Origin of the sequence: Paenibacillus sp. FSL W8-0187 (genome assembly GCF_037969755.1) — a bacterium.
Lineage (GTDB): Bacteria > Bacillota > Bacilli > Paenibacillales > Paenibacillaceae > Paenibacillus_AQ.
Genome location: NZ_CP150206.1, coordinates 3969761 through 4027431 on the forward strand (window position 1 = coordinate 3969761; position 57671 = coordinate 4027431).

At 46.4% G+C, this 57671-nt stretch carries 49 protein-coding genes and 3 pseudogenes (3 of these 52 only partly in view); 12 read left to right on the forward strand and 40 right to left on the reverse strand.

Annotated elements, in window-relative coordinates:
* A protein-coding gene (locus tag MKY48_RS17635; protein WP_339265042.1) for a hypothetical protein crosses the window boundary here: on the reverse strand, window positions 1-25 show its beginning. The gene continues 245 nt to the left of window position 1, outside the view; the window shows 25 of its 270 coding nt (coding positions 1-25); the start codon lies at window positions 23-25; the stop codon falls past the left edge of the window.
* Window positions 1-3056, reverse strand: the 5' portion of a protein-coding gene (locus tag MKY48_RS17640; protein WP_339290097.1) for a glycoside hydrolase family 38 C-terminal domain-containing protein. 4 nt of this gene lie to the left of the window's left edge; 3056 of the gene's 3060 nt are visible here — the first part of the coding sequence; it begins with the start codon at window positions 3054-3056; the stop codon falls past the left edge of the window. The genes MKY48_RS17635 and MKY48_RS17640 overlap by 29 nt, the downstream gene beginning before the upstream one ends.
* Before the next feature lie 92 nt (window positions 3057-3148).
* A complete protein-coding gene (locus MKY48_RS17645) occupies window positions 3149-4774 on the reverse strand; it encodes an extracellular solute-binding protein (RefSeq protein WP_339290099.1) in 1626 nt (541 codons plus the stop codon).
* Between the two features lie 111 nt (window positions 4775-4885).
* Window positions 4886-5782 carry a carbohydrate ABC transporter permease gene (locus MKY48_RS17650; RefSeq protein WP_339290101.1) on the reverse strand — a complete coding sequence of 299 codons (897 nt, stop codon included), beginning with the start codon at window positions 5780-5782 and terminating at the stop codon, window positions 4886-4888.
* 11 nt (window positions 5783-5793) lie between these two features.
* Window positions 5794-6708, reverse strand: coding sequence for an ABC transporter permease subunit (locus tag MKY48_RS17655; RefSeq protein WP_339290103.1), 915 nt, complete (start codon window positions 6706-6708; stop codon window positions 5794-5796).
* A gap of 285 nt (window positions 6709-6993) precedes the next feature.
* The gene (locus MKY48_RS17660; protein WP_339290105.1) at window positions 6994-7842 is read right to left on the reverse strand and encodes an AraC family transcriptional regulator; all 849 of its coding nucleotides are present in this window, start codon (window positions 7840-7842) and stop codon (window positions 6994-6996) included.
* 145 nt (window positions 7843-7987) lie between these two features.
* Here MKY48_RS17660 and MKY48_RS17665 point away from each other — a divergent pair, with 145 nt between their 5' ends.
* Together MKY48_RS17665 and MKY48_RS17670 are read left to right on the forward strand one after the other, a co-directional pair.
* Entirely contained in the window at window positions 7988-8929 is a 942-nt protein-coding gene (locus tag MKY48_RS17665) for a DUF1861 family protein (protein WP_339290107.1), read from the forward strand.
* Window positions 8930-9257: 328 nt separating this feature from the next.
* Complete coding sequence (locus MKY48_RS17670) at window positions 9258-10337, forward strand: GntR family transcriptional regulator (protein WP_339290109.1); 1080 nt, start codon at window positions 9258-9260, stop codon at window positions 10335-10337.
* Window positions 10338-10564: 227 nt separating this feature from the next.
* Here MKY48_RS17670 and MKY48_RS17675 read toward each other — a convergent pair whose 3' ends face one another.
* Together MKY48_RS17675 and MKY48_RS17680 are read right to left on the reverse strand one after the other, a co-directional pair.
* Entirely contained in the window at window positions 10565-10855 is a 291-nt protein-coding gene (locus MKY48_RS17675; RefSeq protein WP_339293576.1) for a hypothetical protein, read from the reverse strand.
* Window positions 10824-10964: pseudogene (locus MKY48_RS17680) on the reverse strand (polyketide cyclase); the annotation flags it as partial. The pseudogene MKY48_RS17680 and the gene MKY48_RS17675, both read right to left, overlap by 32 nt.
* On the opposite strand from MKY48_RS17680, the gene MKY48_RS17685 reads away from it, so the two are divergent.
* Entirely contained in the window at window positions 10938-11276 is a 339-nt protein-coding gene (locus tag MKY48_RS17685) for an ester cyclase (protein ID WP_339290111.1), read from the forward strand. The pseudogene MKY48_RS17680 and the gene MKY48_RS17685 sit on opposite strands and share 27 nt — an antisense overlap.
* Window positions 11277-11347: 71 nt before the next feature.
* Window positions 11348-11824: pseudogene (locus tag MKY48_RS17690) on the forward strand (ester cyclase).
* Between the two features lie 86 nt (window positions 11825-11910).
* Here MKY48_RS17690 and MKY48_RS17695 read toward each other — a convergent pair.
* The 3 genes and pseudogenes from MKY48_RS17695 to MKY48_RS17705 form a co-directional block, all read right to left on the reverse strand.
* Entirely contained in the window at window positions 11911-12219 is a 309-nt protein-coding gene (locus tag MKY48_RS17695; protein WP_339290113.1) for a hypothetical protein, read from the reverse strand.
* Window positions 12220-12552: 333 nt separating this feature from the next.
* Window positions 12553-13035, reverse strand: a complete 483-nt coding sequence (locus MKY48_RS17700) for a GNAT family N-acetyltransferase (RefSeq protein WP_339290115.1) — start codon at window positions 13033-13035, stop codon at window positions 12553-12555.
* A 180-nt stretch (window positions 13036-13215) separates the two neighbouring features.
* Window positions 13216-13393 (reverse strand): annotated as a pseudogene (locus MKY48_RS17705) (GNAT family N-acetyltransferase); the annotation flags it as partial.
* Between the two features lie 255 nt (window positions 13394-13648).
* Between MKY48_RS17705 and MKY48_RS17710 the strand changes: the two are divergent.
* Entirely contained in the window at window positions 13649-14419 is a 771-nt protein-coding gene (locus tag MKY48_RS17710; protein WP_339265062.1) for an ANT(4')-I family aminoglycoside nucleotidyltransferase, read from the forward strand.
* Between the two features lie 140 nt (window positions 14420-14559).
* On the opposite strand, the gene MKY48_RS17715 is transcribed toward MKY48_RS17710, so the two are convergent.
* The 4 genes from MKY48_RS17715 to MKY48_RS17730 all read right to left on the reverse strand — a co-directional run bounded on the left by MKY48_RS17715 (window position 14560) and on the right by MKY48_RS17730 (window position 16889).
* Window positions 14560-14856 carry a putative quinol monooxygenase gene (locus MKY48_RS17715; protein ID WP_339273549.1) on the reverse strand — a complete coding sequence of 99 codons (297 nt, stop codon included), beginning with the start codon at window positions 14854-14856 and terminating at the stop codon, window positions 14560-14562.
* A 10-nt stretch (window positions 14857-14866) separates the two neighbouring features.
* A complete protein-coding gene (locus MKY48_RS17720) occupies window positions 14867-15505 on the reverse strand; it encodes a nitroreductase family protein (RefSeq protein ID WP_339265063.1) in 639 nt (212 codons plus the stop codon).
* A 27-nt stretch (window positions 15506-15532) separates the two neighbouring features.
* Window positions 15533-15991, reverse strand: coding sequence for a MarR family transcriptional regulator (locus tag MKY48_RS17725; protein ID WP_076321469.1), 459 nt, complete (start codon window positions 15989-15991; stop codon window positions 15533-15535).
* Window positions 15992-16202: 211 nt separating this feature from the next.
* Complete coding sequence (locus tag MKY48_RS17730) at window positions 16203-16889, reverse strand: endonuclease/exonuclease/phosphatase family protein (RefSeq protein ID WP_339290116.1); 687 nt, start codon at window positions 16887-16889, stop codon at window positions 16203-16205.
* A 450-nt stretch (window positions 16890-17339) separates the two neighbouring features.
* Between MKY48_RS17730 and MKY48_RS17735 the strand changes: the two genes are divergently transcribed.
* Entirely contained in the window at window positions 17340-18491 is a 1152-nt protein-coding gene (locus tag MKY48_RS17735) for a lyase family protein (RefSeq protein WP_339265067.1), read from the forward strand.
* 312 nt (window positions 18492-18803) lie between these two features.
* On the opposite strand, the gene rpoN is transcribed toward MKY48_RS17735, so the two are convergent.
* Window positions 18804-20114 carry an RNA polymerase factor sigma-54 gene (rpoN, locus tag MKY48_RS17740; RefSeq protein WP_339290117.1) on the reverse strand — a complete coding sequence of 437 codons (1311 nt, stop codon included), beginning with the start codon at window positions 20112-20114 and terminating at the stop codon, window positions 18804-18806.
* A 142-nt stretch (window positions 20115-20256) separates the two neighbouring features.
* Entirely contained in the window at window positions 20257-21804 is a 1548-nt protein-coding gene (pruA, locus tag MKY48_RS17745; protein WP_339290118.1) for an L-glutamate gamma-semialdehyde dehydrogenase, read from the reverse strand.
* 191 nt (window positions 21805-21995) lie between these two features.
* Here pruA and MKY48_RS17750 point away from each other — a divergent pair, with 191 nt between their 5' ends.
* Complete coding sequence (locus MKY48_RS17750) at window positions 21996-22916, forward strand: proline dehydrogenase family protein (protein WP_339290119.1); 921 nt, start codon at window positions 21996-21998, stop codon at window positions 22914-22916.
* 85 nt (window positions 22917-23001) lie between these two features.
* Entirely contained in the window at window positions 23002-24741 is a 1740-nt protein-coding gene (locus tag MKY48_RS17755) for a sigma 54-interacting transcriptional regulator (RefSeq protein WP_339290121.1), read from the forward strand.
* Window positions 24742-25195: 454 nt separating this feature from the next.
* On the opposite strand, the gene MKY48_RS17760 is transcribed toward MKY48_RS17755, so the two are convergent.
* From MKY48_RS17760 to MKY48_RS17770, 3 genes are all read right to left on the reverse strand, one after another.
* On the reverse strand, window positions 25196-26422 hold the full coding sequence (locus MKY48_RS17760; protein WP_339290122.1) for a copper amine oxidase N-terminal domain-containing protein: 1227 nt from the start codon (window positions 26420-26422) through the stop codon (window positions 25196-25198).
* Window positions 26423-26657: 235 nt separating this feature from the next.
* On the reverse strand, window positions 26658-27029 hold the full coding sequence (locus tag MKY48_RS17765) for a hypothetical protein (RefSeq protein WP_339290124.1): 372 nt from the start codon (window positions 27027-27029) through the stop codon (window positions 26658-26660).
* Window positions 27030-27809: 780 nt separating this feature from the next.
* The gene (locus MKY48_RS17770; RefSeq protein WP_339290126.1) at window positions 27810-28304 is read right to left on the reverse strand and encodes a DUF6022 family protein; all 495 of its coding nucleotides are present in this window, start codon (window positions 28302-28304) and stop codon (window positions 27810-27812) included.
* Between the two features lie 151 nt (window positions 28305-28455).
* On the opposite strand from MKY48_RS17770, the gene MKY48_RS17775 reads away from it, so the two are divergent.
* Window positions 28456-29154: a MerR family transcriptional regulator gene (locus tag MKY48_RS17775; RefSeq protein ID WP_339290128.1), complete on the forward strand. Its 699-nt coding sequence runs from the start codon at window positions 28456-28458 to the stop codon at window positions 29152-29154.
* 157 nt (window positions 29155-29311) lie between these two features.
* On the opposite strand, the gene MKY48_RS17780 is transcribed toward MKY48_RS17775, so the two are convergent.
* The 9 genes from MKY48_RS17780 to MKY48_RS17820 all read right to left on the reverse strand — a co-directional run bounded on the left by MKY48_RS17780 (window position 29312) and on the right by MKY48_RS17820 (window position 44713).
* The gene (locus MKY48_RS17780; protein ID WP_339290130.1) at window positions 29312-29482 is read right to left on the reverse strand and encodes a DUF4855 domain-containing protein; all 171 of its coding nucleotides are present in this window, start codon (window positions 29480-29482) and stop codon (window positions 29312-29314) included.
* Window positions 29483-29491: 9 nt separating this feature from the next.
* Window positions 29492-32473 carry an NPCBM/NEW2 domain-containing protein gene (locus MKY48_RS17785; protein ID WP_339290131.1) on the reverse strand — a complete coding sequence of 994 codons (2982 nt, stop codon included), beginning with the start codon at window positions 32471-32473 and terminating at the stop codon, window positions 29492-29494.
* A gap of 464 nt (window positions 32474-32937) precedes the next feature.
* Window positions 32938-35976, reverse strand: a complete 3039-nt coding sequence (locus tag MKY48_RS17790) for a DUF4855 domain-containing protein (protein WP_339290133.1) — start codon at window positions 35974-35976, stop codon at window positions 32938-32940.
* Between the two features lie 298 nt (window positions 35977-36274).
* Window positions 36275-37549: a Gfo/Idh/MocA family oxidoreductase gene (locus tag MKY48_RS17795; protein WP_339290135.1), complete on the reverse strand. Its 1275-nt coding sequence runs from the start codon at window positions 37547-37549 to the stop codon at window positions 36275-36277.
* A gap of 96 nt (window positions 37550-37645) precedes the next feature.
* Window positions 37646-39328, reverse strand: a complete 1683-nt coding sequence (locus MKY48_RS17800; RefSeq protein ID WP_339290137.1) for a response regulator — start codon at window positions 39326-39328, stop codon at window positions 37646-37648.
* 12 nt (window positions 39329-39340) lie between these two features.
* Window positions 39341-41071: a histidine kinase gene (locus MKY48_RS17805; protein ID WP_339290139.1), complete on the reverse strand. Its 1731-nt coding sequence runs from the start codon at window positions 41069-41071 to the stop codon at window positions 39341-39343.
* A gap of 39 nt (window positions 41072-41110) precedes the next feature.
* The gene (locus tag MKY48_RS17810; protein WP_339265093.1) at window positions 41111-41995 is read right to left on the reverse strand and encodes a carbohydrate ABC transporter permease; all 885 of its coding nucleotides are present in this window, start codon (window positions 41993-41995) and stop codon (window positions 41111-41113) included.
* 37 nt (window positions 41996-42032) lie between these two features.
* The gene (locus MKY48_RS17815) at window positions 42033-42938 is read right to left on the reverse strand and encodes an ABC transporter permease subunit (protein ID WP_339290141.1); all 906 of its coding nucleotides are present in this window, start codon (window positions 42936-42938) and stop codon (window positions 42033-42035) included.
* Window positions 42939-43054: 116 nt separating this feature from the next.
* Window positions 43055-44713, reverse strand: coding sequence for an extracellular solute-binding protein (locus tag MKY48_RS17820; RefSeq protein WP_339290143.1), 1659 nt, complete (start codon window positions 44711-44713; stop codon window positions 43055-43057).
* Between the two features lie 309 nt (window positions 44714-45022).
* Between MKY48_RS17820 and MKY48_RS17825 the strand changes: the two genes are divergently transcribed.
* Both MKY48_RS17825 and MKY48_RS17830 read left to right on the forward strand, forming a co-directional pair.
* Window positions 45023-45871: an AraC family transcriptional regulator gene (locus MKY48_RS17825; protein ID WP_339290145.1), complete on the forward strand. Its 849-nt coding sequence runs from the start codon at window positions 45023-45025 to the stop codon at window positions 45869-45871.
* Window positions 45872-45977: 106 nt separating this feature from the next.
* A complete protein-coding gene (locus MKY48_RS17830; RefSeq protein WP_339290147.1) occupies window positions 45978-47360 on the forward strand; it encodes an ADP-ribosylglycohydrolase family protein in 1383 nt (460 codons plus the stop codon).
* Between the two features lie 181 nt (window positions 47361-47541).
* Here the strand turns inward: MKY48_RS17830 and MKY48_RS17835 are convergent, their stop codons facing one another.
* The 8 genes from MKY48_RS17835 to MKY48_RS17870 form a co-directional block, all read right to left on the reverse strand.
* Window positions 47542-48210: a DUF998 domain-containing protein gene (locus MKY48_RS17835; protein WP_339290149.1), complete on the reverse strand. Its 669-nt coding sequence runs from the start codon at window positions 48208-48210 to the stop codon at window positions 47542-47544.
* On the reverse strand, window positions 48195-48635 hold the full coding sequence (locus tag MKY48_RS17840) for a hypothetical protein (protein WP_339265105.1): 441 nt from the start codon (window positions 48633-48635) through the stop codon (window positions 48195-48197). Before MKY48_RS17840 ends, MKY48_RS17835 begins: the two co-directional genes overlap by 16 nt.
* Before the next feature lie 183 nt (window positions 48636-48818).
* On the reverse strand, window positions 48819-49142 hold the full coding sequence (locus tag MKY48_RS17845; protein WP_339290151.1) for a metalloregulator ArsR/SmtB family transcription factor: 324 nt from the start codon (window positions 49140-49142) through the stop codon (window positions 48819-48821).
* A 64-nt stretch (window positions 49143-49206) separates the two neighbouring features.
* Window positions 49207-50475 carry a cytosine deaminase gene (locus MKY48_RS17850; RefSeq protein WP_339290153.1) on the reverse strand — a complete coding sequence of 423 codons (1269 nt, stop codon included), beginning with the start codon at window positions 50473-50475 and terminating at the stop codon, window positions 49207-49209.
* A complete protein-coding gene (gene codB, locus MKY48_RS17855; RefSeq protein WP_339265111.1) occupies window positions 50444-51721 on the reverse strand; it encodes a cytosine permease in 1278 nt (425 codons plus the stop codon). Before codB ends, MKY48_RS17850 begins: the two co-directional genes overlap by 32 nt.
* Window positions 51722-52034: 313 nt before the next feature.
* Window positions 52035-53402, reverse strand: a complete 1368-nt coding sequence (locus tag MKY48_RS17860; RefSeq protein ID WP_339290155.1) for an MFS transporter — start codon at window positions 53400-53402, stop codon at window positions 52035-52037.
* A 193-nt stretch (window positions 53403-53595) separates the two neighbouring features.
* Window positions 53596-53883 (reverse strand): hypothetical protein, encoded by a 288-nt coding sequence (locus tag MKY48_RS17865; RefSeq protein ID WP_339290157.1) that lies wholly within the window; start codon window positions 53881-53883, stop codon window positions 53596-53598.
* Between the two features lie 21 nt (window positions 53884-53904).
* Window positions 53905-54261 (reverse strand): iron-sulfur cluster assembly accessory protein, encoded by a 357-nt coding sequence (locus MKY48_RS17870; protein WP_339290159.1) that lies wholly within the window; start codon window positions 54259-54261, stop codon window positions 53905-53907.
* A 161-nt stretch (window positions 54262-54422) separates the two neighbouring features.
* On the opposite strand from MKY48_RS17870, the gene MKY48_RS17875 reads away from it, so the two are divergent.
* Window positions 54423-55073, forward strand: a complete 651-nt coding sequence (locus tag MKY48_RS17875) for a metalloregulator ArsR/SmtB family transcription factor (RefSeq protein WP_339290160.1) — start codon at window positions 54423-54425, stop codon at window positions 55071-55073.
* Window positions 55074-55195: 122 nt separating this feature from the next.
* On the opposite strand, the gene rplD is transcribed toward MKY48_RS17875, so the two are convergent.
* The 3 genes from rplD to MKY48_RS17890 all read right to left on the reverse strand — a co-directional run.
* The gene (gene rplD / locus MKY48_RS17880; protein WP_339265120.1) at window positions 55196-55843 is read right to left on the reverse strand and encodes a 50S ribosomal protein L4; all 648 of its coding nucleotides are present in this window, start codon (window positions 55841-55843) and stop codon (window positions 55196-55198) included.
* Between the two features lie 423 nt (window positions 55844-56266).
* On the reverse strand, window positions 56267-56530 hold the full coding sequence (locus MKY48_RS17885; protein ID WP_076321494.1) for a CD3324 family protein: 264 nt from the start codon (window positions 56528-56530) through the stop codon (window positions 56267-56269).
* A 164-nt stretch (window positions 56531-56694) separates the two neighbouring features.
* On the reverse strand, window positions 56695-57671 hold the 3' portion of the coding sequence (locus MKY48_RS17890) for a Cfr family 23S rRNA (adenine(2503)-C(8))-methyltransferase (protein WP_339290162.1). The gene runs 64 nt beyond the window's last position; 977 of the gene's 1041 nt are visible here — the last part of the coding sequence; its start codon lies off the right edge, out of view; the stop codon is at window positions 56695-56697.

Consider the following 57671-nt stretch of genomic DNA (forward strand, 5'->3'; position numbering starts at 1 on the left):
TCGGCTCCAGATAGAACGGCGTCATTCGGCCGGAGCCTGATCGTCTTCACCTCGAACGGACGGAACTTAAGTGATACCTCTTCGCCCTCCTGCGGCAAAGCCGCCAACTTCTCCTCCAGCATGTTTGTCTCATAAACCGCCGCAACGGACAGCCCGAAGTGAAGCCCGCACGCTACGGAAGCTCCCTTGCTCTCGTACAGACGCACGATCCAATCGCCCGATCCGTCTTCGGCAAGCTTGACCGTCTCCGCGATCACATTGGCTTGATCGATGAAGAGCAGCGATTGCGCCTCCCGGCCTCCTCCGGACACGAGGCTGACAGGATAGTTCAGCTCGTAAGCTTCCTGTACGACAGGACTATCCAGAAACGCGCCGTTCCAGAACGTAAATCCATATGCAAAATGGTGCGTCCCTTGATCCGACGTCTCATCCGGCCACGTCGGAGCCCGAAGCAGCGTTAGGCTCATCGTGTTGCCGTTCACGGAAATCCCGTATTTGCAATCGTTCAGCAGCGCGAAGCCGCGATTCGCTTCAGCAAGCGCCGACCATTTATGCTGAACCACTTCGTAACGATCCGCATCATGCGGACGCGAAGCATGATTCGGTCTCTTGACATAACCGAACTGGATCTCCTGCAACGACTCGTTCGCATGAACGCGAACCGGGAAATCGACTTTTAGCAGCTTGTTCTTCTCGCACCAGTGAACCGTCGTATGGAATTCCACTCGACGGCTGCCGGCGCGCAAACGGATATCCTGGACCATGGTCGATTGGTTCAGTTCGCGCTCAACCCGAATATTGGCGAAGAGCGGTCCGTTTGCGGTAACGGATACCTTGGCGTTTGTTTTCAGTTCGACGGGTGCCAAGCGGTAGCGCCGATCGATCTCCCAAGCATCGAAATCCGAATTTTGATCCCGATACATCCGCATGACGTTGCAGCGATCCGCCGCCCATTCCGTGCCGGTCTCCTTGTCAAAAATACGAGTCAACTCTCCCAGTTCGTTCATTTCGAGCGCAATCCATTCGTTCTCTAGACGCGATTCCGTTGCAAGGACCGCAGACGTTGCTGGAGCATCTCCCGCTTCCACTTCTTCAGTCTTGTACGTTGACCAGCCCATGGAAGGCGCCTCTACCTCGGCGTAGCGAAGGCCTTCGTGCATTTGCACCGGCAGAACCACTCCATTCTCATCCGCAATTCCATGGATGCCGGCAGGTAACGCGACCAGTTCCTTTCTCGGCCAGGACAGCGAGTTAAAGACGGTAACCCGGGAGGCATCGTCGTCCGTGAGCGCATCTCTTGCGTCTGAAGCCATGTCATATACGTTCTGATTCAATTCCTTCAGCTCCAGCTGCGCCTCTTCGTGGACGCGATGAATGGAGGAACCCGGCAGAATATCGTGGAATTGGTTCAGCAGCAGAACCTTCCATAACCGTTCCAAGTCCTCGTAAGGGTAAGCTCGGTTATTAAGCAGCTTCGCCGCAGCCCCCCAAAGCTCCACCTCGCGGAAACCGATTTCCGCCTTCCGGTTTAGCTTTTTGATGATCGCTTGCGTCGTGTAGGTCCCGCGATGAGCGGGATAATAGAGCTCTCCTACATATTTGGCGTCAGGAATGCCTTTTTCGATCTGATCCTCAAAAAATTCGATCGGCGAGCCATGCTTTGTCTTGGGGACGCCCTCCAAATTGCCGAGCCTGCGCATAAACTCGAGATCGTCCCGATTGGATCCGCCGCCTCCGTCGCCATGTCCGAACTGGGTGAGACGTGTGGAAATTCCTTCAAGCTGGACGCGATCGCTCCACTGATGGATCAAGAACGACGGGTTGATCCGAATTGGATAGTAATCGCCGTAATTCATCAGATGCGTCAAAATTTGCGAACCGTCGATCCCTTCCCACATGAACGTATTATGCGGGAACGGATCCGCTACATTATCATAAGTACCGAACAATTTTGTAGACGCGAAATAATGGATCCCGCAGCCCTTCATAATTTGCGGCAGGTTCCCGGAATAGCCGAATACATCAGGCAGCCACAGCATCTCGTTGTCCACGCCGAATTCGTCCTTGAAGAACCGCTTGCCGTGCAGTGCCTGACGGATCAGACTCTCGCCACTGGGCAGATTCGTATCGGGCTCCACCCACATGGAGCCTTCGGGAATGATCCTCCCTTCCTTTACCGCCTGTTTGATGCGCGCATAAAGCTCCGGATACAGCGTCTTGGCCACCTGGAACAAAAACGGCTGGCTCTGGGTATACGTGTATTCCGGGTATTCGTCCATGAGCGCCAGCTGATTGGACATGGTCCGCGCAATCTTCCGCTTTGTCTCCGCGATCGGCCACAGCCAGGCGACATCCAGGTGGGACTGTCCCATCAGGTACAGGGTCGGCGCCGTTGAACCGTTCACGCAGGAGAGGAGCGGCTCCATCAACTTCCGGCACTGCTTTGCATTCTCACCGAGCGATTCCTGACGGAGGGTCAGGTCGATGGTCGCGAACACCTGAGTCAGGCATCGATCAATCTCCGCAACGCGGAGGGATTTGGCATCCAGATGATTGCGAAGATCGTACAAGCACTCCAAATCGATGAAAAACTGGTAGACCTCCTCTTCAAAAACGCAAAGCTGTGACTCTCCGAACATCGGCCTGGAATCCGAATGGCCGGCATACGCCTCTGCGACGATTTCAAATGCCTCGCCGGCTTTTGCTGAACGGGTTAACGTTACGTAATGATGGTTAAGGTCCTTTGCGCCGCTCACGATACCGTTTATGTACACGGTCGCTTCGGATCCGAAATCAAGCATGGCCACAAGCCGTTTGCCTTCGGCCTCTTTGGGAACAACGATGGTCGTGCGGAACCAGCCGTATCCCCAATTTTCTCCCCACCGCTGACCCGGAGCGAAACTCTCAAACGGTTGTCCATCCATTTCATGAATAAACAGTTGTTTCATTGTCGTAAAACCGGAAAAATCCATAGAATAAAGCTTCGTTATCATAAATTGATCTCTTTTGTTTAGCAGCTTTTCCACATGGAATAAAATCTCTTTCTTTTCATTCAAGGTTTCTCACATCCTATGTTTCGTTATCTATGATCCTATCGCCTTGCGGCATACCGCCCCTCCCCGGCGGCCTTGCAGCGGAGGGACGATTTCTATTCGTTTCCTAGCGCTCTTTGTGCAGCATCATTATAGATTTTTAGCGCTTCATCAATGTTGCCCATTTTTTGGACCTTATCTATGAATGCCTGCCAATTGTCGAAGCTGTTTTTGCCTGCTACGAATTTGGCCTGTTCTTCCGTAACGAACGTCTTGATCGGGTTCATAATCTCCGAGACCCGCTGGCTTTCACTGCCCGTGAGTTGAATCGACGGCTCGCTCAACCAGGAAGGTACATAGTCGTTCTCGGGCATTGGCAGACTCGTCAGGAATTCCGCCTTCTCAATCGGCACCTCTTCATATTTGCCGTTAAATACCGTATAGTCTGTCGCGGCAAAATCCATGAACGCTCTTGCGTCGCTCACCATCTGCAAGCCGGGGTTATGGTTTCGGCTAGCGCGCATGCCGTATTTATCGCCCTCCAACCAGGGATCCTTGGCCGTTTTCAGCGAGTCGACAAAGGTCGGAACGCCGTCTTCCCCGATCGTATAGGTTGTGCCCTCGATTCCCCAAGTGATGAGCTGGATCATTTCATCCGAATATTGATAATCGATGAATTTGATCAATTCTTCAGGGTTTTTAACTTTCGAGCTTACGCCGTAGACTCCCCAGCCCAAGTCAGGGGTATTGCCGTTCACAACCTCCTGCCAGGCTTTTCCGTACTTCGGATTGTCGGGATACAACGAAACCGCGAAAATCTTCCCGTCGTCGGCCGTTCTCGTGTACTCGGCCGGCGTCGTAAACCACTGCGTCAGCCACATGAGGTTGTCGCCGTTCAGCGCTTTTCTTTTCAGCGTATCGTCTGTATCAATGGTATACTCCGGATCTAACAGTTTCTCCGCATACAGCTTATTCGCAAATTGGAGCGCATCTTTATATCCTTCATCCAGAATTCCGTATACGTATTTCTCGCCGTCCCAAAAAATTTCATCCCGGATATGGTTCGCGGAGAACAGCGATCTCAAGCTGTTCCATTTTGTCGCAACGGGATATTTATCGGGGTAGAGCTCTTTAAGTTTTTTGGCAGCCCCATAAAATTCATCGAGCGTTTCCGGAATTTTGATGTTATTGGCCTCGAACACGTCATAGCGGTAAGCAGACGTATTCTGGATGAGCATGCCGCGATCCTCGGGGAATCTGGGCGTGGAGGTTTCTTTAAAGGTAAACATGTTGCCGTCGGCATCCGTTACCCGCTTCATCCCGTTCTTTACCTTGCTAATGTAGTTCATATAGTTCGGCATTAAATCTTGATACTGGCCTAACTCGAGAAGCTGGCCTTGTTCGGCCATTTCGGTCGTATCATAGAATAAAGGCGTCACGAAGAAATCCGTCAGATCGTCGCTTGCGATCATAAGCTTGACCTTTTCGTCATACTCGGAAGACGGAATATAGTTATATTTGATTTCTACCTTTTTGCCCATATAAGCTTCCATGCGTTTGTGCCATTCCTTGCCCACCAGACTATTCGGATTATCCACACCGTTCGCAGGCAGCGTGACCGAAAAGCGCAAGACTTCTTGATTCTCTTCATGGGTATCGGATTTTTTGGAATCATTCGAACATCCGGAAAAAACCATCAGCGCGATCAACCCAAGGACAAGCATTTTTGCCAATTTGTTCATCCCATTTCCCCCTAATTTGCACAATGAACCGCTTCTTCTTCAAATCTGCTATTTATTACTGGTCATGAATGACTGCACACTCAACTTGCTTGCACCGGCGCATCCGGATCTCTAGCCTTTGATGGAGCCGACGAATATCCCTTTGGTGAAATGCTTCTGAAAGATCGGATAAATACACATGATCGGAAACATGGTAATAATGATGACGCTCATTCGTACCGCCTTCGGATCAAGCGTTTCCCCCGGGGCATTGATGGCGATCGCGCCGCCTCCTACTCGTCCTTGAATTGCGGTCGTATCCAAGGTAAACAGGTAGTTTCGGAGCACCATCTGCAAAGGATACTTATCCTGATCTCGCAGATAAATCAAAGCCTCGAACCAGCTATTCCAGCTTCCGACCAGACCGAATAGAGCAAAGGTTGCAAACAGCGCTTTCGACAACGGCAGTATAATCCTGAAAAGAACGACCAAATCACTCGCTCCATCGATATAGGCAGAGTCCTTCAGTTCAGAAGGAATATTCAGAAAGAAGGTCCGAAACAGAAACACATTATAAGCACTGATCGCACCGGGGAGAATCATGACCCAGACCGTATCTAACAGGTTCAAACCGCGCATAAGCAGATAGGTCGGGATTAAGCCGCCGCCGAAAAACATCGTAATCATGAGAAAAATGGTCAGAAATTTCTTGCCCGCAAATCCCGGGATCGTGAGCGGATACGCCATCAGTGCCGTAAACAGCAGCATGATGCCCGTAGAGCCGGTCGCATAAATAATCGAGTTCAGATATCCTTTAAAAATGTACGGATCATTAAATACCGTCGTGTACGCTTCCAGATTAAATCCCTTGGGCCAAATCGTTACGCTCCCCGAGGAGATGTAACGCGTGCCGCTAAGCGATGTCGCGATAATGTTCAGAATCGGATATAGCACGACAATCAGGATGAATAGCATGATAACCATATTGAATACATCGAATGCTCTGGAACCCAAACTAGCCTTTTTCAACATCCCACCACCTAGAACAAACTCGTCTCTGATACTTTCCGGCTTAACCAATTGGTCATGTAAAGGATCGTAAAGGAAATAACCGACATGAATAATCCGATGGCCGTCGTGTACTCGTATTGTGCGCCCAGTATACCTTGACGATAAACATAGGATCCGATGACATCTGCTACTTCGTAAGTCTCAGGCGAATAGAGCAGAATGATCTTCTGGAAATCGCTCCCGAGGATTCCTCCGACGGCGAAAATCAGCAAAATGATTGTGGTCGGCTTAAGCGACGGCCATGTGATGTGCAACACCTTCTTCCACCGGCCTGCGCCGTCTACCTCGGCTACGTCATACAGCGTAGGATCTATTCCGCTTAATGCAGCAAGGTAGATGATCGTACCGAACCCGACGCCCTGCCATATGCCGGAAGAGATGAAGATAGTCCGAAAAAAGTCAGGTTCGAGAAGAAACATGATCGGATCTCCGCCAAAAAAGCCGACAATATGGTTAAACAAACCGTCTCTCGCTGTAAATTCCTTAAGCATCCCCGCAACAATGACAACCGAAATAAAATGCGGGAAATAAGAAACCGTCTGCACAAGCTTCTTAAAGCCCTTGTTTTTCAATTCATTAAACAACAGAGCCAATATAATCGGCGCCGGAAATGACCAAAATAAAGTATACAAACCGAGAAGCAAAGTATTCTTTAATACCCTGAACGCCATCGGATCGTTAAAAAAAGAAGTGAAGTATTTTATCCCTACCGACTCGCTTCCCCATATCCCCTTGGAAGCGTTGAAATCTTTGAAAGCGATTAATATTCCGTACATCGGAAAATAGTGAAAGATTAACAGCGTCAGAAAGCCGGGAAGCACCATAAGGTAGAGATAGCGGTGCTTGACGATTCTGGCCACCAGCCTGTTATTGGTTGTCTTCAAAGGAACACCTCCTGACTGTTAACATGTTGTGATCAATGCGGCTGGTGCTATTACTCCAAGTCGCATGAGTCTGGCCATTTGGTTCGTTTTTTATGTAAGCGCATTCAATTTCACCCCCAGACTGTATCCTAACGTTCGTCGAAAACGCATTTGCTTCCGGCAACCGTCCCCTATAGATATGATCATCGTGATGCCTACAACTTGTTATGCTAAGTAGAAATTAACACATACTAACTTCATCGTCAACAAATAAAATTACTGATGTATTCATCGGTAATTAGCATACTATCTCCGTATTATCCCGAACTGACGATATCGATGCGGCGTTAGGTTATGCCTCCGCTTGAATAAGTCGTAAAAGTAGCTGACGTTGTCAAGTCCGATCTCAAGGCTGATCTCCACGATGTCCATATCCGTGTTTAGCAGCAAATTCTCGGCATAGGACATTCTCAATTCGTTAATGTACTGGGTTGGGGACATTCCGAGATGCTCCCTGAACATTCTGCATACATAGGCATGCGATTTGCCCGACAGCTGGACAAGCGCAGCCGTTCCCCGCGTGAAGTGCTCTTTCTTTTTCGCTTCTCGGCATAGGGACTTAAGCCATTCCGGTTGTCCGGTAAGATCAATCGAATCCGCGTCAGCCTTGATATACCTGGAGAACAGGTCGGTCAAAATGACTCTTACCTCCGCTTTGACGGCCAGCTTCTTCTCCTGCGGAATCAGACTGAGCTGGTCCAGCCGGTATCGCACATATTCCTTCTCCGTTTTGGACAGCAAGGTCGACGGCGGCATGGCTGGCCCAAGCAGTCTTTCGCTTGGGAACCCTTCTCCCAAGAAAGCTATGAGGTCATCCAGGACCTTGCGATGGAACGACAAATTGATGAACTGGCAATCGCTATCCGTCGTCTGCTCATAGTAATGAACGTCCCGGTCCCGTATGAACACGAGTGTATTTTCCTGCAGCGGCTGCCTTTTGCCGTTAATGACATGCACAACACTTCCTTTCAGAATAAGAAACAATTCAAAGAAGTCGTGCGTATGCATGCCGATCGTATCGCGCACCGAAGCGATCAGCCGATAGTGGGCCTGAATTTCAGAATCAATGCCGTCTGCCGCAAGAAGCTTCAACATATGCGATATCCCTCCTTGTTTGTATATTGACTAGTTCCTCCGATGTCAAAACACCATAATGCATTCAAAAATAGAGCAAGATTGAGAGCAAGACTTTCGATTAGGATAGAGTTGTTACTGCAGCCTGAAAGGAGATTTGCCACGAATGAACTTATTAGAACTGCGTCAGCAATTCGAAGTAAACAAACGCATTTATGAAAGCGCCAAGCTTGTCTTCCGCGGAGTCGAAGGCTTCGATGTCTACAATCCTTCCATTCCGTTCGAATGGAACGGCAAGCGCTACATTTACGGACGCGTGGAAAAACGCCATGAGTGGGCGAGGTCCTGGGTTCGCCTGTTCGAGCAGAGCGGTCCGGACCAGTGGACAGCCGTGCCGAATACGATGATTTATCAGCTAGAAGATCCTTATATTAGCGTGATCAACAAGCAGCTCGTATTGGGCGGCACGCATGTCCGTTACAAGCAGGGACGCCTCGATACATTCTACGGTTATTTCTACAAAGGCAGCGATCTTCATGATCTCTTCTACTTCACGACCGGTCCGAATTATATGAAGGACATTCGGCTCGTAGAGCTACAGGACGGGAGGATCGGCGTCTTCTCCAGGCCGCGCGGCGAAGGGGTTCGCAAGGAATTCGGCAGCGAATCCTTGGTGGGATTCACCGTCATCGACAGCCTGGACGAATTGTCTCCGGAAGTCATCGAGAACGCCCCTTATATCCGCGGATTATTCAACAAGGACGAGTGGGGCGGCTGCAACCAGGCCTACTTGCTCGAGAGCGGAAAGGTCGGCGTCATCGGCCATATCTGCTACGCTCAAGAAGATAGATCGACCTATATGAACATGGCCTTCGTATTGGACCCGCAGACGAATCAATTCTCGGATTTGAAAATCATCGGCACCCGCCCTTGTTATCCGGATGGCCCCGCCAAGAAGCCGCATCTGACCGACTGCGCGTTCACCGCCGGCATCGAAATGCGTCCCGACGGCAAGGTCAATCTGTACAGCGGCATCGGCGATACCGAAGCGGCGCGCATCGCCATTGACTACCCATTCGAGAAGGAAGGCGCCATTGTAACCTTATAGTTGTAATTCCATGATGGAGCTGCTGGATTCCCCGGCAGCTCCTTTTTATGTCCGATTCATGGTATAGTACCATTCATTTTTTTCCAAGGTGTCCGCTTCGAAGTTATTATAATAAGCAAATCAAAACACATACCTTATTTGACCCCATCGTAATACAGACCTCCGTGAAATTCAAACCTTTTAAATCATTTCGCTCCTTTTTTTGTTTAATTTCTGAACATTTCTCACCTATTCGACAAAATCTTTAATGGGATGTGTTTCAAGTACGTATACTTTTTAAAGCGGTGTGCGTTATAATTGAGGAAATGTTGATACGAGGTGAACTTACTTGAACAAGAAGGACTTGGCTCTTCCAAAGTACCAGATGGTAAAAGACTATGTCTTATCCCAGATCGAGAATCAGGAATTTACGAAGGACGATCGGATTCCTAGCGAGTCGGAATTTTCCAAACTGCTGGATGTCAGCTCCATCACTGTGCGTAAAGCGCTGTCAGAGCTGGTGAACGAGGGCGTGATTTACCGCGTCCGAGGTAAGGGAAGCTTTGTCGCCAGCCAAGTAGCCGTCTCGGAGAAGACCTCCAATCTGGTGGCCTTCGTCATCTCCGGCATCGACCTGTACGACAGTTCGTATATGCAGATCATGAGAGGCATTCAGTCACTTCTAGGCCAGCATGGCTGCAAGCTGATCATCGAATTCGTGGAGAACGACTTCGAACAGGAACGTGAGCTCGTTCTGGGGCTCATTCAAACGGAGCTAAGAGGATTACTCATCTATTCCTCTGATCCAGAAGCTGCAAAGGGCTATCTCGGAGAGGTTCGCAAAAAATCGATTCCGTTTGTTATGCTGGATCGCTCCCCTTCCAGCTATCCAGTCAACGTTGTCACCTGTAACAACCATGACGGTGCTTACGAAGCTGTTGAATACTTGATCCAGCAAGGACATCGACGAATTGGATTCGCGGCTTACGATTATCATCTGAGCCCGGAAGTCGACAGATATAACGGTTATTGCAATGCCATGTCGAATGCGTCCCTTCCTATACCCGATTCGCTCTTGTTCCTGGATAAGGAACTGGACTATGCTGTGCTTGCGCGCCTTATCCAAGACGGAGAGCTGACCGCGCTATTCTGCGCGAACGACAAGCGGGCCCTTGAGGTAATCGAACAGCTCACCGCACTTGACATACGTATCCCCGAACAAGTATCCCTAATGGGCTTTGATGATTTCGAGAGCTCCAAATTTGCCAAGGTGGCCTTGAGCACCGTGAAGCAATATTTCGACGTCCTAGGCTATGAGAGTGCCAAGCTGCTGCTCGAAATTACCGAAGGCTCATCTTACGGCAATAAGAAAGTCATGCTGCCTACAAGCTTGGTCATACGTGACACGATCCAGATAGTCCAAGGTTAAAGCAAAGCTAAAAAGGCATTGGATTCCAGGATATGCTGGTATCCATTGCCGGTCATAATGCCGCAAAACATGCTAAAGAAATAGGTCGATTGTAATTTCAAAAAAATCATGGATCAGCCCCTATCCATAATCCTCCACGCCTATCCTCTTGATACAAATTCTGTACTATTTGACGCTAACGGATTCGACACCTCCGATTCCTTGATCGCATCTACCAACAAATTTCTCTAGATCGATAACCGTTCTATCGAAAAAATGATTGATACGTCGAGCTTCCTCCTCGGTTTTGACATACTTGATGATCTTGTTTTCTTTTCTGTTTCAATAGGCCAGCTATCCAGATTTAACATCATGAGAAACTCTGTACTTATGATGGTATATCCCTCCGCATCATAACCATCCGTTTTTGCATCAGAAAACACATTGAGCCAATAGTCTTCTTTGATATCTTGTTTATTAATGGTTTCAATAACATGTGCTGGATTTTTAGTGGTCAGCGAGCGTCTCACCGGTTTCAAGCAACGTCTTCATACCTGAAAGAACAATCGGCAACCCGTTTTCAAGAATTTTTGCAGTGCTCATCGCCTGTTCGAATTCATCATGTATAACGGTTACGAGCGTCACGCCACCGCGTTTATCAAGGACATTACGAATCAGTGCATGTTGGAGAAGACCGATCAATTCTTTGCACCACAAATCGTAGAGGCATTTACGGATCGGCGGTTTACCGTGGAGGAAATTCTGGCCCAAGGCGAGAAGGTCATCGCTAGAGTCTTCATGACGGCTGTGCATGCTGGCCATTTTGCAGGAAATGCACCTACAGGCAGAACCGTGAAGGCAACACAGTTCCGCGAATTTCGCGTCATCGAAGGGGACATCGCTGATCACCGCGGCTGGTTCGATACGGCCACGCTTTTGCCTCAGATCCAAGCTCAATAACCGCCTATGAAGAACGGCATTTCGTCGTTAAGTCAATTCCTAATAACCCATTCATGAGGAGATGTTTAAGTATGAAAACGTTGGAACAAACCAATGTGGAGACGGTAAACCAATTTATCGAGGCATTTTGGAATCAGAGTGAATTGGAGTCTGTGGATCGATTTCTGACTGACGATTATCAAGAGCTCTCTTATCAATCCAAGGAAGGCCTAAAAAAATTCGCTGCAACGATCTTGGAGGCATTTCCCTATAAACGCTACACCGTGGAAGAGATCATCGGTCAGGGGGATAAGGTGCTCGTAAGAATGACTGTGTAAGGCACACATCAAGGCATGTTCTTTGGAACCGCGCCCACGGGCAATACGATTGATGTCACGCTTTACCGTCAATATCGCGTTGTGGACGGCAAGATCGCCGAGCATCGGGGCTGGATCGAATGGTGTCCATGTGGAGCCAAATTCGGGGCAACTAACTTCCGTAAAATACAACGCTTCACATACTACCGACCCAAAACTGGGTCGGTTATGTGTTGTAATGAAAGATCATAGAGACAGAATTAGAGCCTTACTACTTGCCCTTTGTTTTGGGACGCTTCTCATCTAGTTAGATATTCATCTAATCGGCAATAAAGACATTACCCTTCCACGATATCTGCCCGAAGATCAGTTGCAATTTCGATCATGAGGGGTACGATTTCTTGATGGGAGACGGCTACATACAACTCCCCCATATAGTGTCTGAATGGAATAAGGGCTTCTCCCTGTTTCCACATAAAGAAATCCCCTTCTATAGACATAGTGCTTTCCTCCCCTTTCACAGTCAGCACCGTCTGATAAGTAAAATCAGCTTTGGATGAAAAATAAGCTTGGCATTCTTCCAATGAAATCTCTTGACCACTTGAGTTTGGTTGCATGGATCTCGTAATTCGATAACGTTGATTCATAAATATCCTCCAAAAATAAAATGACCTTGTATCCTCCAATACATTAATTGTTAAGCTGGTCTCTGTCAATTGAGTTGGATGACTCCGACTAAGCAACCTATTGGGTCGTGGCGAACTTGCGAGTGATGTTCCTATACTTTGTCTGTGATATGCCTTTTTTAACCGTAAACTGATTGATAAAGTAAGTGTCATACTCAAATCCGGTAGCGCGTGCAATTTCATCAAGCTTCATACCGGTATGAGTTAAAAGATCACAGGCAACTTTCAACGATGTGAAAACAAATAACCCATTGCTGTATGTCCGCATGTTTCCTGGAACTGTTTATTAAGAGTTCATGAGAATGACTTACACCATACAAACATATTTCCAAGTTCTTGAAAGCCAACCCTCGTGCAGACGCGCATCGCGTCATCCGGTTCAGGTTCCAGCGTCCACATCCCCCCATGATTAATGTAGAGCTTGCTGACGCCGACTTCTTTCAAGCGGCGCATGCACTCGAATAAGAGGTTTGTTGCCAATCCCCTTCTTCGATGCGTCGGAGCCGTTCCGAACGGTTCGATAATCGCGATGTTGTTCTCGCGATCGAGCCAGATATTTGCAAAGCCGACGACTGTATTCGCCTCGTCTAGTATAACCAAGTCGAAATCCTGACTGTACGTTGGACAGGACATCAAACGGCGGTAAATATTCATATCCGGCGCAGTCAACCCTGCTGAACCGCTCATGATCATAACCTTTTGCTCAATATTACCCATCTTAATCGGACGAACCTTGAACCCCTCGGGAAAACGAGGCTCGTGATTCGCAGTTTCCAAATCGATTACTCCGGAATACATGTACCATGTATGCTGCTCGTATCCCCTTGCCTTCAGCGTAATATGCGACTTATCATGATACCAATTTTTGACTAACGATATATGTTTTTGTCCTCCGTTTTTGACAAGAACATATATCGTTAAAAAAACAAAAAGCCGCAACTATGCGGCACCGTGTCCTCTATAATGCTTGTCAACTTTGATATCTTCGACATAGGCATATTTGTTCCAATTTCTTTTTATAACAATTTATCCAACGACTTTGATTATTTACGAGCGCTAAGTAAATGATTTTATGCGGATTGTCGATATAGCTCGAATGATCCTGAACCGTATCTTCTTCAATCGGTTCATCATCGGGGCCTAATTTTAGCCTTTTTAAAATTTTCTAGTTAATTGTACAATCATTAGATAGCAGATTCTACCATTTGTTATTCGTTAAGACTCCACTCAACACCTTGTAATAATAATTTTCATTGGGTACAATTTCCATATGAAAACATTGTGGGAGGAAATATAATGCATCCAAAAAAAGTCCCCCGTTAAGCCCGAGGTCCTCCATCCATGTGTTAGTAGCTTACCACCCAAATAATTCAAAGGGAGATGCACGCTAATGCACATGAATGGACCTGTGAATATTTCTCGAACCGAAAGACTTCAAACCTGCCACGACATTGCTTCGAGATTACACGAGGTTTACGGAGAAAAAATCCTAGCCATTGGGGTCTATGGTTCTGTTTCCAGAGGTACGGACGGCCCTTACTCGGACATTGAGATGTTTTGCGTTCTAAATGAATCCAATGAGTCCGTAGACTTTAGCTATGAATGGTCTGCTGGGCCTTGGAAAGCAGAAGTGAACGTCTGTAGTGCAGACGTTCTCATTAAGGTCGCCTCTACGGTTGAAGGAGACTGGCCATTGACGCATGGGCCATTCTTTTCCCAGCTTTGCCTGTATGACCCTGAGGGCTTTTTTCCAAGATTAAAGGAAGCTGCAGAGTCACCTACAAAGGAAGATTTTCGACATGCAATCCATGAAGTCCTTGTAGGGGAAATGTACGAATTTGTTGGAAAACTAAGAAATGTAAGTCTAAATGGACCTCATACCTATTTGCCTTATTTGGCAGTGGAATTTGCCCAATATGGAGCTATGTTAGTCGGGTTACACAACCAAAAGCTTTACTCTACTGGCTCCATGGTTCTACCGGAAGCCTTGAAACTGCCTGGTCGTCCAGAAGGATTCGACAATGTTCTGCGAATGGTTATGTCTGGAGAATTAGCAAATCCCTCCAGTGTTGTTTCAGCCTGTGAAAATTTCTGGAATGGCATTGTGAAATGGGCAACCGAGCATAACTACTCAATCCATTCTAAACGATTTCCATTCTGATTCGCATTTTAAACGTACTTATGATATAGGCTCTCCAAAGCTCGCTTTTATAAGGGTATAGGAATATCTCTTCGATCATAACTGGCACAAAAAAAGGTCAATCCTCTGGGATCGACCTTTTTTTGACTTTAGATCTTTAATTATTTTCTAATAGGCTGACCTGTAAGAGCTTGAACCTGTAACGGAGCTGTCAAGTATTTTGGAGCATTAGCTACGAACGCCTGAAAATGGCTGCTTGCATTGTGAGCCCCTACTGCTTCTTCATCTTTCCATTGTTCAACCATCATATATGTGTCATCCTGATCTGTATCCTTTAGGAGTTTATACGACACATTCCCTGCCTCCGCGCGGGATGACGCAATAAGTTCTTGTATGGACTCCAGAAATTCCGCTTCTACTTCACGGTTTACTTTCATTTCTGCATGAATAATAATCATAGTCATAACCTCACTTCCAATCCGCAATACGGTCAATAGGCAGACGAGTTGTTCTACGTGCCTCTTTAGCAGCTTTACCTACAGATATGAGCATAACCGGTACATAACGTTCCTTTTCCATACCAAATGCTTCCGCAATTCGGGATTTGTCATATCCACCAATCGGGTTTGTATCATATCCACGGGCACGAGCAGAAAGCATGAGCTGCATGGATACCAAGCCGCTATCAATAAGAATCATTTCGCGAAAAGCTTGTGCTGGTATACGTGCAAAAAGATCAGTATAGTTAGCCATCAGTTGATCTTTAATCTCTTGCGGCAAATAGCCTCTTTCCACAGCAGTACCCATAATTTCGTCAGCATTATCAAATGCGTTCATATCTCCGAAAACGGCAATGACTGCAGAGGAAGTTGTAACTTGCGTTTTGTTACCTGGTGCAAGCTCTTCAAGCGTCGCTTTACCTTCTGGGCTATCAACGACAAGAAATCTCCAAGGCTGAAGATTAACGGAAGATGGTGCCAAAGTTGCTTCTTCCAAAATCTCAGTCATTTCCTCACGGCTGATTTTAACCGCTGGATCGTACACACGCACAGAGCGACGGGAGGTAATTATTTCTTTATAATCATTGATTAGGGATGTTACAGTCATGATAGTCTCTCCTTTAATCTCTATAAGTTAATTGGTCTTACTAGATTCTTTCATCTGTTGAATCTGGCTGTTCAGCTTCTGCAGCACTTGAACAAACGCAAGTCGTTCTGATTCTGTAAGGTCTGCCTGCAGGGCCTCCATAAATCGATCTTTCTCCGCTCTAAACGTTGCTACTTTTCTCTTGCCTTCTTCGGTTAGCTGAACTAACGTAATCCGGTTGTCATTCTCACATCTGGTTCGCAGAAGCATTCCTTCCGCTTCCAACTGCTGAACATGCCGGGTCACCGCAGCAGGATCAATAGACACTGCCTTCTGCAGATCCGATTGGCTAATTTGGCCCCCCGTCAGTTTGCATAGGAGTTCGAGCCGATTGGGACTAACTCCAGCACAACGTTCAAACCGGGTCGCTATATGCTTGTTTAAATGCATTAGCAAGTACAGCAGGTCTTCTGTATGACATGTAGAGATGATAAATACCTCCTTCAATTCATTGACTCGTCAATAATTGATGGGTCAATCATATATCTTTATTTACAGAAAATCAAGTCCCCTTGCAGAAAATAAGACCGACAAAGATTCCGTTCAGGGAAGTTCATCGGTCTATTCAGTAATTTTAATTACTTAGCTTCTACACCTGGATGAGGTTCATTTCTTCGTGGATAAACACAAAGTCTTTATGACAGATCATCCCAATCTCTTACTGCCAGCGAAGTTCTGCAATGACCGGATAATGATCCGACGCGTCGTAAGGAATAACCCTGGCTGTGGCCAGTTCTGTCGGCATGTTTACAAAGATGTGATCGATCTCCTTACCATTTTCCATGGTAGGCAGGTTGTTCTGAAGCGTGACTTTTGTCCATCGGGCGTTCAACCGTTTCATGAAAGGATCGTCCATCTCCATATTAAAGTCCCCGGCCAGGATCGTCGGTTGTTCCAGTTTCTCTAAAGCATTCCAAAGAATTGGGTTCTGTTTTATCCGTTCTTTCATATGTACCCCCAAATGGGTATTTACTACTGTAACCACGTCTTCATTGATTTGCAGTTTTACCATTAAGATGCTCCTTCTCTCTTTAGACCCGCCAATATACTGAATTTCTTTTGAAATTATCGGATAGTGGCTTAAAATAGCGTTTCCATATTGAAAAATAATGAGATTAACGCTAGAAGAGAAACAAGCGTGCATCCCGAGCTGTTTAGCCAGCCTTTTCAGCTGATCTCGAAAGCCGCTTCGGGGCAGAAAACGGTCCACCCCTTGCAATGCAACAATATCCGGTTGGACTTTTGTGATCACTTCCGCTATGCGGCTCAAACTTGCTTTCCCATCTAATCCTTTTCCGTGCCGTATGCTGTAGGACATCACTTTCAGATTGATGTTGTTATCCATATGAATCACCTTTTCCATTTTATCTATCTAACCTTCGTGTAGTTTACAATGGATATAAAAGTTAATGATCAGATGAAGCGATGAAATCTAACAGCAGGCTTAGCCCTGGAACCCTTTGTTATTTTTTCACAAAATGTGAATATTCATAAGTTCCAATTAATGTTAATAACGCTATATTTAAACTACTATCCTTTTACCCTAAATAAGAACGGAAACTGATCGTGAATATTCTTACAACAACAGAATCAACCTTTTCAACAAACATATCCAGGGGCATCATGCAGCGGTCGCTATTTGCCATTAAATAAGGCCGGATAGCATACTCTGATGTATGTCGTTTTATAATTTCATACTCATATCTCGAAGAATCCCATCTTGATGGCACGAAAATTGCTTATTATCCCTATAAGGAAATGACGACACAACATTTTCGAAAGGGATGAGATGATGATGTTAAGAATTGAACGGGACAAGAATGGAGAGGTCAACGTGCCCTCCCATGCATACTACGGTGTGGAGACGATGCGCGCTGCCGGAGAATATCCCACTGTGAACGCTCGTGTCCATAGCGAATTTATTAAGGCTTTGGCTTCCGTCAAAAGCGCTACCGTACGTGCAGGCATAGAGCATAGCATCGTGCCGGAGCGAATCGGAAATCTCATTATGAAGGCGACGGATGAAATCATGGATGGAAAGCATTCGGAGCAATTTATTACAGATTATATCCATGGTTCTTCAAGCAATATCCTGAATGTGAATATGAACGAGGTCCTTGCCAACCGGGCACTGGAGCTGATGCTTGAGGATAAAGGAAACTATGCGGTGGTTGATCCAGACATTCACGTGAACGGCCCTCATACAGCCGATTGGATCATTTCGACTACGCTAAATGTCGCCGCCCATCAATCTTCGCACAAGTTAATCACAGCCATCGAGGGATTAAAGTATCGATTATGGATGGCAAAAGAACTTCTCGAGGGACAACGTCCGGCCGATTCCGCGGATTCTGTTATGATGGTGTCGACACGACTGATCCGTTTTTTCAGGGAATCCGCGAAGCAGCTGCAGCTCGATGCGACGGCGCTCACGGAAGCCGCCTCCCGATTAAAGAGCATCCGGATCGCTTCCGCACCGGATGCTGCCATGCCCCATTCGTATTGCGAATTAACGGAGAGAACCGTCTCTTACTTAAGGCAAATTACTCGTACTGATTATTTTGCAGCAAGTCACTACCAAGATTCTTCTTCCGTCAGCAAAAGCGCCTATGCAGACCTTTCATCGGTTCTGAAAACATTGGCTGTTAATCTGTTCAAGCTATGCTGCGATATTCGGAACGCCTTTATGAGTGAGAAGGATATGAATCCGCCGAACCGCATTTACTATGAATCGGCTGGATTTTTGCATCAGGTCTGTATGCAGGTTATTGGATATGACCATATCATCAATCTCGCCGAGGAAGCCGGGATGCCTGATGACGACACCGTTCCTCCGGTAATCCTCTACCATTTAATGGAGTCGCTTGACATTATGATGAAGGGAATCGGATCGTTTGCAAGTTCGCTGACACGAGAGCAGAATGATGCCGATACAACAGCCGACTGAAGGAAAATAACGCACCGCCTCAGGAGTATTGAAAATCGAATAGGCGGCTACTAATAGTTGAGTAGCCGCCCTTCCACACCACCGTACGTAAGTTCGGTATACGGCGGTTCAATCGCTTAAGCGCAAGTTACGCATGCGCTCGTACTGCGCAGGAAAGTCATAATATCCTGCCTGTGCGAGCTTTTTATTTGTAATCGAACGCTGTAATATCGCGCTTACGGCTATATATATAGATTTTCATCTCCGAGTTATCGCCCATGCTTGGCGGAACCAAGTAAGGGTGTCTCGGAAACCTATCCGAGACACCCTTTTCTATCTGCGCTTGCGGAATGAGGAGGGCATAATCTGCATTTGTTCCCGATACTTCGCAACCGTTCTGCGAGACAGCCGGATTCCCTCCGCTCGCAGCATATCCGCCATATACTGGTCCGAATAGGGAATGTTTTTATTTTCGGCGTCGATAAGCTCCTTGATTCGGGCTTTAACACTCCGGGAGGATACACCGCTACCGCCCGTCGTCGATAGTCTAGCGGAGAAAAAATATTTCAGAGGGAGCACACCATGCGGCGTAAGTACGAATTTACCGTTCACCGCCCGGCTAACGGTCGATTCATGCAGGTCCAGTTTGGTGGATATCGTATTCATCTTCATCGGTGCAATTCCCTTAATTCCTTCAAGCAGAAACTGTCGCTGCTCCTCCATAATGGCATTGACGACCCTCATCAGCGTCCGGTTCCTCTTCTCCAAGCTCCGAACCAGCCAACGGGCAGATCGGACGCAGCTGCTCAAATACGAAGTGGCTTCGGCTGATCCCCGCAACTTAACCCATTCTCGGGAGGAGTTGTTAATGGAGAGCTTGGGGAGATTTTCCGGATGGATCGACACTATGAAGCCACCCTCATAGTATTCGACGATCGCATCCGGAACGATATACTCTGGCTCTAACGAGGCATACGCCAGCCCCGGACGAGGATTTAATCCGCGAATATATTCCGATGCCGTCCTTGCCGTCTCCAAGGGTATGTTCAAAGCCATTGCGATCTTCTCCAGCTTCCCGTATGCCAGCTCCGACATATACCGGTCTGCGACTTCATACGCATACGGAGCGGCCGCCGGATCTCTAATAATCTGCAGCAGCAGGCATTCACTCAAATCTCTGCAGCCGACACCGGCAGGCTCTAACGATTGCAATGCCTCATGGGCGGTCCGAATAAGCTCTTCTGATACGTCAAGCTTCCTTCTGATTTCGGTGATCGGGATATCCAGATATCCGTCATCCCTTAGATTCCCCGCCATAAATGCCGCAATTCGGTATACCTCCCTTGGCAAGGGGAGCATACGCAGTTGGCTCCTAAGCCTTGACTCCAACGTGTCCTGCGACTGCCTTGCGTTCCATAATGGGTCCATCTCGTACCCAGTGCTGATTGTGGCCCTTCTCCTGTAGCCATAAGCGTCGTAATCCCGTCTGAATTCGAGTTCAAGGACCGGGTTTTCAGCTTCCTGCTCCTGTAAATACCGGACCAGGTCTTCGGCGGACATGGTTAATATATGAATCGATTGCTTTAGTTCAGGAGTTATTGCCAGCTTCGTGCTTTGGTCTTGCACTAATTGATAGCTCAGCAACAGATTCTCCTCCTCCCGCAGGCTCTCTTCAATGAATATACTGTTCCCTCTTGACTATACTCAAAAACATTCGAAATGAACATCATGATTTCGTGTCTAATATTTTAGACTATATATGTTGAGCGTTTTGATGTTCATCCTGCTAGAAGCGCTCAGCTACCAGCTTTGCCTGCGTAAACAACAGCAAATAATCCCGACCGCCGGCTTTTGAATCCGTGCCTGACATATTAAATCCGCCGAACGGATGCGTTCCGACCAAGGCGCCAGTGCATTTGCGATTGAAATACAGATTGCCAACGAAAAGTTCGCGTCTTGCCTTCTCCAGATTCGGCCCGCTACGAGAAATGACGGCACCGGTCAAGCCATAATCCGTATTGTTGGCATACGCCACCGCCTCATCAAAGGTTTTCGCCTTCGTGAATGTAACTACCGGACCGAATATTTCTTCCCGCGAAATCCGGGCATTCGGGTCTACATCCGCGAAAATCGTCGGTTTGATGAAGAATCCGTTCGGATCTCCTGTGCCGCCACCAAGGACCAAGCGTCCTTCCTGTTTTCCGATTTCGATATACTCCTGGATTTTGAGGTATGCCTTTTCATCAATAACAGGACCTACATCGGTTGCGGCGGCTGCCGGGACACCCATTACCAGCTGACTTGCCCGCTCCACTACACGCTGCAGCACGATGTCGTAGACTTTCTCATGGACGATAGCCCTGGAACAAGCCGAACACTTCTGCCCGGAGAAACCGAAGGCGGACAGCGTTATGGCGTCCACCGCCAGATCGAGGTCTGCATCCTGATCAACGATGATCGCATCTTTGCCGCCCATTTCCGCAATGACACGTTTGATCCATTTTTGCCCAGGCTGCGTCTTGGCTGCCCGTTCATTGATGCGGAGTCCAACATCGCGGGAGCCTGTAAAGCTGACGAAACGGGTCAGTGGGTGGTCAACAAGGTAATCGCCGACCTCTCCACCCGGTCCAGGAACGAAGTTGACGACGCCTGACGGCAACCCCACCTCTTTGAGCAGTGCCATAAATTTGGCAGCGATGACAGGTGTTGGACTGGCCGGTTTAAGGACGACGGTATTCCCGGATACAACGGCAGCCATCGTCATGCCTGCCATAATGGCCAATGGAAAGTTCCATGGCGGAATGATGATACCGACGCCTAAAGGCAGATAATACAGCTCATTCTCTTCTTCCTGGCTAACCGTTAATGGCTGCGGCTGGCTAAGTCGCTGTATCTCGCGTCCATAGAACTCCAGGAAATCGATCGCCTCCGCCGTTTCAACATCCGCTTCTACCCGGGTCTTCCCAGCCTCAAATGTCATCAAGGCGGAAAACTCATGTCTGCGCCGGCGCAAAATAGCTGCTGCCCGGAATAAATAACGTGCACGCTCATTCGGATCAGTCCGCTTCCAAGTCTCAAATGCAGCTGCAGCCGCCTGCATTGCCTGCTCCGCATATTGTATATTCGCCTGAGATACGATACCGACCACCTGAGCTTTATTCGCAGGGTTAATGGAGACGGCTTTGTGCTCAGTCATGATGCGCTCACCTCCGATGATTAGCGGATACTCTTTGCCAAGTCCTGCCTCCGTCTGCTCAAGTACACGGTCATATTCCGCATTGTTACGCTCATCCTTAAAGTTAACAAACGACTCGTTCCTGAATTCAGTTCTCATAATTATTACCCACCCTTTTCGTGTGATTTGGGTAGAATCGTCAAAATTCTATTCCACCGGTCCTCTTGAATAATAAGCAATTATCGTGCCAACTGTGCTTGTTTCTTTCGACTGGAACGATTTTTGCTTGCAGTTAAACCTGGTAAAGATTCATTGCACGAGCAATGACAGCCTGAAAGGAGAAATCAACCGTGGATAGTACTGAACTCTATCGAAAAGTATTATTATCAGTTTCCGGCAATAAACTGGTCGAGCATCTTGCCCTTCGGTACGGCCGTAAATTAGCATCTAAATTCATTGCAGGTAACAGCTTGAAGGAAGCGTTGGATGAAATTGAGAGGTTGAACGAGAAAGGGATCATCGTCACATTGGATCATCTGGGGGAGGGGATCACACAGTTATCGGAAGCTGCAGGCTACAGAGAGGAATATATACGCTTAATTAATGGGATCGCCATGCGGAAGGTGAACTCCAACGTATCACTGAAGCCAACGCAGATGGGCTTGGCCCTTGATCCGGAAGCATGCTATAGCAACATTCGGGACATCGTCATCCAAGCTGAACAAGATAACAATTTTGTACGGATCGATATGGAGGATTCCCCCTTTAAACAAGCGACAATCGATATCGTTCTTCGCCTTCACGGGGAGGGATTAACCAATGTCGGGACTGTGATCCAAGCCTACTTGCTGCGTTCACGCGAAGATGTGAAGCGATTGATTGAAGCTGGTGTAAACCTCCGTCTCGTAAAAGGAGCGTACAAGGAGCCGGCATCCGTTGCCTATCAGCAAATGAGCGAAGTCATCGATAACTTCAAAGACCTCATTCAAATGCACCTTGACCAAGGCGTGTACACCGCCATTGCCTCGCATGATGATCGCATCATCGATTGGGTCAAGGGATATGCTCTTAAGAATGGCATCCCGAACGATGCCTACGAATTCCAGATGTTGTACGGCCTGCGAATGAACGACCAGGCGCAATTGGCGAAGGAAGGCTACCGAATCCGCTGCTATATGCCCTACGGCAGCATGTGGTACCCGTACTACACCCGACGGCTGGCTGAAAAGCCTGCTAATCTATGGATGGTCGTCAAAAATATGTTTAAATGATTTACACCGGAAAACAGGCCCGGTATAATGGCCCTAGTACCAAATTGTAAGCATTTACATTTCCCATAAAATAGGGGGCAATCGAATGAAGCATCTATTGCCGGCCGTGGAGCATTTCATCCGCACGGACTGCATAATTGTAGATCTGACCGACCTTGTAGCCATCCGGGGTGCACGGATGGCCGCCGAGTTCACCCCTGTTTTTGTCAGGGATGAGTCCGGTCAATATGCACTGCTGCCTGTATCGGCAGCCGAAACCATTCTGAATGTTCAAGATATCCTGATCAACGTCAAGACAGTAAACACAGATGATCCGGTAACGAAAGTCTCTGCTGCCTTCAACTCTTGTTCATTGGCGATCGTTCTTAACGACGGCAAGGCTGTCGGTTACCTTTCCGCACAAGATGTTATGGATACGGTGGTGCAGGCTCACCGGGTGCTGGAGGCTTATTTTGCAACAACGCTGGATACCTTGGACCCGGACGTTGCCATTACGCTGATTGACGAGGAAGGATGTGTAGCCGTCTGGACGTCAGGAGCGGAGCATATATTCTCCATTCCGAAAGACGATATCATCGGCAAGCCTGCTTCGGATTTCTTTCCCGTCGATCGTCTGCAGTCTCTTCGCACGCTCGAAACCGGCCAGCCCGCCCATAAAATGCAGCATCGGCCGCGGCACGACCTGTTCGTCCTAATTAATTCGAATCCGGTTACTCTCGAGGATCGGATTATTGGCGCCGTTGCGGCGGAATCAGACCTGACCACCCAAATGCGGCTGCATCAAGAGCTGCTGCAGATGACAAGCAAGGTCCATCATCTTCAGAAGGAAGTGGCCCTGCTGAACCCTGCGGCAGACCCATTTCAGCATATCAAGGGAACGAGCCGCGCGATTAAACACAGTATCGAAACGATCAAGAAGATCAGTTCGACAAAAGCGACGGTGCTTATCCTGGGTGAGAGCGGTACCGGAAAAGAATTATTCGCGAAGGCGATCCACGAGTCCCGCGAGTCGATGAACGCCCCCTTCATTGCAATCAATTGCGGAGCCATACCAGCCGCACTGTTCGAGAGCGAATTATTTGGCTACGAACGGGGCGCTTTCTCAGGTGCAGACCCGAAAGGGAAGAAAGGGAAGATCGAACTGGCCCGCGGCGGCACCCTATTCCTTGACGAGATCGGAGAAATGCCTCTTGATCTTCAGGTCAAGCTGCTGCGCGTGCTCCAAGAACGGAGTTACTTCCCGGTCGGCGGCACGAAGTTGCTGCAGGCCGACTGCCGGATTATCGCGGCCACAAACCGTGATTTGAAGCGGATGATTGATGACGGTAGCTTTCGCGAGGACCTATATTACCGGCTAAACGTCGTAACTTTGGAGGTTCCCCCCTTACGCGCCCGCAAAGAAGATATTTACGAGCTTACACAGTCCTTTCTTCACGAATTCTCGCTCGTTTATGGCCGCCATATCCATTCGTTTACGCCGGAGGTATTCGAGGATTTGCTTCATTACGATTGGCCTGGCAACATCCGCGAGCTGCGCAACACCATTGAGCGCCTCGTCATCTTCTCTACCGAAGGAGAGATTCGGCGCGAATATTTGCCAGACCATATTTATTCCGGCGATAAGAGTCCGCAGCCGGGAGAGGATGTTGGTGCAAGCACCGCACCCATCAACGGTGCTACATACCAGGCTAGGCTTGACGAGTACGAGCGGAACCTAATGCGTGAGGCGCTTGAAGCGGTCAACGGGAACAAGTACACGCTGGCGAAGCAGCTCGGCATTTCGCGGGCTACGCTCTACAATAAGCTCAAACGGCTGAAACTGTGAAATTAGCTTGGATGGACGAATGTCTAATATTTTGGACACTTCAATTTTGAATGTCTAAAATTGCATACATAATGGAATTATCAGCCAATTATGAATCATACACGCTTGTACCTTGCTTTTCTCACGGACTTCCATCGTATTGATCTGTTCATTATTTTCCAAAAACGAAAGGCAGCTGATCGTTTGATCAGCCGCCTCTTTATCATGGTTCAACTACCGTATTCAGTTAGCTAAATAAACTCTATTTCTCTAGCTTGTCATTGTTTGTTATTTCAACCTCTGACAGGCTAATCACGGATCTCAAGCTTTCGTTTCTGTAATCCATACAAACCGGCAGCAGCAATCGCTATAAAAATTGCGCTGGATGCCACGCCGAGTTGCAAGCCGTACCGGTTCGACCACCACATCTCCGACGATGGGATCGATAATCTGTCCAGATGAAAAAAGCAGCTTCTTATTTCATGTCCTTCCAGCTTTTGAAATCGTGAATGGCGAAGCCGGCATAGCTTGTGTAGTGCGCCAATTGATTATGGGCGGACTGCAACTCTTTTTCCATCACTTCGCTGCTCATGGAATAGAATGAGACCCGCGGCCCCTCTTTGCTTTCGAGCGTTTCTACAGCAACAACAACTTTCTTCTTCAACGTGGAGGCTTCTCTCAGTATGGCCTGCGCATTCTTCACAATTCCATTGTTGCCTAACGCATAATTCCGATAATTCATGATGACTAGGCAATCGAACTTCTCTAGCATCCATGCGCTCATACTGTAATCCTTCCCCGGTACATTAATCGTATTTAGCCAAAACGGAACGTCGATCGCAATGTTCAAGCCGCTCCCTTTGGTTTCTTTCTCGATCAGTCTCAAATTGTCCATCCAGCTTTCAAGAATCGTCTTATTGTCCTTCGTCCATTCACTTAGCGCATAAGGTTCAATATCGAAATGCAATCCCGAAAAGCTTGCTTCCGGGCCAACAGCGGCGTTATAGGCTTTAACCCACGCTATAAATTTTTGAATATCCTCCTGCTTAGACCTATAGGCCCATTCGGGACGACCCTCAAGTGCCTCCACTTGAATTCCTTCGCTCTTCGCTTTTCGAATAAAACCCTCATATATTGCTGGATCTATGTCTCTATCAACCTGAAGGTAAATATCCGTTAACCCTCTTATTCTTGCAAAACTTATAATTTTATCTTGATCCTGTTTCAGGATGTTGCTATCCCATATCCATGTTCCTTTCGGAGCACGAGCCACTGAGGTCATGACGCTCACCAGATTGAGAGAAGGCTGCCAATCCACAATTGCATGCAAGGCTTCACTAATAAAGCGAAGCGGAACCATCGTGCGACCGTTTTTGAGCACCGCCGACCCTTCAAAATCTACTCTTTTTCCATTCACCAGTGCATGATTATCGCCAATCATCAATATAATGATGTCACGGTTAAGCAAGATCGTGATTTGTTTTAATTTTCCGCTCCATTTCGTAGTAGCTCCGAGCTTGTCGGATACAAAAGCAAGTGGAACCATCGTAAGGTTGGTTTTTTGATCGACGTATGGGTGTTCATCTGGAAATTGTACTTCACGGCCATCCACGGATACTCGGACTTCAGAAGCGTAGGTAGCGGGGGTAAACGCAGCTAAACATAGCATGATAGCTAACGTGCATACTAGCAATTTTCTCATGTGTGACTTCCTCATCTTATTTTTTTATTTTCCTTACTGTGCATGCAATGTTCGACTATGAGATTATAAGGTATGTAATAATTGGTAACAAGAACAACAACGGAACGAAGCGTCGTTGTTCTTCTGATACTTCCAAGTTATATATGGAATTTCGGTTTCCAGCGTTATTTTTTGAGCGTAATCCTACAGGTCTTCTATCCTTGATCCAGTATCGTTTTACGCCGAGAGCCGCATTTCACTTAAAATTTATTGTGTGAACATCAAGAGCTTCTATAGCTGCTTCAATAGAAGCAATGCGTCTTTCAAGTAACGTCTTTTGAGGACTACCTTCTTTAGCGTTTTCATGCTGTTTTTCTACAGATGGAAGAATACCAATTATAACCTTTCGGGCTTCAAGGATGTTTTCCTTTTCGTATGAAAAATCTGCTCCATGCCAAGCATTTTCCAGACTATCTAAGGCGATTTTCACTGCATCCAGTCGTTTCTTAACGAGGGTTGCGTTTGATCCTTTCTCAATCATATTCTTGTAGGCATTTTCGAGTTTGCTTAAAGTTGACTGCATCGATTTTATCAACAATGTTTGGCGTTCTGGACTAACAGCTTTCATTTTTCTCACTCCTCACTCCCTTATGTATTGTACTCAACGTAAGGTGCTGATCCCATAGGTCGCTGCACCCAACTCGTGAGCAGTTACATGCGTCACAGCCAGGGCCTGCCCGGCGAGCCTGTGCTGCGTTGCTTCAACGGCGGCCTTACTTGATTGAGTTCAATCACTCGACAATGGCGGTCTTCATTTGGTTGTGTTTGCTCGAAATAATGTAGCTCATGTTGTGCGCAATCGACTGCCTATATCGTAAGAAGAGGATAATCTGAATCTGCCAATGTACCGCCCGACTCATAATGACGAAGCTAGGGGCTTCCATTACAATCCGCTTCCTTTCGATTCCAATATAAGTGTACAACATTTATGCAAGTGCAAAGATAAAACTGACATTCCCTTCATTTCCCTAATATCAATATAAAAAGATTATCAAAGTACTTTAATGTTTTCTCTAAAGATTGTTTGAATCATATGAGGTATAGTGTCCTTTAGCTAAATAATCTGTTGATGTTATTCAATTAGAAGCTCTTGTCATCGAGTCACGACAAGAACTTATATACTTAAAAGAAAAAAGCCGCATAGAATGCGACTTACACAGTTTTCATGTTCTTGTCGTCCGACAATTCAGTGTTGGAATTGGAAATTCTGTTACATCACCTTCGGTGTCTATTCATTTCCGTAAACCAAATCGCACCTGCCCGATCTTCCGTCATGCCGAAAGGCGCTATTGGCTTGATACTCGGTAAACCGCAAGTCCCGATCCGATCCGATTGCCCCGTTGTTCCGTTATTCTGATTCCTTAATCCGTCGAATCCCTCGCGCGATTTGTTCCCTCTCATGCTCGCTCAGCGAATATAGTACAGGTGCCCTAGGAATGTCGAACTTCAGATGAGAATGAGGGATTTCCGTCAATAGAGTTCCAATAGGTTGTTGACCATTCTTACTACGAATAACGTTCCAGAAAATTCTAGACCTATTTTCCTCGGTTCCCCATTTTTCAAGCGAATTGCGAAATAGCAAACATTTCCCGATGACAAAATCATGCTCCTTGAGGGGCTCCGTTGCCTCGAAACCTGCATCTTCAAGGCTATCAAAGATTACGGGCATCAACTGGTCCAAATAAACCCCATAGGCAGCATCCTCGATTTCACAAAAAGCGATTGTTAACTCATCAAGCATCGAATCGTATAGTGTTTTCCATACCGATTCGATATATTGATTGCCTGCCCCGCCAATCTCCTCAATGGTCATGTCGTAACGGAATACTGGTTTTACAGTCATATATACTCCTCCTTGAATTGGATTATCTCCATCATATAACATGTAAGCCAATTGGAAGGTTAGAGGATAAATTTGAAGGAAATCAATAAATAATCAAGAATAACATTACAAGTGTTTTAATGTTGTGCATTGTTCACGAAGGTGGGATAACATGGGCTTTCGACCCAAAAAACTGGCTGAAAAATACGGGTTAAGCAGCAGCACCCTGCGGAACTACGAAGCGAAGGGGCTGATACCTCCTGCAGTTCGATCTTCAAATGGATATCGTATGTATACCGAACGGCATGAAGCTTATCTGGCATGTATTCAAGCCATGGCTGCCGGATTTGGTATGGAAGTAACGAGCGAGGTAATGCATTGTCTTGGGCGAAATGAGTTGAATGACGCATTGTGGATCATCAGGGATCGGGAGGTCATGCTGCATCGGGAAAAAGCAAGTTTAGATCAACTGGTAAGGGAATTGAAATCGTATTCTGAAGGTAGTCAAGCTTACGACTTTAACCAACATTTCAGCATCCACGAGGTTTCCAGCCGGACAGGGGCTCCTAAATCGGCAATCCGTTACTGGGAGCAAAGCGGCCTGTTTACGGCTAAGCGAGACCCTGATAACGATTACCGTCTTTATAATGAAGCACACCTATTTAAAATTAGGATGTTTCAGGTACTGCAGAGCGCTGTATATTCCGAGGAAACCGTGAACTTAAAACAATCCATTGCACGCTTAGATCTAGAGAACATCGAGCATGCGATGAAGCTATCTGAAAGTATCCAGGCTTACCTGCACAAAACGATCAAACTCCAGATGCGAGCGCACTATTTTCTATATCGCTTAATTAAAGACCCATTGTAGTGTATAGATTAATAAACATCGAACTATTCAAAAGAAGCCATGGTAACAGCGTAGGATTAACGCTGTTACCATGGCTTTTATTTATTTGGAACTATAAGTTATCCGTATCATGGCGCGAGGAGTATTTGTCATGAAAGACCTTGGTTCAAGGTCGAAATCAACGATAAACAAGCCGTTCGTTTTCGAATTCTCGCCAGTACATGCCGACAAGCTCCAGATAGGAATAGCTCGCCTCCTGCCATCCTTGGCGGACCTGATCCAGCCACCACTGCATCACTTTTATCCAGTTTTCGAACGCTTTCTCTTTGCCGTCGAATGTTGCGGACACTTTGGTTATTTATTTCGCTTTGTCAGCAATAAATTGGGCGTCCGCCCAATCGGCGTGATCATTGCCATTTCCATCGCCGGCATCGGTAACGATTAACTTCAATTGTTTCCTTCCACTAACATCAACATCAATAAACTTGGCCGGAGTGTCTCTTTTCATCGTCCCACTGTCAAACAATTTCTCACCGTCGGCCCATACTTGAAAAGCTACGGATCCGACATCGTTTCTGTTTGCCTCCTGGTCAAGGCCTACATAGCATTGAAAGCGATCATACCCTTTCCCAGCAATGTCGTAAATGATTTCTGAATTAGCATGCGTTCCAATTCCTCTATCATAAGTGACAACGCCCGAATCACTTAACAATTCAATCGGGTTCCCTTCGACACTAGCATCTCGATGAATCGTTCCCCAGCCAGTCGTCGCGTATATCCACGGAATGTCGCTTAAATACAATTGTGGAGTGATATTAAAATGAATCTTATACGTTTGCGTCACGGATCCATCTGCCGAGGTGACGGTAATCACGGTGGTACCCGGAAGTTGTTCAGCCGGTAACATATCTACCATGACATCGTTATTGGCCGGAATGACTTCCACCGTGGGTACATCCGATATCGTGCCTTCCAAAAATGTCATGTAGTAATCTTTGGTTACGTGATCAAAACTTGAGAAGGACTCCCCGTTGATCTTGATGTCATCTATTAACACCTCTTTCAACAGCTTAGCTCCCGCCCAATCAGCATGAGTCGCACCATTGCCTACCCCACCGTCCGTTACTTCCAACGTAAGAACATCAACATTGGAAACATCAACATTGACATGCTGGGTATCCGTCTCACTTTTCATTACGCCGCTATCATAGAGCTTTTGCCCGTCTCCCCACACTCGAAAGACGACAGAGCCCCCCTGAGTCTCACTGTCTAGTCCAATATCCGTGATAAACCTTGAAAAGTTTTTACCGATATAAAATGAAGCTTTAGAGTATGCATGAACGCCCAATCCTTTTTCATACCCTTTACCGTTCAGGGTGATCATATTGCCATCTCCTTGACCACTCCCGCCAACACTTGTATCCCTTTCAGCGGGACCCCAGCCGTTTGAAACGTTGCCGAAAAATGGCATGTCGCTTAGAAATGTATCTTCCGCCTTAGGGGCGGACGGGACTTGCACGGAAAATTCTGAGCGTACATGCCCCTGAATTTCCCCACCAGAAACGAACGCGGCATCCGCTGTAAGATGACTCCAGCCAGCCTCAGCGTCTTGAGGCACCGTCACCTTCCAACTCACCTTAACGGAATTGTTTATGCCTTCAGGTGGCATGGTTTGAAATGTGTTGTCCGAAGCGGGGATTACTGTCCATCCTTCCGGTACATTTAGATTGAGATCCAGGTTATGAACAGCCACTCTTCCATAATTGGTCAGCGTTGTTATGATCGTTGTGGTTTCACCTGGGGCTATAACAGAAGGACCGTCAAACGATATACCAACAGCCGCAGGCACCCCGTTCGGTGTTCCCGGTGTAACACGGTAGGTGACCGCTGAAAATGGTTTAACATCGGAAACGATTTTGCTGGCATAACTCATTGTTTGGCCAGTCCAATCGTCTTCAGCCAAATAAACTGAAGCAGGTTTAAAACCTAATTTTTCCGGTTCAGCACTGATTGTTGTCGCTGCAGTAGTTCGGTTGACCAATGTCATCATTTTGCTTCCGTCAGACAGCGATTTGACCCAAATTTCTTTGCCGTCATTATCGATAACTCGCTTAAATCCGTCAGTTGAAACCTCATTTCTCGTTTCCGGACTGACGCGATACATCATAATTCCGTGAGACGGAACAGAAGCGCTGATTTTGTCTGTGGTCGTAGTCGTTTCATGTGCCCAGAGATTCCGAACCGTATAGGTCTTATTGTCGACTGAGGTTGGTATGCCCAATTGACTTAGACTTATCTCCATATTTGACGCACCATCGGTTGAGTTGAAGAACAACACGGCTTTGTCCCCATTGGCCATCGGTTTCAACAATACATAAGTACCGTCGTTTGGCATCTTGATGGGACGTCCTTGTATTCCGATCGGATCCTGATTCACCGCAGTCACTTCGCGATTGGCGTAAATATCTAAAATTTCTTGGGAGGCATTCAGTAAATCGGTACCCGAGAGCAATGGCGCAGCCATTATGGACCAAAGACTAAATTCGGTACGATATTCTTCTAAACTCATGCCCCCGTTACCGACTTCCAGCATATCGGGATCATTCCAATAACCCGGACCAGCATACGGATACAGTTCAACAGTCTTAAGGAAATGGACTAACATCCGTAGATACGTATCACTAATATCACCTGTTGTCCGCCACAGATTGCCCACCTGCTTGCCCCATATCCACGGATCATCGGTTCCCCCAACACTCATACTGAAAACAATGTCCCGTCCTGTATCCGCAAGCGCATCGCGCATCTTCGAATAGCGTTCCTGTATCGGTTGCCCCAGAGGGTCGCCACAATTATCATACTTTAGATAGTCGATTCCCCACTCGGCAAAACTTTGGGCATCTTTCTTTTCATAATTGAGACTCCCCGGATAATTGGCACAAGTCGTGGTACCTGCGCTTGCGTAAATACCAATTTTCAGACCGAGAGAGTGAACATAATCGGCGACTTCCTTCATCCCGTTTGGAAACTTTTCCGGATCGGGAACTAAATTGCCGTTTGCATCGCGTTGATTAAGCATCCAACAATCATCGATGTTGACGTATTCATAGCCCGCTTCTTTCATCCCGGAATCAACGATCTTTTTAGCCGTTTTCTTCACGAGATCGGCATTAACGTCACAATGAAAGGCGTTCCAACCATTCCAGCCCATCGGAGGCGTTTTTGCAAGCCCATTGTCAAGCGCATAGGCTTGTGATTGATTGAATCCTAACAAACCAATGACCAGTGTAAACAAAAACAAAAGCGTTACCAACGACTTTTGAAACCGAGGTTTGTTCATTGACATATCATCCTTTCTTTTATTTTATTCTCGTATGGAACTCTAGATCTTTGATCCCTCCTTTCGCGGCATCCGGCACAAACCATTTGGAGAACACTTTCGTAACGGCCATGCTGAAAACGCTTCCGCATGGACTTATGATAAAGGGGGATTTACAGGAGAGCAAGCAGCATAATTTGATGTATTGTACTATTTTTTTCGTATGCTATATGAGACGTATTGTCCATGAAAATCGCAAAAAAATAGAAAATGATACACGAAAAAAAGGCCATATCCGAACTGGACATGGCCTATAAGAACCTATATCATTCCCACGTTTCTTTTCTTCATACGTTGTATACCGCATGCTATTTGCATCACGCTGCAACAGAATTTGTCATGAAATGCCTTGGTCCAAGGCCGAAATCAACGAAAACAAGCCGTTTGTTATCGAATTCTGCGCTTGCCCGAGAAATAATCATCATTCACTGTGGCTTGTATTCAAATGTAAACTTCACGGGAGTCGACATACCGTCCATTGAGAGATAGGCAACGTTGGTTCCTTTTAGAAAACCGGTAAGCTTGATCGTGAATTGGAAACTTCCCGTTACTGTACTTGTCGTCTGGCCTTCATACCGAACATTCCCTTTCGAATCGAGCACTTTCAAATTCACTTCGGACTGACTGCTTCCATCCATGACCAGACCATCAATCGTCAATTTTCCTGCGCCGACATCTGCTACAGCTCTTACGCCGTCGATCGGGGTTACCCCGTCGCCTCCCGCCAGGTTGTACACGCCAAACTCATAGAAGGAGTAACCATAATCCGTATTTCTTTCAAGCCCTTGAAATTTGACGTATCTGGCTTTGACCGGCTCAAAATGAACCGTTTCTTTTCCGTCACGTGCCGTAATCATTCCGTCATTGTCCTTGACCACACTGGTCCAATTCTGTTTATCGTCAGATACAAGAAGTTTGTAGGTTTTAGCACGCGCAAATTCCCAATGAATTCGTACGGTATCGAATTCCTTGGCTTCGCCAAGGTCGACCTGGAACCAGCTATTATTCGTGTAATCACTGGCCCATCTTGTCGCTGGGAATCCGTCCACCGCTTTTTCAGGTTGCAAATTCGGGCTGCCGCCTTCTACTGAAGAGGCTTCCGCCTTTTTATTTTGCGCCAAGTTTCCAATGAGGTAATAAACGTCTTCCTTCAGCGCGTTGTACGCCGTTTCTTTTATAACGCCATCTTTCAACAAAATATCAAGTTCCTCGTTAAATCCTTTCAGATATTTGTCAAACTGTGTCGCATCCGTTCCTTCGTAGCGTTTCATTAGCTCTAGATAATTGTTCAAAGAACGAGGCGCTTCGGCATTCGTAAATTGATTTTGTTCTACAAATCGGTTCACCAATGTTTTCATGCTGTCCGCGTTTGCACGGGCATCGATGATATAAGACGTTTTCTGCGACTTGCCGGCCGTTACGGTAATAACCAATTCATGTTTTCCGGGTGCACCCGACAGATTTATGGTTGTTCCAGCCGTATAAGGCTTGCCGTCAAACTGAGCCGTCACTTTCGTCACTCCATCGTCATCCTTTAACTGCCACGTAAACTGGAACGGCTCTGTTTCATTTACCACGGCACCACTTTGAAGAGGTTGTCCATTTATTTGCACGGCTGCCTCTGGCGGAGCCGCATTATTTATTTGATATGTTCCATTCACATATTGATACAACCAGTCATACAAAATGCGATTGGAAGGATCTTGGTTGACCGCCGCATTGTAAACGGCATTATTCCCTTGATAATAAGCTCTGAATCCGTTTTGCATCAGGCCTGTTTCAACGCCGCTGTTCAAGTAGTCGATAAATCGCTCACGGAACACGCCGTCAGTCAGCATCCGGTCATCAAACTCGACTTCATTGGTCATGCCGTATTGCTTCGCCAGGTTGGCGGCATCCTCCAGACGGTCGTAGCCCATGTCCTCGAAAAAATAGTTCGGCTGGAAGGCAGCGTTGTCAAAGCCAACGTCCTTCCACATAAACGCTTTGTATGCCAAAGAATGCGGAATCCAGAAAAATTTCAGGTCCATATCATGGACTTTGCCGCTTACTGCTTTAATCAAATCCGGGCCCGTATCGCTTGTGCTGATTTGTTCTTCCAGCCAGTACATGCCGACAAGCTCCAGATTGGAATAGTTCGCCTCCTGCCATCTTTGGCGGACCTGATCCAGCCACCACTGCATCGCTTTTATCCGGTTTTCTTGCGCTTTCTCTTTGCCGACAACCGAGTCTCTGAAGCTTTCGGATACCCCATCACCGTCAACGTCACCAAAGTCGTTTACGTATTCCCCCGGGTTCGGAATCATGAGCACAACCTTCATTTTATGATCAGGCTGATTCAGCTTGGATCCGACTTCCACTGTAGCCTCATTTAACTGCTGCATATCCCCTGCGGCTGCGAAGGTTTTATCCAAATACCAATTCCAGTCCTCCAGTATCGTTTGCCCGACACCGAAGTCACGGCCGGCAGGCGAAGCCAGTCCGAGATATAATATCCCGTCAAAAAGCCAGTCGACAGGCTCGCCATCTTTATTTACATAACTGATATTAGGGATGATCCGTTCCTTGTTCCAATCACCCAGACCATTTGGATATTGTCCGTTATAAAGCAGTCCGAGATTGCGGATGCCTCCAGTGGCTTCTCCCGGAGCCATAAACTGCGGATGCTCGGCAGGGACCTTTACTGATCCGTCAGCCTGTCCATCGGTACCCCGAATTTCGATCTCATCAATATATGACCATTGTGTTGGATGCATCGTAAAAGTGACTTTGACATAACGGGCATAAGCAAGCTTGCCGTTCGTATTCCCGCCTTTGATTCCATCCCGGCTGCCGTCCCATTCAAAGGTCTCCTGTCTTGGCGGACCTTCCCCCCAGAGCAGCTGGGTGGCGTTATGGGACAACAGTCCCCAATTTTCTTTATCGTCAGAGACATACATCGATACCGTCAAAGGTACGAGGATCGAGTTGGTGGGATAATCTTGGAAGAAGCGAGCTGTAATCTTTCCGATTGACTTTTCCTCTCCGAGATCGAAGACAACTTCCCTCGTTTTTCCACGCTGATGCCCTACCCATGCCGGGTCATTCATATCCAATGTGCCGTATTTTCCATCCGTAAGCTTGTACTCGCCGTCAGGACGCGACGCGTCTGGCTCCTCAGACCATTCATAAGGTAGGCCGGCCGCAAGATTGCGGAATTGCGTCTCTTCCACTGCCGAAGATGCTGCCACTTGGTTTGGACTCGGAGCTGATCCTGCCTGTTCCGCTGCTGGTTCCCCAGCATCCGTCGGTAGATCTGGTACGAACTGTAGATTTCCTGCCTCATTTCCTTCCGGCTGGCCTGCATCGCCTGCCTGTGCAATCATCACTTCCGGAACAGGCGTTTTCGCCTGGACCGCAGAAACCGGGGCCATCAGCAATACGGCTGCCATCAGGACGGTTCCCCATTTCTTATTCGAATTCATTTTGGTCAACTCCTTTTTTGTTCTCAACTGAAAGAAATGCCTGAAATCTTTACCGCATTGTGATGAATACCTGAATCGATCCCCCCTTTCAAGAAATCTGGCAAAAGCCTTTGTTGGAATCGCTTTCAAAAATAAAAAATTCATATACCCCATTTCCTTCTTCTTTGCTCGCGAACTTGTACGGCGTCCGGGGTACGCACTTCCCAACCCCCGACGCCGCGGATGTCCGCCATGGTTACTGCACGGCAAGTAATTCTGTTCTATTTGCCTTTGCCGAATAGTTCCACAATTTCAACAATTAAACTCCCGCTTCTTCCTTCTCATACATCTCTGTCAGCTTTATGCTTCTGCCTTGCTCCAAGCGAGATCGTTCGGAAGCGAACGCTATCAAATGGCTTTGCAAGGAAGCTGTAGCCGATGTGAGGCCTTGAGACGGGTTGCGGTCGAACTTATGTACATTTTTGAGGAAGGAGCCCACCATGCGCTCATCGCCTCCGCCGTGGCCGTCTCCCTGCACACTGCATTTAATTTCAATCTCTTCGCCCGTCGCATAGCGGTACAGCGTAAATGAGCCCTTATCCATGTCACCAATGATCTCTCCCTGCGTGCCCATAATCTGCACACGGCGGGTAGCGCTCTTGGTTAATCCCGACATAATAAAGTTAGCGTTGGCGCCGGTGGCAAATTCCATATTGACGACCTGATGGTCAACAACATTGTTATCGCAGCGATAGACACAGCGGCCGAACGGTCCTTCCTTAAGCGCCCGGATAATGCCTTCCTGTGATAAATCGTGCGTCATATAGCGCGCCCAATGATCGGCAGGTTGCTCCAAATACATTTTAATCGCCGAAAAGGCACATTCCCTCTCCGCTTCGCAACCATCGATGCAGCGGTCCGTTGCACCCTCGGGCGAGTTCTCGGCTTTAAAATGCAGCAATGAGCCAAAGGAGCTGACCGCTGTGCACGGCTCATCCATCAGCCAGGAGATGATATCCAGGTCATGGCAGGACTTGGCCAAAATCATCGGGCTTGTTTCCTCGGAATTGCGCCAATTGCCGCGTACGTAGCTATGAACCATATGGTGATAGCCTACGTTTTCGGTCAGTTGAATGGTCCCGATTGCGCCCAGTTCCCCATCCTCGATGCATTTCTTGATGCCCGACCAAAACGGGGAATAGCGAAGCACATGCGTGACCACCAGCAAACGCTTAAACTTAAGTGAAGCTTGCTCCAGTTCTATACATTCCTGCACATTCGGCGACATCGGCTTCTCCAGCATGACATGGTAGCCAAGCTCCAGCGCTTTCATTGCTGGGATATAATGCATCCGATCAAGCGTGGAGATGATCATCACGTCGGCTATTTTCCCCTGCTCGAATGCCTTTTCCCACGAATTGTAAACGTGTTCTTCAGTGATTTGATGAATCTCTGCAAAACGTTGTCTGCGTTCATCATCCGGCTCGGCTACGGCAACAAACTTCAGCTCATTCGGAAATTTCTCCGCATACGGTCCATAGATGTATCTTCCTCTACTGCCTGCGCCTAATAGTACAGCTGTTAATGTCTTCAATGTTCTTCCCCCTTGCCTATACAATTGCATCATAATTTCATTGTAAGGGGTGATTCCGCTCATCAAAATAGATCATTGCTTACATTCCATATACATTTATTGACCTTGCTGCATCGTTTCGGTGCGGGCCGTCCGAAAATCCTGCGGTGTCATATCATTTTGCTTTTTAAAGAAGCGGATAAAGGCAAGCGCTGAATTGTAGCCGAGCTTGGCGGCAATTTCATTGACCTTCATGGATGTATTGAGCAGCATGTCCTTTGCAATGACATTGCGGTAATCATTTACGTATTTAGAGAGTCCAATTCCTGTTATCTGCTTGTAAAGCCTTGATAGATAGGATGGATTCAAGCTGACATAATCCCCAAGAGCGGTTAGGGAAATATCACCCGCAATATGCTCCTCTATATACCGATGCACCTTATTGACGACCTCCGCCGGCAGCTCTGTTCCCCTAATCGCATTCCATTCAAAAAAGCAGTCCGCAACTTGCCAATAGTATGGAATGAGCTCCGTCCATGAAGCGGTCTCCTCCTGGCGGAACAGCATATCCAAATTAATCTGGGTATTCATATAGTCTCGCATATCTTTATTTTTGTGCAAATGCGCCAGAAATACCGCAGATAGGAAATGGTACAACTCAATCTTGCGCTCATAAGGAGTATCCGGATCGTTCCAGATGTCTGTCAATTCAACAAATAGATGATTAAACTGCTCACGGTGATTATTTTCAAGACAGCTCATCAGCAGCTGTACGCGAGCGTGTAAAAAGCTGTCATGATAGCTGTTCGCCTTCTCTTTTTCTTCGGACTTCTGAATATCTTTATCTGTCATGATGACCTCATGGAACAAGCCATGGCCTTGCATAAGACCGTATTTCATCGCATGAAAACGATCCGACAGCCGATTCCATGGGACAGCCTCGCTGCCAATAAGAAAAGATACGGAGAGGCTCAGCAACTTTTTGCTGGTAGCTTGTATCGTCTCCAAATTGCCGCTCACATAGCGGTATGCCCTGGTCCATTCCATCGTACCGGTATCCGTCGTTAACTCCGGGCCGGCTTTAGGCTGAAAGATCCATGCCATTTTGTTCATATCAAATACGACGGAGAAGCAGCGCACATGGGCGGATAAATACTCATCGCCGATATTTTGAAGAGCGTAAGCGAGCAAAGCCTTGTCCGGCGCCGTGAACATTTCCTTCCAGGCATCGATCCGGCCAATCAGTAAATAGACAGGCAGCGATGCCTCAAGCGGAATGTCCATTTCCGCAAAAGCGTCCCGAAGCTGCTGCCCCGTCATCGTCTTGCCTTGAAATAAGCCCCAAATATATTCCTTCTGCAAGGAAGGCATCGCTATTCTCATTTTGGACTGGGCACGCAAGATCATTTGCGCCTGATCCTGTTCCTCCTCAATTTCCTCTATGGCCCGTTCAACGGTATGAATGATCTTCTCGTCGCTTTCCACTTTCAGTAAATAATCAAAAGCGCCAAACGTAAGGGCGTTCTTCGCATAGTGAAAATCATTGTACCCTGTCAATAAAATAACTTTGCACTTCGGCCACTGCGATTTGATTTCCTGCAGAAGCTCAATACCCTCTATGCCGGACATCTTAATGTCCGAAATCACAATATCCATCCGGTGATGAGACAGCACCGCAAGCGCCTCTTCACCGGAATAGGCCTTCATGACTTCAAGGTCCAAATGCTCCGTCTTCTCGAACAACTCCAGAAGACCATCTACAATAATCGGCAGATCATCCACGATTAAAAGCCTGTACATGGCGATTCCTCCTTAGCTCATGCTCAGTTTAATAATAGCTTGAAGCCCGCCAAGCTCAGAGCGTGATACGGTAATCCCATACTCTTCTCCATAACGGAGCTGAATTCTGCGATGAACATTAAGCAGGCCAGTTGTCTCCTCAATCTGGTTGGTTGAATAACGCAGCCTCTTGCCAAGCGCTTCGATCTCCTCGTCCGTAATGAACTCGCCGTTATCTTCTACATAAATGTATAAAGCATCATTTCGCAGCTTGCTGTGCACCCATAGCTCGCCCATGCCGCGCATATTGCCGAGGGCGTACTTGTAAGCATTTTCAATAATTGGCTGTAAAATCAAACGGGGGACTGCAATCGGCTGGGCTTCGACTTCAAACAGCACTTGGATTCGATCCCCGTAACAGATCGACTGCATCTCCACATAAGTGCGGGAATGCTCAAGCTCCATCTCCAGCGGGATGTCGTCATCATGTTGGCGAGTAATGAACTGAAAATATTGCCCGATGTATAAACAGAACTGGTAGGCTTTTTCCTTCTGGCTATCGGATTTAATCAAACGGCAAAGCACGAAAAAGCAATTATATAAAAAATGAGGATTAATTTGCGATTGCAATCTTTTCAGCTCCGAACGCTGATTGCGAATTTGCTGCTCATAATTTTCCTCAATCAGTGTTTTCAAAGATTTCACGGTATCGTTAAAAGCCTGGTATAAATAGCCGAACTCATCCTTCCTGCGGTCAATCAAGATCGGCTCCAGCTCGTTTTGCTGCATGCGGCGGAAAGAACGCACCAGCTTGATCAACGGACGGTATATTAACCGGATTAAAAAATAGGTAAAGAATAAAAAAATAAAAACAGCAAGCACGCAAGCCCACCAAAACAAAGCTTTATATACCTCGAGCGAACCGAGAATCATCTCTTCCGGTATGCTCGTTATCATGTATGAATTCCAGAGGCTGGAATACTTGAATACGGTTAGAAATCGCTTATTTTTATAATGGATCGTATCATAACCTTCATCCATTTTTGCTGCCTGCTTTTCAAAAGCCAGCTGCTTCATCAGATCATGCAATTCAAGGTCGGAGCCGCTATTGATTTCCCAGCCGCGCTCCAGATTAAACAATACGCTCTGGCCTCCCCTACTATTGCCGATTTGCGCTAATGTTTCTTTCATTTTGCCGGTTGAGAGCTCTACGCCTACCACATAGAGCGGGTCCTTTTTGCCTGCAGGGTATTGCATCGTAATAAACAGCCGATCCTGCCAATAAATAAAGGGCTCCGTATAGAGCTTCTTGTCTGGCTGCATCGCTTCATATTCTTCTGCATTCAGCTTGGTTTCAAAGCTGTTGCTCAGCACAGTACGCTCGATTTGAGGAATGTACGCCTTCGCCTCACGAATAAACGGACTGGAGTTTTTCATTAAATCCAAGCGGTGCTGAATATCCAATATTTTATACGACCGCTCATAGGAGTTCATCTGCTCGCCTGTCGCGGCCACTTCCATTAAATCCCTGTCCATGACGTAGTTAGGCAAATATCGGCTAATCCGGTCTGCTTCCTTATCAAGGGAGTCTATATAAAACCGCGTCGTATTCAATATCGAATCGGATATTTCACTCCGGATATGATTAGCCCCTTGCTCATTAATCAACCAGGTAACAGCCATAAGCGGAAGTAAGGCCGCCAAAAAGGCAGCCATTATTTTTTTGAATATAGAGGAATCCTGTAAAAAGAATATACTTTTCATCGTTTGTTCTCCTGTGCCCGAGATCTACGACCTTCCTGACTATTCTTTTACACTTCCCATTACAATGCCTTTGATGAAAAACCGCTGCAAGAATGGATAGACAATAAGAATCGGGAAAGCCGCAACAAAGATTTGTGCCGCCCTGCTTGTACGGTCAGACAGCTGGAGCATGAGTTCCACATTTTCTGATTTAAGAAATCGGAAATCCATCTTAATAATAACGGTTTGCAAGAAAGTTTGCAGCGGGTAATTTTCCGGATGATTCATATAAAGCATGCCATCAAACCAGCTATTCCAATGCCCTACCATCGTAAAAAGCCCCGTTGTCGCCAGTGCGGGCAACGATAGCGGAACATATATTTTCCAAAGTGTTGAAAAATGCCCGGCTCCGTCTATCCGTGAAGCATCCTCAAGCTCCCTGGGCAAATTGCGGTAAAAGTTCAAAAGCAGGATGACGTTGAACACGTTAATCGCCATAGGAAACACCAGCGCTCCGAGTGAATCAATAAGTCCCAGGCTTTTAATTGTCAAATAGGTAGGAATTAGCCCACCATTGAACAAAATCGTAAAAACGAAAATCCAGGCATAAACGGTTCTTAGACGAAACGAATGGCGGTCCTTGGATAAAGGATAAGCCGTAACAATCGTTAACAGCATGCTTAATGCCGTCCCTACAACAACCCGTTGAATAGAAATTCCAAAGGCTCTTACATATTCAGGCTTGCCGAACACGTTATCATAAGCCGCCGTTGTAAACTCTACAGGCCACAGCGCAACCTTCCCGGCTGCCGCCGCCGAACCCGAGCTAAAGGATATCGCCAAAATATGAATAATCGGCATTAAGCATAAAAAAGATATAAACGCAAGAATGATTAGATTGCTAACTAGAAAAGCTCTTCTTCCGAATGACGGTTTAATGACCACGGTGTGTCTCCTTTCTGAATCACCGACTTTTCCGCTACTAGAAAATACGGTAATTCGCTAGTCGGTAGGCGAGTACGTAGGATACGGAAATGAAAATAAAGGATACAACGGATTTCAATAAGCCGACAGCTGTGGCAAATCCGAACTGGGCTTGCTGTATCCCCATGCGGTAGACGAAAGTATCGATGATATCGGCACTTTCATAAACCGGCGCGCTGTACAGGTTAAATATTTGATCAAATCCGGCATTCAGCACATTGCCGATATTAAGCGTCAGCATAAGAACGATGATCGGCATCATGCCCGGCAGCGTCACGTGAAGCGTTTGTTTCCAGCGGCCCGCACCATCGATTTCAGCGGCTTCATAAAGCGTAGGATTAATTCCTGTCAGCGCCGCCAAATAAACAATGGTGCCAAATCCAAATTCCTTCCATACATCGGAGATGACCATAACATAAGGGAACCAGTTATTGTCGCCAAGAAAGAAAATCGGCTTCATGCCGAACCATCCAAGCATCTGGTTCAATATGCCGGAAGAAGGAGACAAAATATCGACCAAAATACCGCTGAGCAGCACCCAGGATAAGAAATGGGGTAGATAGACCAGGGTTTGGAACGTTCTTTTCATCCATTCTCTGCGCAATTCATTAAGCAAAATAGCAATGGTGATCGGCACGAACAAACCGGCAACGATTTTCATTACAGCAATATATACCGTGTTAAAAAAGATACGGCCGATATCCGGATAATCCATTAACAGCTGGAAGTTCCTCCATCCGATAAACGGGGAGCCGAACAACCCTTTATTCGGCACATATTTTTGAAAAGCCATCATGATTCCTGACATCGGAATGTAACTAAAAATAATAATAAAAGCCAAACCCGGCAGCAGCATCAAATGAAGCGGCCATTCCTTCTTCCACACGCGCGTCAGACTCTTCATATCTTTCACCTCGCTGATTCACTTATCATGCTGTGCATTCCCTTGCTCAAGAACCTGATTGTTCTTGAAAAAAGGAGGGATTGCATCGATTCAATCCCTCCTTTGCGCTACAGATCCTATTGAAGCGATTTATACCACTCGTTAACTTCTTTCGTGATTTCATCGCCGCCAAGCTTCTTCCACTCTTCAACGAATTTATCGAACTCGTCTACGGATACTTGGTTCATCATGATTTTGATGAATATTTCATCACGCTTCTTCGTTAAGATTTCTTGACGGTCTGCCATCGTCGGCGTAGGCGCGCCGTAGAATTTGTTTTGCAGGTACTGCTTGTTCTTTTGAATTTCTGGAATATGTGAGAAGGCACCATTCGGACCGGAGATTACATATTCCCACCACATGCTTGTATCGCCTTCAACGTATTGCATGGCGCGTGCATAACGCGTTTTTTGGTCTACTGTCTCAAGGATGCTTTCGTCCTTGTTTTCAATAGCTTTAGGCAATATTTCGCCGTTATTGTCAAACTGTTTGCCTACACGAAGAGGGTTCAGGAGCCAGTAGTTGTTGCCTTTTTCCACAGGGTCTTTGCCATACGTATATACTTTCTGCTCTTCTGTCGGATGATTGTCAACAACGATCCATTGGTTTAATAAACCGATCACGCCTTCCGGATGCTTGGCTTTTTTAGAGATTACATAGTACTCGTCAACGCCAAGACCGATTTGATTTAATGTAGGCTTGTTATCGATAGAAGGGATAGGGAATACTCCCCATTCTTGGACAACCTTTCCGTCTTTCACAGCGCCCTGCACAAGCTGCGCAGGTGTCCAGGAAGCGCCAAATACCATGCCGATACTGCCGTCGTAGATTAGCTCAGCGGCTTTTTCCGAATCTTTCACCGCAAACTCTGGATCGATCAATCCTTTTTTGAATAGGTCTTGCAGCGCTGCAAGCGCCTGCTTCATCTCGGGCTGGATATCACTGTTCATCAAACCGCCGTTACCGTCTTCCATCCAAATGTTTTCATAAGCATGATAGCCGTTCAAGAACGCTCTCAGTCCGGTAACGCCTGTCTCTGTACTAAAAGGATTCTTGCTGACCGCAATACCGTAAGCTTGTTTTGTACCGCCAGGATTCTTCGCTTTGAACGCTTCGGCAATTTCAATGAAATCATCCATTGTCTTAGGCTCAGGCAGGCCCAGTTCTTTCAGCCAGTCCGTACGAACGAACAAGAATTGATAGTTGAACGGGTTGTATGAGCTTGGAATACCCATCATTTTCCCGTCGATCATCGCTGTTTTCATTTGCATGCCGCCGTCCATGGTCAGAAACTTTTTCGTCTCTTCCGTAGCATGCTGATCATAAATCTCTGTCAAATCCATAATCATATCCGCTTCAGTAAGCTCTTTAAGCTGTGCAGCGTTTACAAGCAAGAAATCCGGAAGATCGTTGGATGCGATAGCAATTTTTACTCTCTCTTTAAATTGGCTTACATCTGCAATCCACTTGTTTGTAATTTTGACACCGAGATCTTTTTCATAAGCGTCATAAACTGAGTTTTTGTCGAAGTCTTCACCTTCGTCAAATTTCAAGTAAGGATCGCTTGGCGAAACCGTTGAAACCTCAATGATATCATTGCTGTTTCCTGTGCCTGTTGTTTCGACCGGTTCCTTGGTATTTCCAGGTGGTGGCTCAGACGACGTTTTGAAACCGCAGCCTGTAATCGCCAATGCAAGCGTCAAGGAGATCATGACAAGTGCCTTTTTGCTCTTCAAATTTTACCCCTCCGGTACATTTCGTTATAGTTTTCGCTGCAAATTATAATGCAGTATTTCATATTTCAAGTATAAAAAGAAGCCTCCCGCTGTTCTATATACTAGTCTTTACTTTCGTATACACCTCTTGACACCAGACAAAAATAAATATTTACTGTGTTTGATGTATACAACGTCGGCGTATTCTTTTCATTTAGATACACCTCAAAATGTATGTATAGAAGTAAATAACAGTATCTGGTTAAAGGCATCTCTTGTCTATATACTTAGCATATAAATTCATTATTGTCTGGAGGCCATTGGATCATAATGAAACTTCATATTGCTTATGATCATCCCATTGCCATCAATGCTTTCGAATGGACTCCTGCTACTTATCAGCAGCCACCTCATGTGCACGCGAGTCTGGAGATCGGCCTTTGTTTAACAGGCAAAGGCCGCTTTTTCTTCGGAAATAAACAATATACAGCTAATCCCGGCGACTTGTTTCTGGTCAATAACGAGGAACGGCATATTGCCCAATCCGATCCCGATGACCCGAGCCGCTATCTTTTTATTAACTTTGGTCCCGCGCTGCTGCTAGCTGAGGAGCCTGGGCTGCTGCTGCCATTCTCCTATCGCTCCAATCATTTTTGCAATCATATCATTGGCGATTCCCCCCTCGCCAAACAGCTCACTCCTTGGGTACTGGCTATAGCGGAAGAACTGCGAGAGAAGTCCCCGGGGTATTTGGTCATGGCCAAAAGCGCGCTCATTCAGCTGTGCGGCCGTCTTCTTCGACATTACAACGGTTTGCTATCCGATGATGAGCGTCATCATATGGTACATTCCGTTCTCCAGGTGCAATCGCTTGCCGCTTTGGTCGAGCATCGTTACAACGAGCCGGTTAGCTTAGGGGAATTGGCTGATGAACTTGGTTTAAGCGTCTCGCGCGTGAGCCGAGCGTTTCTGGAAACGACGGGTTACCGTTTCTCGGAATATGTCTCCTTACTTCGTATCCAGGCTGCCAAGCGGGAATTGGCAGGAACGGACAAAGTTGTTGCTGATATTGCATTCGAATGCGGCTTTCAAAGCTTGCCGACCTTTTACCGCGTCTTTAAAGAGACTGTCGGCATGTCTCCGATCCGTTATCGGCAATCGATGGGAGTTATGGAATGAACAAAAAATGAGAATAACGCTTTCTTAATTTGAGAAGCCATTGCCGGCATGGCTGGTTATAATCAAGGCATACATTGATTTCACGTATTTCAGGAGGGCAACCGTTATGACGAAATGGATTGGACTGAGGGAATTAGTTCGGGAAGAAGTAAAACAGCGCGAAGAAGAAGGCTGTAATGTAGAAGGGATGTCCGAACGTTTGGAAGCCGCCGGCACAGACGAAGCAAAATTAATGGAAGTATACCAGGCTTTAATGGCACTTGAACCAACGGCGGATTTCAAGTATATCGAGCCGTCGGAATTGGAAGCCATTCGCGCCGAACGTCCGGATGGACCGAGAATCCTGTCCGGAAACTGGGATGAATTTAAATGGCAGGATAAATTTCATGGTGCTTGGCTCGGCCGTTCGGCTGGTTGTGCGCTCGGAAAACCTCTCGAGGCTCCTTCCTTCATGCAAGGCTCCGGCGGAAGACCCGGGTGGCACAATATTAAGTTGTGGTTCGAAGGTTCGGGGCAATGGCCGATTCGCCACTATACACCGGGCGAGTCAACTGCAGAAGCCGAGTACGGTATCGAGATAGCAAGGTGGAGCAGCATGGCCAGCTGCCGGGAGAATATTCGCTTTATGGAAACAGACGATGATATTCGTTATACCGTTCTTGGCCTGCTCATGCTTGAGGAGCGCGGGCTTGATTTCAACTCCTGGGATGTGGGCAAGCTGTGGCATCGTCATTTGTCATTCGGGCAGGTATTCACAGCTGAAGCGCAATCCTATCTTAATTTCGCGCGTGTCACTTCACATATTAGCGGCGATCGGCCAGATGACTGGGAGAAACATATCCACTCGGGACGTTCTTATTTGAACCCCTACCGCGAATGGATCGGCGCCCAGATCCGTGTGGACGGCTATGCATACGGTGCTGCCGGCCAGCCCCAGCTTGCAGCTGAGCTTGCTTGGCGAGACGCTTCCTTCTCCCATGTGAAGAATGGTATTTACGGCGCCATGTTTTGCTCGGCTATGATTGCCGCCGCATTCGTTGAAAGTGATATGAAGCGAATTATTGAGATCGGATTGAGTGAAATTCCGAAACGCAGCCGTCTTGCAGAAGATATCGCGTTAGCGGTCAACATTGCTCAGGAAACGGAAGATTCATTAGAATTGGTGAGTAAAATATGGGAAGCATTTAAGCACTATCACCCTGTTCATACCAATAATAATGCTGCATTATGCGCGGCTGCTCTCATTCATTCCGGAGGCGATTTTGAGAAAGGCATAACAACAGCGGTACTTGGTGGCTGGGACACCGATTGCAATGGCGCCACCGTCGGTTCCATTCTTGGCGCTTCACTTGGAGCAGCGGCGCTCCCTGAGAAATGGATCTCGCCGCTAAACGATACGTTGTATGCCGATGTCAGTGGCTTCCACCCCATTGCCATCTCCGAATGCGCACAAAGAAGCTATAGTGTCTTCCGAAAATTGCAGCATTAAAATCATGAACCTCTCGATTCATACGGCCTCTTATCATTCAGCCAATCACGGTATTATTCCGAAAGCCCCATGGGGTTGAAGTAGTTGAGCCATCCTTATAGACTTAAACCGACTGCAACAGATTGCAGTCGGTTTATCGATTACGTATCCAAATGTAATTTTTCGCAATAATATGCCTCAGCTATTTCCTTTTAAAAGATCCCAGCTTTGCAGCATGGATTCCGACAATGAGTAGCCATGCAATTTCGGCTGCAATTAAGAATCGTCCGAACAAACCTGCCAGAACATCGGGTCCAAACTGTCCATCTTGGGGAATTTGAAGTACAAATAGGAGCATAGCGACTATTGCAATAACAGAACTTAGAATGAGCAGACTCCTAATCGGTCTCCAAGTATCGACTCGAGTTAGCGAAAAACTAATCAAGACTGAGGCCAGTGGCGTATAGTCAAGCATCGCTCCAATCGAATGCATTCTGCCATTGAACGTTGCATCCTCTGGACTGATAGAAATTGGATCGGTGACGAAGATCCCCGCGATGATGACGCCAATTGCACTGATCCCTAGTATGACAAGTCCTATGTATCCTGTGATGGTACGAATTTGCGGGAAAATCGTAACCATGACACTGATTTGGGCAACCGCCAGCATTCCAAAAGACAATTGCATCATCCAACCAGAGGTGCCAAGCGCATACTCGCTGATAAAGCGCCATGTCGGATCAAATTCAGGCTCCAGAATATGAAGACTAGAAAGGATTAAAATGAACAACGTCCCAGCGAGGACCGATATAAGCGCAAATCTGGAAGCAGTCTTTGTTATAGGTTTTGCATGGACTAGCTGCTTAGCCAATTTCTATCCCTCCTGTTGTCCGTGACTCTCGTCATCGTCGATTCATATCCACCTCCACCGGGATAACTCCATGTACCTTCATTGGAGTTCCCATCAGAACTGAAAATTCCTTTGAAGTATGAAGTCGATCCCTTCTCACCTGCCCAAATGACAAGCGTGTCTCCTTCGATCTCATAAACATAGTCGAACGTGTTGCCTAGCGTATCATAATACCGGGATCGGATATCCGTGCTTGTTCTCTCACCGAACGGCTTCAAATGCCCAATAAACTCAATGCCTTTCACTTCTTGCCCATTTTGAGAAAGCTGGACGCGTTGGATCAAAAAATGTCCGCCTTCCATCCATTCATAGGTTACAGTTCCTTCGGCTCCGCCGCTGATATCCCAAGTGCCGACCAACCGATTCAGAGTTTGAAGATCAGTCATATTCACATTCTCCTTAAGCAAAATGTCTTACGATTCAAAATCAGCTTTTATCCTTGTTAGATAATTTTCAAGTGAATCTAGCCTTTTGTTCCAGACGTCCCGATAATTTAACATGTAACTCGTAATAAAACTATTGATACCTGTCATAGTTCCTCCTTTTTCTAGTAGTCCAGCTTTTACTCCTCAAAATGATCGAGACCTCTTCAAGGATAGATATATTCGCAGCTGCGCTTTGCTACGGGAGCGCACTATCCCTGCTTCGCTCAAAATGCGCAAATGACGGAATACGTGCGACTGGCTGATACTAAGGGCATTGACAATTTCTCTTACCGATTTCGAACCTTTTTTAAGTAGTTCAACAATGTTGGACCGATTGACATCGGCAAAAGTGAGTAACGTTATTTGGATGACTAATGTGTTCGTGCACCTAATATACACTTTAGCGTATATACATGTCAACGTATATTGTACACCAACAGTTCTTCCACATTGCGTTACCACCTTCATGATCCATCAGGCTGTTGTTAAACAAAAAAGTCCGCGGAATCCGCGGACTTTAATACATGGTAGATTATTTATTGAAATTAACTTTCTCTGAACCGCCCTCAAGAACGATCGACGTGTCCCGCGGCTTCGTTTCCGCAATTTTGCGGCCGCCTCTGAACGAGTAAAGCACTGCGGCCTGTTTGCGAATAGCCTCATATTCATTCTCCGCTTCAAGAACGATGAAGTTGGCAGGCTTGCCTTCTTCAATACCGTACACGTCCTCGATATGCAGCGTTCTCGCGCTGTTTTTCGTAATGAGATCGATTGAGTTCACGATTTGATCGTAACCGAGCAACTGCGATGCATGGATGCCCATGTGCAGCACCTGAAGCATGTTGCCTGTGCCTAGCGGATACCATGGATCAAAGATGTCATCGTGACCGAAGCACACATTGAGACCGGCTTCCTGCAGCTCTTTGACGCGAGTCAGCCCTCTTCTTTTCGGATACGTGTCGAAGCGTCCCTGCAGGTGGATGTTAACCAGAGGGTTGGAGACGAAATTCAGGTCAGCCATCTTCAGCAATCTAAATAATTTGTACGTATAGGCATCATTGTATGAGCCCATCGCCGTCGTGTGGCTTGCTGTCGTGCGGGAGCCCAGTCCGCGTTCGTAGGCTTCTTTGGCGACGACTTCCACGAAACGGGATTGCTCATCATCGATTTCGTCGCAATGGATGTCGATAAGACGGTCGTATTTTTCGGCGAGGTCAAACGCAACCTTCATCGAATCGACGCCATACTCCCTCGTGAATTCGAAGTGTGGAATGCCGCCGACCACGTCAACGCCCATTTTCAGCGACTCTTCCAGCAATTCCGCGCCGTTCGGGTAAGAGTGAATGCCTTCCTGCGGAAAAGCAACAAGCTGGATGTCGATGTACGGTGCCATTTCTTCTTTCACTTCCAGCATCGCTTTAACTGCGGTCAAGCTTGGATCGGTAACGTCCACATGCGTCCGTACATGCTGGATGCCCTGCGCCATCTGCCACTTGAGCGCCGTTTTGGAGCGCATTTTGACATCTTCATGCGTCAGGAACGCCTTGCGTTCTGACCAACGCTGGATGCCTTCGAACAACGTTCCGCTCAAATTCCACTCCGGCTCGCCCGCCGTTAATGTTGTGTCCAGATGAATGTGAGGTTCAATGAACGGCGGCAGCACAAGCGAGCCGCCAACGTCAATGACTTCCTCATTCGCAGTTGTTTCCAATGACTGCGTGATTTGCTCAAACTTCCCGTCTTTCACGACGATATTCCATAAGCCTTCTTTACCCCGCAATTTTGCGTTCTGTATAATCATTTATTTTCCCCTTTTCTTTGGATTCTTTGGCAGGAACGATCAGCATTAACACGATGTAGGCCACTGCCGTACCGATCAGTGCGTTCAATGGCGTGATTCCCGGAGCCAACTGGGCGAAGGCAACGCCGATGGCCCAAGCTACCATCGCTATCCAGTTTACCTTCTTGAAAGTCATGTCGGCAAACGGTTTATAGTTTCTGCGCTTCACGAAGAAGTAGTCCGCGATGATAATGGCCCCGATGGACGGGATCGCCGCGCCCAGCACATTCAGGAAACCGACGAAATTGTTGTACATCCACATGGCCAATATGGTACCTACGATGCCATTTACAATGACGAAGAACTTTTTCGGAATTTTCGTAATGTTGGCAAAGCCCAGCCCGGAAGCATAAAGAGCGTTATCGTTGGTCGTCCAAATATTCAGTCCCAGAACGATGATCGCCGGAATGATCAGCCCTTGCAGGAACATGACCTCCGAGATATCTGCCTGCTTATATGCCATTGCGCCGACTGCGCCGAACAGGAACATGAGTGAGTTCCCCAGGAAGAACGCAATGACCGTTGCAGTAACCGCCTGCCGGGACGTGCGAGAAAACCGGGCGAAATCGGGCGTCAGTGTTCCGCCGCTAATGAATGACCCGATACAAATGGTCAATGCCGCTGCCGCGGTGAGCGTCTGGGTCGGGGTGTAATCGAGCAATCCTTGCAGTCCGCCCAAGGAGCCTGTCCCTTCGAACATGGAGTAACCGCCAAGAATGGTAATAGCCGGTACCGCAATATAGCCCAGAATGACGAGCGATTTCATGCCGAAGATAGCTGATGCCGTCATGGCGAGACCAAATATGAAGATCAACAGGTACACATTCCAATCCATCGCTTTGGCAACCGGAATCGCGAACATGGCCACACCGACGCCGAACCAACCGACCTGCGTAAAGCCGAGCAGGAATGAAGGCAGGTACGAGCCTTTCTCACCAAACGCATACTTTGCCAGCAAATGCGTGGAAAGGCCCGTTTTGGCAGCGATATGTGCCAGCGCTCCCGTATAGATGCCGAGTGCCAAATTGCCTGCAAGCACGATTCCAATGAACTCCATGAACGTCAAGCCGACTCCGAGCGTCCCCCCTGCCAGCATGCTTGCCGAAAAGAAAGTGAATCCTAACATGACGGATAACGTCTTCCAAAAATGGTTTCTCTGCGTTTTCGGTACCGCTTGCCACGAAAACTCTTGATCTTGTTTGCTCATCAGAATACCTCCAGGTTAAAGTGTTCTGATACCAAAGAAGCAGAAAAAAGAGGCTACTCGTCAAGTCATAACTGACAAGTAGCCTCTTTTTCACATCATAACCCGCGCGAAGACGCAGAGCATCCCCTGACGGAATACGCACTAATCCTCGCATGATTATAAAAATCCGCTGCCCTTGCCAGCCTCTCTGGACTGAATTAAAGGTACCAGTATTCAATTACATTCTATTATTTTGGAAAAACCTACAGTTGTCAATGTTATAATTATCCAATGGTTAAAATCCTCTTGAGTAAATGTTCTTTTTGCAGGTTGTTCAATCTTTGATGCGGAAGGAAATCGTAAAACTCAAGAGCACAAAGATAAATTGGAGAGACAAAGCCAATAATATCCCCGTCAATATACCCAAATCCAGCGACTGACTAATCGCAATGAGGGCTCCGCCGATTCCAATACTCAAGCCAGGACTAAATGCATCTGTAAACTGAAGACTGGCGGATATTTCTCCCTCTTCCCCTGCTTTCGCGTGCTGCAGCGCAATGGCTCCGGTGGTTGGATGTGCCAGACCGATGCCAAACCCAGTGAAGAGCTGCGAAAGAACTGCAAATCCAATTCCCCCTGCAGGTAGGCCAACAGCCAGCAGTACTGATAAAACTCCAATGATCATAAATCCAATACCGATCATTACCCGTTTCTTTCGGCCCTTCCCGTGGTCTTTAATATCATACCTTGACTGCAGCCAAGCCGCCGTTGACCAGCTTAACGCACCCGCGGCCACAATCAGTCCCGCTAAATCTGCAGGAAGCTTTTTCACATCGGTCAAAGCCAAGACGACATAGCTTTCAGTCGCATTATAACAAGCAACGAAGAAACCTCTTGAAGCAATCGTAGCAGGCAAACCCGCTCTAGCGCTTAAGGTACCTTCAGGCAGCAATGTTCGCAAAGGCTGAATCAAGATCACCAATCCGGCTACCGAAAGCAATATACCATTCCAATTGGTTATCAGACTTAATCCAACCAGCAGCAAGCCCGTTCCAATCGTTAGAAGTAACGCAAATCCTTCTTTTCGGCTGTTCTTTGGAGTAGAATCCCGTCTCACAGTAAATTTGCGAAAAGCGGGAAGCGTCAGCAGTACAGCCAAACCAATGAAAGGAAGCACCATCCAAAATACAAATCTCCAGGACACATACTCCGCTATTAATCCGGCAATATAAGGGCCGATTAATGCAGGCAAAATATAAGCCCCAGAAAACAAAGCAAGTATTTTCGATCTCAGCTTATCGGGATAACCCAAAGTAATGCTGTAATACACGCACGTAATAATAGCCCCTGCACCAAATCCCTGAAACACTCTCCCTGCGAGTAACATCATCATGTTCACGGAAGCAGCCGCAATCACGATGCCTGTCACAAAAATAAAAATCGATATGCCAAACGACGCAAAAACGCCCATTCGGTTGATCCGCTGACCGATAATCATCGTTCCAAGGATTTGTGCCAAAAGAAAAGCGCTGAATATCCAGCCGAACAAATGCAGCCCGTCTAATTGTTGAGCCAGGGTCGGAGCAATCGTCACAAGTGCCAGTCCTTCAAACGCAACGGTCGTTACCGCAAGAATGATCCCTATAGTTAGTGCTCTATACTTGGCGTCGAAAACCCCGGCATTTTCGGAGGTCATTTCCATCCTTCAGTTCTCCTTATGTATAACTCCAAATTAGTCTTGAAAATAATGGATTGCCCCAGCATTCGTATCTCCAATACTCTGTTATAAGAATATTTTCAAAATGATCATCGTGAATCAGGTGAATTTAAATATAGATAAACTCTTTTCTCCTCGTTCACCTTAGCCTACAGAATCGGGGGCACAACTCGGAAATTCAATACGTTATTCTATCTAAAGTTATTCCTTCCTCGTCACAACCGATTTGAAGGAGCTGCTTCTCCAAAATCCAGGCATCCGTATGTTCAATAAAGAAATGAATTCCCTCTATGGATTGAACCCATACGGGATCGATCGGTGTTGCATTGGCATTTAGACCCACTGTGAAAGCATCTGAACCTCCACCTGCGTATTTAGCATAAATTCTTACGTGTTGTCCCTCTTCCAAGCCCCAATCATGCTTAAAAGAATAGATTGCTCTATCAGATACTACCAGTGACTTCATTCATATTTATCCTTCCTGCTTCTAATCGCATTTTTTAACTTCGCCACGATAATTCGCCATTCTGAAACTGGCTCCGCATCCACAAGAAGCTTTTGCATTGGGATTATTCATGGTGAAGCCGCCTAACATCCCGCTTTCTTCATAGTCAATGACAAGACCTTCAATGAACTCAACGCTATTATCATGCACCAAGATGCGAAACACTCCTTGGTTCAGTATGATATCTCTATCTCCTTGCAATTCATCCACGGTAAGCGTGTAAGATAGTCCGCTGCAGCCCCCTTCTTCAATACCTACCCTGAGAAACGAGTTAGGAAGGTTTTCGTTTGCTATTATTTCGGCTACTTTTCTTGATGCTGTTTCAGTGATCTGAATCATTGCATATCCCTCCAAATGATGATGTATATATTGAATTCGAACACTTAGTAAACATTTCCCTTTACAAAGTATACCGTACATTTCGTTTTTGACTTTGTCAACATTTTTGTTTAAAATGTACTGGTTCGCGTAGATTGTATGGTTTAATTGGAGGTATGCAAATGAGTCGAATTCAAAGTAAAAAAGATGCCTCCACAAGGACACGGAGAGCAATCATCGATCAGCTAAAAGAGCATGGTAGAATGGACGTTTTGGCACTCTCCTCCCACTTTTCTCTTTCAGGAATGGCGATTCGTCAACATTTGAGTGCGCTAATCGAAGAAGGATTGGTTACATACGAAGAAGAACCTCGCCCCATGGGCCGACCAACCAAACTATGGAGACTGACACCGGCAGCGGATCGTTTTTTTCCTAGCGGTTATTCGGAGTTATCACGTAGTCTAATCCATTCAATGAAAGAGGCATTCGGGAACGAAGGAATGGATAAACTGCTGGCTGTCCGAAATAAGAGCATGCAAGAACAATATATGAAGTACATTGGGGATACACCGGATGTAATGGAAAGGCTGGAAAAACTAGCGGAGATTCGAACGAGTGAGGGCTATATGGCTGAAATCAAAGAAGAAGATGATAAGAGTCTTTTGTTTATTGAGAAGCATTGTCCGATTTGTGAAGCGGCCGCTGCATGTACTGGTTTATGTAAGAACGAATTGCAATTATTTCAACATGTTCTTGGAAATGATGTTACTGTCGAACGGATCGAATACATCCTATCAGGTGGAAGAAGCTGCATTTACAGGGTTCATAAATGAAGAATCCCCTCCAAGTGAACTTAATGTGCTTTTACACACAGTCTCCTTAAAGGGGATCATATCCATTTAGCGATCGTTGTTCTGCGACTCTAAAAGTTCATATGGCCTTGTACTTTTCTTCATCACCCCATTTCCAATTGTGCTTTTGAGGCGTAGACTTCTGTAACTATATTTATAGCATCCTTAGCTATAATGAGCGTGTCACAATTAAGAATATCATATACATTCAGCGAGTTGGCTTCAGTGGTCTGCACATCTGGAATGTTATTTGCACTTTTATACACGATGTGATCCACCTCAGGTGTTACAATTAGCACTTTCTTATTGGCATGAAGAGCTTTAAGCATCGCGACGATAGCTTTTGTCCTGTAGCTTTCAAGTTTAATATGGTCAACTACAATGAGTTCATCATCTTGTACTTTGGCGGATAAAGCTGATTTGATCGCAAGACGTTTAACCTTTTTATTGAGACGATATCCATAGTCACGAGGTTTGGGACCGAACGCAATACCTCCGTGACGCCAGTGCGGCATACGTATGGAACCCGCTCGAGATCTATTAATTTTATTTTGTTTATAGGGTTTTCTGCCTCCCCCTCTAACTTCGCCACGAGTTAAAGTCGAGTGTGTCCCGCTACGCTTGTTCGCAAGATGGTTAACAACAGCTTCATGCAGAACCGATTCGTTGGGGATAATACCGAAGATGGATTCTTCAAGTTCCATTTCACCCGTAATTTTACCTTCCATATTATAAATAGAAACGTTTAACAATCTTAGCTACCTCCTGATTATCATCGTAAAAAAGTGGATTTCATTATAGGAACGGACAGCTCAAAAGTGAGCAGAAATCATGATAATCAGTAGTTTATTAGATTTTGAATATCAACATTTTCTTTCTACTCACTTATATTACAATCGAAGTATCTACGATAACATCCATCACTTCGACCCCCTCTTGGTGCAAATTTAAATGGTTAATACCCAATGTGTCCCTTACATCTACACGATAACAGATAGAAAATTCATGATCTATATACAAAACGATGCTGTAGTATTTTATATTTGTTAACTCAGAACTAATGCTAATGAACATGTAGTGTGTACTCAGAGTGCAGATTTCTTCTTCTCATTATAAAAATCCCTTCAAGAGTAACAGTGCTCGTGTTTAGCACTCTTGAAGGGAAAAGTAGGCATCTATTTCTGATATATTATTTTTCTGATAGCATAGGTTGATAAAAAGAATGATTCTGCGAGTTCCTCGACTGAAGCGCCAGCTAAATATGCATTCAGAATATCATTATTTCTTTTGTTAATCTCTTTTCGTGCGCCGGACAGCTCTCCCCAGACTTTATGTTCATTTTTTTTAGCGGGTATATAGAGGTATTCTCCTTGTATATAATCCTGCAGTTTTTCAACTAGTTCCTCCGGCAAGACGACAGTAGCATTAATATATCTCACGAACGACTCACTCCTTGAAATTATAGTTCAAGTAGCAAAGCCAGTTTAAATTTTGTTGGCTCCTCCATGCAAATGCTGAAAACCGGCTCTGCATGGAGAATCACATGTGTTATCGATGTATTTTTATGGGACATTGTATTCCCCCTGGTCAGTTGATTGAGTTATTAAATTTTCCCGTTTGATCCATATAGTTGGCCGCATGCTGCGTTAATGTCTGATCCAAATTGGGTCCTGACGGTGACGTTAATCCCCTTTGACTTCAAGATTTTAAGGAACATATTGATGCTGTTCTGATCCGACTCTACAAAACTTTGTGATGTGGCATCAGTAGAATTGTAAGGGATTAGATTGACATGATATAAATGTTCCCATGACCCTCTTCCACGCAACAAATCTGCAACAGCTTCAGCATGTTTAGTCGAATCGTTGATACCCCTCAGCAGGATATAAGCAATGTAGACCTTTCGCTTCGTTTGTTGAATATGCTCATCCAACACGGTCATAACTTCTTCCAATGGAAAATGATTGTTAATTGGCATTAACTCACTTCGCTGATCATTAAACGGTGAATGTAGGGAGAAGGTTAAATTAATCTGTGGAAATTCCTTCGTCAACTTTTTTACTCCAGGTAATATACCTATTGTGGAAACCGTAATTCTTCGATGTCCTAAACCGAAATGTTGAGGATCCGTCAGCACATGCAATGCATCAAATACATAGGGGTTTGCAAGTGCCTCTCCCATCCCCATAAAGGACACACTGTCCAAGGGATAGTTATTCAAAGTAAAGTAAAGAAGTTGATCCGTTATTTCATCCGTTGTGAGATTCCTTTTCAAACCAAGTGTTCCCGTAGCACAAAATGTACAACCAAATCCGCAACCACACTGCGAAGAGATACAATAGGATTTCCATCCAGTTTTATAACTTAACCTTACGGACTCAATGAATTCATCGCCAGGGATGGCAAACAGAATTTTACTAACTTGATTGGATTTCTGCTCCATTTTTGGTGTGATGCTTAACACATTGTTTCCAAGCTCTTTGATTAGTTCATTTCTTAATGGCTTAGGCAAGTTGTTCATTGCTTCAAAAGTTCCAATCCTGTTCCTGAAGATTGCCTCTGTTATTTGCGAATATCTAT

What these genes read in the sequence shown, in the direction of transcription:
- MKY48_RS17645 (WP_339290099.1), bottom strand. Translation starts at nt 4,774, where the DNA reads ATGAACAAATTGGCAAAAATGCTTGTCCTTGGGTTGATCGCGCTGATG.
- MKY48_RS17660 (WP_339290105.1), bottom strand. Translation starts at nt 7,842, where the DNA reads ATGTTGAAGCTTCTTGCGGCAGACGGCATTGATTCTGAAATTCAGGCC.
- MKY48_RS17665 (WP_339290107.1), top strand. Translation starts at nt 7,988, where the DNA reads ATGAACTTATTAGAACTGCGTCAGCAATTCGAAGTAAACAAACGCATT.
- MKY48_RS17685 (WP_339290111.1), top strand. Translation starts at nt 10,938, where the DNA reads ATGTATAACGGTTACGAGCGTCACGCCACCGCGTTTATCAAGGACATT.
- MKY48_RS17695 (WP_339290113.1), bottom strand. Translation starts at nt 12,219, where the DNA reads ATGAATCAACGTTATCGAATTACGAGATCCATGCAACCAAACTCAAGT.
- MKY48_RS17710 (WP_339265062.1), top strand. Translation starts at nt 13,649, where the DNA reads ATGCACATGAATGGACCTGTGAATATTTCTCGAACCGAAAGACTTCAA.
- MKY48_RS17715 (WP_339273549.1), bottom strand. Translation starts at nt 14,856, where the DNA reads ATGATTATTATTCATGCAGAAATGAAAGTAAACCGTGAAGTAGAAGCG.
- MKY48_RS17720 (WP_339265063.1), bottom strand. Translation starts at nt 15,505, where the DNA reads ATGACTGTAACATCCCTAATCAATGATTATAAAGAAATAATTACCTCC.
- MKY48_RS17730 (WP_339290116.1), bottom strand. Translation starts at nt 16,889, where the DNA reads ATGGATAACAACATCAATCTGAAAGTGATGTCCTACAGCATACGGCAC.
- MKY48_RS17735 (WP_339265067.1), top strand. Translation starts at nt 17,340, where the DNA reads ATGTTAAGAATTGAACGGGACAAGAATGGAGAGGTCAACGTGCCCTCC.
- pruA (WP_339290118.1), bottom strand. Translation starts at nt 21,804, where the DNA reads ATGAGAACTGAATTCAGGAACGAGTCGTTTGTTAACTTTAAGGATGAG.
- MKY48_RS17755 (WP_339290121.1), top strand. Translation starts at nt 23,002, where the DNA reads ATGAAGCATCTATTGCCGGCCGTGGAGCATTTCATCCGCACGGACTGC.
- MKY48_RS17760 (WP_339290122.1), bottom strand. Translation starts at nt 26,422, where the DNA reads ATGAGAAAATTGCTAGTATGCACGTTAGCTATCATGCTATGTTTAGCT.
- MKY48_RS17765 (WP_339290124.1), bottom strand. Translation starts at nt 27,029, where the DNA reads ATGAAAGCTGTTAGTCCAGAACGCCAAACATTGTTGATAAAATCGATG.
- MKY48_RS17770 (WP_339290126.1), bottom strand. Translation starts at nt 28,304, where the DNA reads ATGACTGTAAAACCAGTATTCCGTTACGACATGACCATTGAGGAGATT.
- MKY48_RS17775 (WP_339290128.1), top strand. Translation starts at nt 28,456, where the DNA reads ATGGGCTTTCGACCCAAAAAACTGGCTGAAAAATACGGGTTAAGCAGC.
- MKY48_RS17785 (WP_339290131.1), bottom strand. Translation starts at nt 32,473, where the DNA reads ATGAACAAACCTCGGTTTCAAAAGTCGTTGGTAACGCTTTTGTTTTTG.
- MKY48_RS17790 (WP_339290133.1), bottom strand. Translation starts at nt 35,976, where the DNA reads ATGAATTCGAATAAGAAATGGGGAACCGTCCTGATGGCAGCCGTATTG.
- MKY48_RS17800 (WP_339290137.1), bottom strand. Translation starts at nt 39,328, where the DNA reads ATGTACAGGCTTTTAATCGTGGATGATCTGCCGATTATTGTAGATGGT.
- MKY48_RS17805 (WP_339290139.1), bottom strand. Translation starts at nt 41,071, where the DNA reads ATGAAAAGTATATTCTTTTTACAGGATTCCTCTATATTCAAAAAAATA.
- MKY48_RS17815 (WP_339290141.1), bottom strand. Translation starts at nt 42,938, where the DNA reads ATGAAGAGTCTGACGCGCGTGTGGAAGAAGGAATGGCCGCTTCATTTG.
- MKY48_RS17825 (WP_339290145.1), top strand. Translation starts at nt 45,023, where the DNA reads ATGAAACTTCATATTGCTTATGATCATCCCATTGCCATCAATGCTTTC.
- MKY48_RS17830 (WP_339290147.1), top strand. Translation starts at nt 45,978, where the DNA reads ATGACGAAATGGATTGGACTGAGGGAATTAGTTCGGGAAGAAGTAAAA.
- MKY48_RS17840 (WP_339265105.1), bottom strand. Translation starts at nt 48,635, where the DNA reads ATGACTGATCTTCAAACTCTGAATCGGTTGGTCGGCACTTGGGATATC.
- MKY48_RS17845 (WP_339290151.1), bottom strand. Translation starts at nt 49,142, where the DNA reads ATGAAGGTGGTAACGCAATGTGGAAGAACTGTTGGTGTACAATATACG.
- MKY48_RS17850 (WP_339290153.1), bottom strand. Translation starts at nt 50,475, where the DNA reads ATGATTATACAGAACGCAAAATTGCGGGGTAAAGAAGGCTTATGGAAT.
- codB (WP_339265111.1), bottom strand. Translation starts at nt 51,721, where the DNA reads ATGAGCAAACAAGATCAAGAGTTTTCGTGGCAAGCGGTACCGAAAACG.
- MKY48_RS17860 (WP_339290155.1), bottom strand. Translation starts at nt 53,402, where the DNA reads ATGGAAATGACCTCCGAAAATGCCGGGGTTTTCGACGCCAAGTATAGA.
- MKY48_RS17865 (WP_339290157.1), bottom strand. Translation starts at nt 53,883, where the DNA reads ATGAAGTCACTGGTAGTATCTGATAGAGCAATCTATTCTTTTAAGCAT.
- MKY48_RS17870 (WP_339290159.1), bottom strand. Translation starts at nt 54,261, where the DNA reads ATGATTCAGATCACTGAAACAGCATCAAGAAAAGTAGCCGAAATAATA.
- MKY48_RS17875 (WP_339290160.1), top strand. Translation starts at nt 54,423, where the DNA reads ATGAGTCGAATTCAAAGTAAAAAAGATGCCTCCACAAGGACACGGAGA.